Raw genomic sequence first — 56947 nt, 5'->3', positions numbered from 1 at the left:
AATCCTCCAACAGGTTGTTGAAGCTCTCGTTGCCAGTGTTGTTCTGCAGCTTGTTGATGACGGCGAAACCGCCATTGTCGAGCAGCATAACGATCAATTTCTTGCGGCTCAGAACGCTGGAATAGATGTCCGAGTTCAGCATCATGTAAGAGCCATCGCCGCAGAAGGTGATGGTATCCTGATCCGGCTCCTGTTCGGCCTGCGCGATGCGGGCGCCCCATGCGCCGGCGATCTCATAGCCCATGCAGGAAAACCCGAACTCAACATCCACCGTACCGATATCGAGCGTGCGCCAGTTGGCGGTGACCTCGGCTGGCAGGCCGCCTGCCGCAGCAACCACCCGGTCGCGGGGGTCGCAAAGATCGTTCACCACGCCGATCGCCTGCGCATAGGAATTGGGACGATTGCCGGGTTTGACGTTTTCGGCAACATACGCGTCCCACTTGGCGCGCTCTTCGCGGGCAGATGCGACCCAGCTTTGCGAGGCAGTGTAGTCGAGTGCAGCCGACAGCGCGGCAAGAGACAATTTCGCATCCCCCACAACCGGCAGGGACATGTGTTTGCCCGCGTCATGCCGCGCAGCATTGACCGCGACAATCTGGGCGTCCTTGGCGAAGGCTGTCCATGATCCGGTGGTGAAATCTTGCAACCGGGTGCCAACGGCCAGGATCACATCGGCCTTCTCCGCGATAGCGTTCGCGCTATCCGATCCGGTAACACCGATGGGGCCGATATTGAGCGGATGCGTTGCCAGCATGTTGGCACGCCCGGCGATTGTTTCGACCACGGGGATCTGATGCGCTTCGGCAAAGGCGGTGAGTTCTGCAACCGCGCGGGAATACTGCACCCCTCCCCCGGCAATGACCATTGGCCGCTCGGCTGCTTTGAGCGCCGCAACAGCGTCGGCAATCTCATCCGCGTCCGGCGATTGGCGGCGTATACGGTGCACTTTCTTGGCAAAGAACTTCTCTGGATAGTCGAAGGTCCACCCCTGCACATCCTGTGGCAAGCCGATGAAGGCCGGACCACAGTCAGCAGGATCAAGCAAGGTCGCCAGAGCTGCGGGCAGCGATTGGATCACTTGCGCCGGGTGACAGATACGATCCCAGAAACGGCTGACCGGTTTGAACGCATCGTTCACCCCGAAAGTGGGATCGTAGTAGTTCTCCATTTGCTGCAGAACTGGATCGGGCAAACGCGTGATGAAGGTATCACCGCACAGCATCAGCATCGGAAGGCGGTTGGCATGGGCCAGCCCGGCAGCCGTCAGCAGGTTGGCCGTGCCCGGTCCGGCGCTCGCCGTGCAGAACATGAAGCGTTGGCGCAGCCACTGCTTGGCATAGCCTGAGGCGGCAAACCCCATGCTCGTCTCATTCTGCCCGCGATAGAGCGGCAACTCCTCCCGCACGCGATTCAACGCCTCTCCCAGACACGTTACGTTGCCATGACCAAAGATGCCGAAGCCGCCCCCGCAAACGCGCATCTCCTGCCCGTCAATCTCGATATACTGATTGGCGAGCCAGCGAATGATCGCCTGCGCGGTGGTCAACCGGATGGTGCCCTCTGTCGTAGTCATTTGCGCGAACCCTCCCTGGGAAATTCTATCAGCCAGTCGATTCCAGCTTGCGAGATGTCTAGACTCACGTTACAGATTTTGCAACCGGTTGCAAACTGTTTTCGGAATTTGGGAGGGGGAGTTATGGCTGAGATCGGCATCGGCATTCTGGGCGGTGGCTATATGGGTAAGGCGCATGCAGTGGCCATGTCCTCCGTGGGCGCGATATTCGGCACCGCGCTCCGTCCCCGGCTTGAGATGGTCTGCGCCTCTAGCGCACAAAGCGCAGAGCGGTATCGCGAGGCCTATGGATTTGCTCGCGCAACGGCTGACTGGCGCACTCTTGTGGCAGCACCTGAGGTTGAGGCGATTGTCATCGCCACGCCGCAGGAAACCCACCGAGAGATCGCCGAGGCCGCCTTCAGCTTGGGCAAACCGGTGTTCTGCGAAAAACCGCTCGGAGCGTCCCTTGACGACAGCGCGGCCATGGTTGCCGCGGCAGAGGCCGCTGGCGTGGTCAACATGGTTGGCTTCAACTACATTCGCACCCCTGCCAGCCAGTTCGCGCGCAAGCTGATCTCGGACGGAGAAATCGGCGATATCACCTGGTTCCGCGGCGAACACACAGAGGATTTTCTTGCCGACCCGGACGCCCCAGCCACATGGCGCACCAGCGGCATGGCCAATGGCACGATGGGGGATCTCGCGCCCCACATGATCAACGGGGCGCTTGCCCTCATGGGACCGATCGCACGGACCATGGGGCTTTATGAAACCGTTCACAAGACGCGCCCCGGCGGCGACGTCAGCAATGATGATCACGCCCAGATGATGTGCCGTTTCGCAAATGGCGCAATGGGTCAGATGTATTTCAGCCGCGTGGCGACCGGGCGAAAGATGGGCTATGCCTATGAGATATCCGGAACAAAGGGCGCAATACGCTTTGACCAAGAGGATCAAAACGCGCTCTGGCTCTATCGGATGGATGGCCCCGAAGCGACACGCGGGTTTACCAAAATCCTGACTGGTCCGGCCCACCCGGACTATGAACCCTTCTGCCAAGGTCCCGGCCACGGCACGGGGTATCAGGACCAGATCATCATCGAGGCCAAGGACTTTCTGAACGCCATCGCGACCGGTACCGCCATATGGCCAACCTTTCGCGACGGGCATGAGGTCAACCGGGTGATCGCAGCCACCCTAGCCTCGGCGGACAGCGGAACTTGGCAAGACATCAACGATTTTTGATGACGGGAGACAGCAAGCAATGAGCATCAGAATTGGGAACGCACCCTGCTCTTGGGGGGTCGAATTCGCCGACGATACACGCAATCCGACGTGGCAGCACGTCCTGAAGGAATGCGCCGAGGCGGGGTACAAGGGCATCGAACTGGGCCCCGTGGGCTTCATGCCCGAAGATCCTGATATCCTGCGGGAGGGGTTGGAGGAGAATGGCCTCGAACTGATCGGCGGCGTGGTCTTTCGCCCCTATCACGACCCTGACGCATGGGACGAGGTGCTTGACGCCACCCACCGCACCGCCCGCGCACTAAAGGCCCACGGAGCGCAGCACATGGTGTTGATCGATTCCATTTCGCCCCGTCGTGCGCCCACCGCAGGTCGCGCCAGCGAGGCCGAGCAAATGGATCACGCCGAATGGACGGCCTATCGCGACCGCATCGCCACGAGCGCACGGATCGGCGCAGAAGAATACGGCCTGACCGTGGGCATTCACGCCCATGCAGCCGGGTTCATGGATTTTGAGCCGGAACTCGAACGACTGTTGGACGAGGTTGACGAGAAGATCCTGAAGATCTGCTTCGACACCGGGCATCATTCCTACGCCGGTTTTGATCCGGTCGCCTTCATGAAAAGGCACATCGATCGAATTTCCTATATGCACTTCAAGGATATCGATCCAAAGGTGAAATCCCGCGTGATCGAGAACCGCACTGGCTTCTACGATGCCTGCGGTCAGGGCATCTTCTGCAACCTCGGTGAGGGAGATGTGGATTTTCCCGCCGTCCGGCAGGTTCTTCTCGATGCCGGGTTCCAAGGCTGGTGCACGGTCGAGCAGGATTGCGACCCCACGCTGAACCCCGACACACTTGGCGATGCGCGCAAAAACCGCGAATACCTTGAATCCATCGGCTTCGTCTGAGGAGACCAGACCCATGAAAAAACTGAACTGGGGCATGATTGGTGGCGGCGAAGGCAGCCAAATCGGCCCGGCCCACCGTTTGGGTGCCCAAGCGGACGGACGTTTCACCTTTGCCGCTGGCGCGTTGGATCACCGACCAGAGGCGGGCCGCGCCTATGCTCAAAGCCTTGGGATCGCGGCGGACCGTGCCTATGGCGACTGGACAGAGATGCTGGCCGGCGAGAAGGACCGCGACGACCGGATCGATCTGGTCACCGTGGCCACGCCCAATGCGACCCATTTCGAAATCGCAAAAGCATTCCTCGAAGCAGGGTTCAACGTCCTGTGCGAAAAGCCGATGACCATGACGGTCGAAGAAGGCGAGGAAATCGTTCGTGTGGCCAAGGCGTCGGGCAAGATTTGCTCGGTGAACTACTGTTATTCCGCCTATCCCATAGTGCGGCAGGCCCGGGCCATGGTGCGAAATGGCGAAATCGGAAAAGTCCGTTTGGTGGTCACCAATTTCAGCCATGGCCACCACGGGGATGCGACAGATGCCGACAACCCTCGGGTTCGTTGGCGGTATGATCCCAAGATGGCGGGCGTTTCGGGCCAATTCGCGGATTGCGGCATCCATGCGCTGCATATGGCGAGCTTTATCTGCGACGACGAGGTGGAAACCCTCTCAGCTGATTTTGCGTCCACTATTCCGAGCCGTGAATTGGAAGACGATGCGATGGTCAATTTCCGCATGGCTGGCGGCACCGTCGGTCGACTCTGGACCTCTTCGGTGGCGATTGGCCGGCAACATGGGTTTGATATTCAAATCTTTGGCGAGACCGGTGGATTGCGGTGGGCCTCGGAGCAACCGAACCAGTTGATTTATACGCCAGTCGGCGGCCGCACCCAGATCATCGAAAAGGGCGAAGGCGGTCTGCACGAAGACGCAAAACGGCTTAGCCGCGTGTCAATTGCCCACCCCGAAGGTTTCCCGCTGGCAGTGGCAAATATCTATTGCGATCTGGCGGATGCGATTGCCGGTGAAACCCGCGATGGATTGCCGAACGCGGAAGCTGGCGTGCGCTCCATGGCGGCAGTGCACACGGCCGTAGCCTCTGCCAAAAACGACGGGGCTTGGATGGACGCCCGCCCGCCGATGTTCCGCTAACCTTTCAGAACGGGGCGCAATGTGCCCCGTTCGACCACTGTGCACGAAAATATCCGCGCTTCGGGATACCTGTCACGCTCGTCCAGGGTGGCGACCATCAACTCAATGGACGAGGTGACGATCTGGCGGATCGGCTGTCGGATCGTGGTCAGATTGATGTTGTTCCAACGCGCCATTTCCATGTCGTTCAGCCCCAAAATTCCCACGTCCTTTGGGCATTCCAACCCGCTGTCTTCGATCGCCGAAAGCGCCCCGATCGACAGGACGTCATCCCCGCAGAAGAAGGCTTCGGCCGGAGATGCCGCGAGCACGCGGAGCATTTCCTCGCGGCCGGCGTCGAAAGAATAGGCCTTGGCGAAGGAATAACTGACCCGGATCTTGGAATGGGCAGACATCTCCGTCATGAACCCCTCATACCGATCCTGAGTAGAAGAGGCCGATTCAGGGCCGCCCATGAAACCCACGTGGGAATAGCCTCGTTCCATGAGTGTCCGCGCGGCAAGGCGCCCGGCCTCCCGGTTGTCGATCCCCACAACATGAACCTCCGGCGCGGAGGAATAGCGGCCAAAGGAATGGACCACCGGAACACCGGCATCGCGGAACGCTTTGGCAAACCCCGGTGGCAAGGTTGATGAGGCCACGACGACGCCATCGACGGAGTATTGCCGGAGCATGCGCACCGAATTCTCCGGATCGACCTCGTCGGACAGGTTGACCAGCAGCGGGCGCAACCCTCGATCCTGCAATCCGCGCGTAAAGAGATCAAAGACCTCTAGAAAGATCGGGTTGTGAAAGTTGTTGGACACCAATCCAATCAGCTTGGTCCGCCCCGTCGTCAGGGATGACGCCAGCGCGTTGGGGCTATAGCCGAGCTCCCGCGCGGCTTTTTCCACCTTGCGCCGCATGACATCCGAAACAGAGGCGCCGTCGGTAAAGGTGCGCGATACCGCAGACCGCGAAACACCCGCCCTCTCCGCAACCTCTTTCAACGTCACAGCCATTCGATCTGATCCATATTGTTCTGTATTCCCGATAACTTAACCCGACTGTAAGGTTAAAAAAGGGCAAAATCAAAATCAAAAATGCAACCGGTTGCAAAAATAGGTCTTTGCTGTTAAGCTTCTCCCTGAGAGACGGGTTTGCCCGCCTCGAGAATGAGTTCAGGGAGGAACACATGAGTTCGACAATCAAGAAGCTGGCACTGGCCACCGCCGTTGCAGCGGGTCCAATGATCGCCGCGACGGCCGTATCGGCCGAGGGAGAGAAATACATTCTGGTGAGCCACGCACCAGACAGCGACAGCTGGTGGAACACCATCAAGAATGGTATCGCGCTGGCTGGCGAACAAATGGACGTCGAGGTCGAATATCGCAATCCGCCCACAGGCGACCTTGCCGATATGGCGCGGATCATCGACCAAGCTGCGGCCTCCGGACCGAACGGCATCATCACCACGCTGGCTGATCCCGACATTCTCGAAGGTCCGATCCGCAACGCTGTCGACAGCGGTATCGACGTGATCATCATGAACACCGGCAGCCCCGAGAAAGCCCGCGAGCTTGGCGCCCTGATGTATGTCGGACAGCCCGAATACGATGCAGGCCTTGCCGCTGGCCAGCGCGCCAAGAATGATGGCATCACATCCTTCCTCTGCGTGAACCACTACATCGTGCAACCCTCCTCTCAGGAACGTTGCCAAGGGTTCGCAGACGGCCTTGGTATCGAACTCGGCAATCAGATGATCGACGCGGGGCAAGACCCGGGTGAGATCAAGAACCGTGTCATGGCTTATCTGTCTTCCAACCCCGACACCGATGCGGTTCTGACGCTTGGCCCGACCTCGGCGGACCCCACCCTGCTTGCACTCGAAGAGAACGGCATGGCCGGTGATATCTACTTCGGCACCTTCGATCTGGGCGGCGAAATCGTTGAAGGCATCAAATCGGGTGTCATCCAGTGGGGCATCGACCAACAGCCCTTCCTGCAAGCCTATCTGCCTGTGGTGGTCATGACCAACTACCACCGCTACGGCGTACTTCCGGGCAACAACATCAACTCCGGCCCCGGCTTCATTACCGCCGAAGGGTTGGAAAAAATCGAAGAGTTCGCGGGCGAGTACCGCTGATTTATCCTGGGGAAGGGAGCCGTCATCGCGCGGCGCCCTTCCCTTCTTTTCCCCTGAAAACCTGAGTCATTGGAGAGTTGTCGCATGGCTAACGCGGCCCAACCTACGGCAAAATCTGACGAACGCGTCAAGGAAATCTCAGCATTTCGCAACGCATTGATCCGTCCCGAGCTGGGCGGCATCGTCGGAACCGTTGCCGTGTTCACCTTCTTCTTGCTGTTCGCTTTCGACAGCGGGATGTTCAGCAGCCAAGGCTTCATGAACTGGTCCGTCGTTTCGGCGCAATTCATGATCATTGCGGTCGGCGCGTGCCTTCTGATGATCGCCGGCGAATTTGACCTTTCCGTCGGCTCCATGATCGGTTTCGCGGGAATGATGATTGCCATCTTCTCGGTCACATATGGCTGGCCGGTCTGGATCGCGATCATGGCGACCTTTGTGCTTTGTACCGCGATCGGGGCCTTCAACGGCTGGATCGTTGTGCGCACTGGGCTGCCTAGCTTCATCGTGACGCTGGCGTTCCTCTTCATTCTCCGCGGCTTTACGATCTTTCTACCTCAGGTGATCGAGCGCAAAACCATCATTGGCGGTATCATCGACGTCTCCGAAGGCGACTGGCTGGCCCCGGTCTTTGGTGGAAAGATCCTTGGCGGTCTGTTCACATGGCTGGGCGAAGCCGGGATCATCTCCACCTTCGAGCGCGGCACCAAAGCCGGTCAGCCTGTGGTAGATGGGATCCCGATGTTGATTGTCTGGGCCATCGTGTTGATCATCTTCGGCCATGTCCTCCTGACCAAGACGAAATTCGGCAACTGGATCTTTGCCGCGGGCGGCGATGCAGAAGCGGCCAGAAACTCCGGCGTTCCCGTCAACCGGGTGAAGATCCTGATGTTCATGTTCACGGCATTCTGCGCCACCGTGTTCGCAGTCTGTCAGGTCATGGAATTCGGCTCTGCGGGTGCCGACCGTGGACTGCTCAAGGAATTCGAGGCGATCATTGCCGTGGTCATCGGGGGCGCACTTCTGACCGGTGGATATGGCTCGGTCTTGGGCGCGGCGCTTGGGGCACTCATCTTCGGGGTAGTGCAACAGGGCCTCTTCTTTGCTGGGGTGGAAAGCTCGCTGTTCCGGGTGTTCCTTGGGGTTATCCTGCTGGGGGCCGTCATCCTGAATACCTACATCCGCCGCATCATCACCGGGGAGCGTTGATATGACCACCGACAGCAAATTCCATCACGTTGATCCGAAAGCCGATGTTCAGCCAATCATAGAAATGAGGAACATCGAGAAGCACTTTGGCCGGGTGATCGCCCTCGCCGGTGTCAGCTTCGACGTGAGGCCGGGTGAATGCCACTGCTTGCTAGGGGATAACGGCGCGGGCAAGTCCACCTTCATCAAGACGATGTCCGGGGTTCATCAGCCGACATCGGGCGAGATCTTCTTCGAAGGCAAGCCGCTGCATTTCGACGACCCGCGTGATGCCATCACGGCGGGGATTGCCACGGTGCACCAACACCTCGCCATGATCCCGCTCATGAGTGTGAGCCGCAATTTCTTCATGGGCAATGAGCCGACGCACAAGGTCGCCGGGATAAGCTTTCTCGACAAGAAGAAGGCCGATGAAGTGACCATGGAAGAGATGCGCAAGATGGGTATCAACCTGCGTGGACCTGACCAAGCCGTCGGCACGCTTTCGGGCGGCGAGCGCCAGACCGTCGCGATTGCAAGGGCCGTATACTTCGGGGCGAAAATCCTGATCCTCGATGAGCCGACCTCGGCCCTCGGCGTTCGCCAGACCTCCAACGTTCTGGCGACGATTGACCGGGTCCGCAAACAGGGGATCGGGGTCGTCTTCATCAGCCACAACGTGCGCCATGCTCTCGCAGTGGGAGACAGATTCACGGTGCTCAACCGTGGCAAGACCCTCGGAACCGCCACGCGGGGTGAGATAACACCCGAAGAGCTTCAGGACCTGATGGCCGGCGGTCAGGAGTTGGCACAGTTGGAGGGGTCGCTCGGCGGCACGGTCTAACTCAACAACCTCTTGCAAGGCCCCTGCCATGTCGTCATGGCCGGGGCTTTGCTCTTTGGGGTGTTGGGGGCGGGGCTGCGGCGCGCATTCGTTGCCCCCTATTCAACTGCGTCAAACGTTCGCCGCATCAGTCTGATCTGCTCATGGTTCTGGTCAGCCCACGCTACGATTTCAGCGATCAAGGGCATGAACGACGCGCCCATATCCGTCAGTGCATATTCAACGCTCGGCGGTTTGGTAGGCTTCACTGTCCGGCTGATGAAGCCATCCCGTTCCAGCGTTCTCAGGGTCTGCGTCAGCATCCGCTGAGAGATGTCCGGCACGCTCCGCCGCAGGACACCGAAGCGTTTTGGCCCGATGTGCAACTCGAACAGCAACAGGGTCGCCCATTTGCCCGACAGTTTATCCAAAACGTCGCGCACGGGACAATCATCCAGCGTGAACCCTCGTTCTTTCGCGGCGACGAGATCCATTATCGGCTCATTCATCGGAGTGGCGGTCACAAGCTCGGCCTCAATTGTGGCAGGTTACCTCAATGTGCCTACTTTACGGATCGATCTCAATCTATATTTGAGAGCAGGTATAGAAAAGAGAGCGCTCAAGCGATCTCGCAGTATTGAGAAGGTAGTCACATGACGGAAACTCTTTTGGTAACGGGCGCCTCAGGCAAACTGGGCCGCCACACGGTCGCGCTCTTGCTGGAGAAGGGCGTTGCCCCCCAAAACATCATCGCGACCACGCGCGAACCCTCCAAGCTCGCGGACTTCGCTTCGCAGGGGGTAGTGGTGCGCCGAGCCGATTTCGATGCTCCCGATAGCCTCGTAGAGGCATTTTCCGGAGCGGACCGCCTCGCCCTGATTTCCACCGATGCGCTGGATGTTCCCGGCAAACGCCTGGCGCAGCAAACCGCCGCAGTCGCGGCCGCCAAGGCCGCAGGGGTTTCCCATATCTATTACACCTCCATGCCAAACCCGGTGCCGGACTCCCCCATCACCTTTGCCGGCGACCATGCGGGCACCGAAGAGGCGATCGTCGCATCGGGCATGACCTACACGATCCTGCGCAATAGCTGGTATCAGGAGAATTTGGCCATGAGCCTGCCGCAGGCCTTTGCCACGGGCCAGTGGTTTACCTCCGCGGGAGAGGGTCGCACCGCCCACATCTCGCATGCGGATGCCGCGAATGCCTTGGCTTCGGCCATGCTTTCGGGTGAGGTCGCGAACCAGACCTTCACCCTGACCGGTCCCGAAGCCCTCACGAATGCTGAGATTGCCGCACTGGCTTCCGAAGCGGCGGGCAAGCCAATTGAAGTGGTCAATCTTACCGACGACCAGCTTGCCGAAGGCATGAAAGCTGCCGGTGTGCCAAACTTCATGGTTCCCGTCCTGATCGGGTTCGACGCCAACACGAGGCAAGGCTTCACCGACCTCGTCACGGACGATGTAGAAAAGCTCACCGGGACAAAACCCCGCACGATAGAGGCATACCTCAATGAAAATGCCGCTGTCTTGGCTGGCTGAATACGCGAAAGGCCCTCCGATTGGGGGGCCTTTCAGCAAAAGAAACGGTGTTTCTCCGACTGCCGAATGAGCCGAATTTCCGAACGCGCCCCGCAATGCCCTCCACAACTTGGTAAGCAGATGGGATTTCAAACCCCGCACCCGTTCCACTCGCGATAACTGTCATGCTACGTTCCTCACAAAATAGGGCATCTCAGTTAAGTTGACCCTTAGCGGGACTACTCCGTTGACGGAGCACAACAGCAATTGGTGAAACGCAGGCAACCGGGGGCACTCCATGGATAATCCAAGACCGCCTGGGCGAAAGTTCGACGGGTCGTTCACACAGCAGGAAGCAATCCCTGAGGATGCGATCAACGCGGCTGTTGCCGTACTGCAAAGTGGCCGCCTGCATCGCTACAACGTGGCCGCCGGCGAATCTGGTGAGGTCGCGACCCTCGAATCCGAATACCGCGATTGGCAAGAATGCCAGTTCTGTCTTGCGCTGACTTCTGGTGGGCAGGCGCTGCAAATCGCATTGCGTGCAAGCGGAGTGCAGCGAGGCGATGTCGTCTTGACCAACGGCTTCACCCTGGCCCCTGTTCCCGGCGCCATTGAGGCGGTCGGCGGTCGCGCAGTACTTGTTGAGATCGACGAAACTCTGCGCATCGATCTTGGCGACCTTCAAAGGAAAATCGCGTCGTCCGGCGCGCGGTTCCTTATGCTGTCCCATATGCGCGGTCACCTCTGCGACATGCAAAAGCTCATGGAAATTTGCGACGGTGCCGATGTTACGGTGATCGAAGATTGCGCCCACACGATGGGGGCCAAATGGGCCGGAGTACGGTCGGGGAATTGGGGAAAGGCCGCTTGTTTTTCTACGCAGACCTACAAGCATATGAACTCCGGCGAAGGCGGGTTGTTGACCACGAATGACCCCTTGATCGCCGCACGCGCGACGATCCTCTCCGGTAGCTACATGCTTTACGAGCGACACGGCGCGGGGCCTTCCCCCGAGGCGTTTGCCGACGCGCGCTATGAAATGCCAAACTGTTCGGCGCGAATGGACAATCTCCGTGCGGCCATTCTGCGCCCTCAACTCACCCGGTTGAACGAAAACCTGCGCCGTTGGAACGAACGATATGGTATCGTTGAGGGCAGACTGAAGGCCGAGAGCAGGATCGTGACAATCCCCCTGCCCCCAGCAGAATCCCACGTCGGATCCTCAATCCAGTTCAGGGTTCCAGGCTGGAACCCTGAGACGTGTCGCGCTTTTCTGTCCGCGGCCGCGGACCGCGGCGTAGAGATCAAGTGGTTCGGGGCCAAAGAGCCGACCGGCTTCACCTCAAACCATCAAAGCTGGCGCTATTTGACGCAACAAAACCTGCCCGCGACAGACAGAATCCTAGAAACCCTATTCGACATGCGGTTGCCATTGAGCTTCTCCTCCGAAGACTGCTCCCTGATTGCAGACCTCATTTGCGAAGCCGTGGGAGAAGTCGAAAATTGAATTTTTCGCTGAAACTTGGGGCCTTCGTCCGCGGATTAAGCCTCTACGCGCGCGTCGACGGCAAGATGGCAACCGCGCTGCGGGATCGCGTGGCGCACCACTGTGCCATCATCGAGACCGGCAACTCGTCATACCGCTTCGCGCAGAGCAAAAGCCGCATAGAAAAGTAAACGCACCGCAAGCAACGCCCCCCAGACGGATTCGCTATATCAGGGCGGCCCGCCTGGGGGCTTTGCCCTCTGAACGACGGGTCGAAATCAAACGCTGAAAGCGGGTCAGTTTTGAACGGTCATTTACAGCGATGACCCCGCACCACACCAACAAGGGCACGCGGGGCTATCGCTCCTATGCGTCGATGGACGTGATCAAGAAACGGCTCAAGGCTGAGATCCGAGGCCCGCAGCGGCTGCCGGGAGGCGTGGTCGAGGATGCCGTGGTCGGTGAAATTCGTCGCCTGCTGCGCACGCCGAAGGTCAGGGCGGTGTCACTGGTTCGCAATGGGGATAATGGCGGAGGAGGTGTCCGAAGAACATGCACCCTAACATGCTGATATACTTATGTAATATCCGAACATAGTTGAGGCGAACCCACACTTCGCCCCACATTTATCTAAGTAGTTTCGCTCTTTAGTTAATGATCCGCAGCCGAGGCAATGGACTGGGAGTATTGTCAAAGGGATAGAGACGGTCGAATTCCTTCTCGTGAATACCTGAAAGCTTGACCAGATCGCTCTTGGCAAAGCCGAGGTCCTCGATTTGCGTTTTGATTATGGTAGGCAGGACCGAAGCCGGATCATGCTCGAAGTCAAGGCTCGCCGGCTCCCTTGTTTTCCACCCACGAGAACTGATCTGGGTCCAGAGATATTTGGCTTGATTTTTGGTGACGATGTTCTCGCGTTGAGCAGCATAAAGAATGCCCTGCATAGACATCTTCCATTCAGGCTTTAGCGCGGCCAACAGAGACAGCGAGAGCTTTCGCCCTCTAAAAGCCTCTTGGAGAGCCTTACGAGGAAAGAGAAACACGGACGCAAACTCGTTGGCTTCGCTTTCCATTTCAGGGGTCGGAAATCGATGCATCACCAAGTGACCAAGCTCGTGAGCCAACGTGAACCTTACCCTGTCTGCCGGATGATTTGGATTCAACAGGATCAGGGGAGGCTGACCAGGAGCTGCAAAAGTTACTCCACTTACCCCGGCTCCATGAAAGTCCGAGTAACCTACAATGATCCCCGCACGCTCCAACACGCGTGTCAGATTGCTAATCGGGCCTTCGGGCATTTGCCAATGAAGCCTGACCATATCAGCGATAGCAGATGGGGAATCGAACATTTCGACATCAAGACGCGGAAGCTCCAAGGTCCTGTTTAGCTCGACATTTTCCAAGAACCGTCGCAAATGAAATAGCCTGATGTTCAACTCAGCTGTGATCATTTCCACATCTCTCGCGGTAACCTGGGAGTTCCCTCGAAGCATGGTATGAACACTCACCGGAGGACCATAAACTGTGTCGGTAATGTCGAAAAAATCCACCGGAACTTCAAACACTGTGGCTGCCTTAGAGATCAGCTTATCGTCAAATTCGACGATATCGTTCTCCATACGAGAATAGACAGCTTGAGCGACACCCAGCTTTTCCGCCGACTTCGTCTGCGTGAATCCTCGTAGGTGCCGAGCAAGCCTCAGCAATGTTCCCTTGGTAGCCATGATGAATCATTCTCAGTCTTTTTTGCCTCGACCGGTGTCCTGGTCGGGATTGCGCGGTTTGACAAGCGGTTCATCGTCCGTAAAGCGATCAGGTGCCGAACGAAGGAGCGGAACAACCGAGCTCTCGTCGACGATATCGCTAAGCTCGTAATGCCATAGCAGTTGATCACCATCGCGCGCCACAACCAGAACGCTCTCGATTGCGTCACCAAGCTCTGAAGACGAGTACAGCACTTCAACCTTGGCGGCTTCTGGAGGCAGACCTGGCAACGTGCCTTGGGCAGAAACAAAGTCGAGGACTGCCTGCGTTTTGAGGTTTCGCCCAAGGTTCGCTTCGTCCCCCTTTTTGAAACGAAGAAGAACTTGCCCTGAAAAGCAAAACTTAACTGTTTGCGGCTCCTGCACAATGCGAACCTCAGGATCGTCTGCAAAGAGCGCCATGGCGTTACGCACAACTGCGTCGAAGATCTCGTTGGCATCAGTCCTGGGATACAGCGCGGTGCCGAAGCCATTCTCAATCTTGAACCGCCGAATCTCCCGCCACTCTTGGTAACCACGTAAAACGGCGTCCAGAAGCTGCAAATGATAGGGCTCAAGCGTCTGACGGACGCGCTTCTCTTCGGGTTGTGTCATGCTTCCTGCCTGATGCTCGTCTGCCTGTCCAAAAGCATGTCACAAGCGTTTTCCTTTTTCAAGAAAATTATTCAGTATCTATTCACACCGCCTTCACGCCAACCATCTTCATGTTGCTAATCTGCTACTCGGCTGGACCCGCCCCGCCGGTTGGGCGGGGCAAATCTCTGGTGCCGCGCAGCCTACAAAACGCGATCTATGTTTGGATGCACTTGAAATGCTTCGGCCCGCTTCGTTCCGTCAACGACCGCCCCTGGCGGCAACATCCTGATCCAGTGCTGTGACACCAAACGCTGTAACGCGACCTGCCGATCTGCCTTCTTTCTGAAAGCTGGGGGGCCGAACTGTGATATATCTTTATCGTGACCGTAGCCGCCCGCTCCATATCGACCTGCCAGCCAAGCACCAAGTTGTCCGGCCTCGCTATCATCTCTTTCCGACCGTCCCAGCCGCAGTAGCGCCGAAAACTCGGCAAGATAGAAGCGCATGAGATCGCAAGATGAGCGCGCAGCGGCTTCTGTAACTTCAGCTGCTCCGGTATCATCAAAAAGCGTCACTACTGCCGCGATCCGCGTGGCGTTCTCAATCGAACGACTGGCAAAGCCTCTCGTTTTTTCGAACTTACCGCCATCACCGAGTTCGGCTTCGATTTCATTGTAAAAATCAACTAACACCCTTCGCGCGCTCTGTGAAAGGGGCAGGACCGCGCACGGTGGGGCAAAAGGGTCCTCTACAGGCACTCGCAGCGCCTTCAGAGCCCGAACCTCGTGAAGCGTCGCAAGAACGCTCTCGGCGAAGCTTCGCACCACCTCCTGAGCTTCGCGGGCAGACGCCTTAAAAAAGCGGGTCCCCATTGTCGATTTCGGGAAGCAAGGTAGCACGCGAGGCAAGATCCCCTGCTCTACCATTTCTCTGTCTCCATAGACCTGGCCGATAAGGTAGGGTTGAAACATCAACGACATGGTCAGTGGCACACCGGAAACCGAGGTATCACGCCCATGCGCTCGCGGTCGCTTGATGTCGCTTCCGCTCCAAATCTGCGAGAGACCGGCGATAGTTTTCTGACGTTGATCCCGCCCCATCGAATGTCCGCCGAAGAACCCGGCTGCGTCGTCGTTTGACAGGCATGCGACGCCTGGCCCACGCGCCATGTTTCCGAGTAAGCCTTCGTATGTGGGGTCCCCTACGACGATCTCTGAAACTGCCTCATCCCCGCATTGGGTTTCCTTACTATCTCGATCAAGAGATCGCCGCTCCTGAAGGGTTTTCTCTAACTGCTTCTCGAAAGCCTTTATGCCAAGTTGCGCGGCTCCATCCACGGCCGTTTTTCGCTCTCCACTTTGAGCTACAGTGATCAAGAAGAGCGCCATTGGTGTCGCGTTTCCATGGATCGCTTCGACCTGCCCCCATGAACTAACCGACGTGCTCATCGCACAAAGAACCGCCTGACCGCATAGCCCCCTTGGCGCCTGCGAACTTTCACGGATAGCAGCAGCAGCCTTGCTACCTTTGCAGCCAAGAGCGTGTAGCGGAAAATCGTCAGTGCAACCGGACGCTCCCCCCAGCGCGATTGGCTCCGCCTGCCAATCTCGCACTGTCGCCAAAGACTGAACAGCGCAATCACCGCCCTCTAATAATCCCTTGATTGGTAATAAATCGTTCTGTGTCAGTATCTTGTTCATACCTTGTCCTTTCATATTGTAGGTATGAACTGGATATTGGTTCACGATGGGTTCTTACCAAAATCAACAGACTGTTTCCGTGTTCGCGCTTTTCCCCCGGAACACTCGAACCCAGCGATAGCGTCATCTCCGCCGTCGGAACCCAGTCGCTCCAACTCACTTTCGAAGAGATCCAACAGTCCGCTTACCACTGTCAGTTTATGCGCAGTCCGAACGTCCGCAGCTTTCTTGTCGAGAAGGCGATACCGGCAGCAATGCTGTAGGATCAGACACAAGATTCTCAACTTGGATTTGTCGATTTCGGAAAGATCAGTCATGTTCCTATATCCCGTTTTGAAGGCGCACATCGGATAAAATAGGCATTTTATCCCCCACTCAAAAACGGCACAGCAATGGCACTTTTCTCATTCCGACATTCGGTCAAAACCTTTTCGCCTAAATGTGAAAGCGCAGGCCGTGCAGCAAAAGCGGGACAGACTGAAGCCCATCTGCGCTATATAACGCGAGCATCAGCGGCCCGCATCGTCCTTCGGGGACGGATTGAATACAGCAGCGATGCCGAACAATCCGCAGCGGTAGAGCGCGCAGCTATAAAGCGGCGTGGACGAGTCTGTGAGCGATTCATTATCGCCCTCCCTGTTGAAGCTTCTCCAGCTCAACGGGAAGCACTGGCGCTCATTTTCGCCGAGAAACTCACACAGGGCAAAGCAGGTTTCATTCTGGCTATCCACGACAAAGCCGGTAACGACACCCGGAACCCGCACTTTCACCTTGTAGCATTCGACCATCATGAAAGATCCGGCGGGCGGGGACGACCTCGTAGCCTCTTGGGAATGTCTCGAAAAAACGCACTTGAGGAAAAAGCGAAGCTTTGGGCGGGTATCCACAACGAAATGATGCGCCAGTGGGGCTTCGGAGCAGAAAGCGTCGTCTCACCTCTTTCATTCGCGGATCGCGGCGTGGACCAGATTCCGCAAATCCACGAGGGACCAGCGTCGCGCGCGATCGCCGCGCGCGGAGGCTTGGTTCAATCAAAAGACGAATGGCGGCATGTCGACGCTGGACGCACCAGAGCAGACGCCAATCACATAATTACTGAAATCAACCAACTGAAAAGGAGAGCTAAAAATGACATTCAACTGGGAAGCGGAAATGAAGGCGGTTCGCTCCAAAGCAACGGCAGCTGCCCGCCATGGGGAGAGGACGGTGGGAGGCGTCGCGGAAACCTTGCAGATACTGAAAGCACGGGAGAAGCAGTTGGCCAGCGTAGAGAAGGCGATAAATGCGATAGAAGTCCGCCTTGGGTCGCTGGAGGCCATCCTCCAGTCCCTTCAGGCGTTTCGGGCGGCCAATACCCCCAGACAGCAGAGACACCCCCTACCTTCGACCTGGAGCGCCGCAATCGGCCTCGCCACAGGCATCGCCCTATCAAGCGCGTTTTTCTGGAACTGATTTTTCTACGCGACACCCTTCGGTCGCGGCTTTCAACCCTTAGCATGCGATCCCGAAACCTCACGAATAGCAGGGTAGCAGAGGCAAACAGAACTAAGATCTCGTGCAGCCGTAAGCGTGAGAGCAAATGTGACGCACAGGTGCGGACGTGACCATAGGTTCTCGAACCTTGATACTGCGATGGGTGCCGAATATCGCGTAGATCTGCCATGCAACAGAGTAGATAGCTGATACCGGAATCTGCTTGACTTGAGCCTACTTATGGGTGCCGTTCATGCAAAATTTTGGAACATCGAACTTTAGGAGACAGGCATGTCACTTGTTACTCAATTTCTTTTCCCAATGGCCGGGATCACTGAATTGACCGCTGAAATAATTCGGCAAAACAAAAGTGAGTGGGACGAAGCAAGAGCTGAGAAAAGAAACTACTTAGAAAAGCTTGAACAAGCGTCTGGAGAAGAGATCTTCAAGCTCATGAACCTCATTTCGTTTGCCAGCATGGATGAATTCATTGCGGAGGCCAGACTGCACGCGCAGCAGTCTTTCAAGATATGTATGTTCTCTGCTGGGGTGGGCTTCTTCATAATCTGCGTCTCCGTAGGTTTCGCAATATACTTTCAGATCGCAGGCATTGAAGGTCTTTCGGCTTCATACCTTGGAGCAGTGGTTGGGCTGATGACTGAAGGAATATCGGCGTTATTCTTTTCACTTTACTCAAAGACAACAAACCAAGTGAACCGACTATATGACCGCCTACTTGCGAGCCAGTCGGCTTACGCCGCAGTGTTGAGCACTTCAATGCTTGACGATGGGCCTGAGAAATCGACGCAAATTGCAGCGCTTTCTGACAAGCTCATGTCCCGACAGAACAGCTTAGACATGTCCACCTAAGGATCGGTGCGCCCTTCGGTCCGGGGCGTAAAGTATTCATACCGAAGCTCATCAACATGGAATGCGAACACCCCTTGCGACTCCACTTCAAGGAGGTTCGATCCATCGACCTCGGATGATTGCATCAACATCATTACCATTCGAAAACGGTTCAAGATCTGCGTATACCCAAAAGCCCCATTTCTCCATGAGCATGAGCCTATGATCGAGAAGTTCGGCCTGGTTATAAATTTGCGCCACGCGCGACCCTACCCTGTGCGCAAGACAAAGCTCTGCGACATCATGATCTGCGCGGACGACTTCTGCCGCCCATGTCCGAAAAGTTGTGCGCATCCCGTGAACTGTCGCGCCTGGATACTTCGATTGCAGCAGCTTTCGCATAGTCGCATCACTGAGCATACGCGACGGATTCGAGGGTGAAGGGAAAACCAGATCACTGGCTTTCGCGCGATGCTCCTTAGCGCGTTGAAGTATGGTTCGGGCAGCCATTGAAATAGGAACGACAAACTCCTTTCTCGTCTTCATTTTGTCGGCTGGGATGGTCCATTTCTCCAGAGCTGGGTCAAACTCAGACCAACGCGCCGCGCGGATTGGTCCAGACCGCATTGCTGTAAGGATGGTGAACAATAAGGCTAATGCGCCAACATCGTTCGATTTGTCGAGGCTTGGGACCAAATCGTTGATGTCCATAAATGATACAGCGGCGAAATGTTTCGGTTCAACTCTCTGCTCTCGCATCAATGCTCTCATCCCAGTAGCTGGGTTGCCCTTTGATCTAAGGCCCCTACCACATGCATGGTCGAAAATAGTCTTGATACGTTGAAGCACGCGCCGCGCCGTTTCCGGTTTTGTCGTCCATATTGGATCAAGGACCTCTTCCAGGTCATCTTGTTGAATGTCCTCCACGGACAAACTGCCCAAGATCGGAAACGCGTATGTTTCGAGTGTATTGATCCACTGAGCAACATGCTTACCGTTGCTGGTATTGTCCTTAAACTTGCGTTTGTGAACCGTGTGAGCAAGTTCAGCGAAAGTCATCGCCTTACCCTCGGCTGCTCGCTCCCGAATGGCAGGGTTGCCGCCAGAACGAGCAAACTTCCGAAGCTCAACAGCCTTTTCTCTCGCTTCGGCCAGTGACACCAAGTTTGCTGAGCCCAACCCAAAATCTTTGCGTTTACCTCGAACCACGATCCGAAGCAGCCAACGACGCGCACCGGAGGGGTCAACCTGAAGATAGAGACCGCCGCCGTCGGTATGTCGCCCCGGCGGGGCTTTCCGAACGAATGCAGCGTTGAGCCGTTTTTCTACATGAGGACCCGACCTCTTTCCGCGTGTCTCGTGACCAGAGAAGGAACCGTCCATATCGCACCCCACATTTTACCCCACATACTCTGCGGGTGGTTTCGAACCAGATGTTGGGGTTTCGATGGTCAAATTGCGGAAAACCTGGGGCATTCCACCTCAGTGGCTGCCGGAATGCAGCTTCATGGCGGAGGAGGTGGGATTCGAACCCACGGTACGCTTTCACGCACGCCGGTTTTCAAGACCGGTGCATTCGACCACTCTGCCACTCCTCCAGCGGGGGCTACGCATAAACGGCTGTCAGCGATTCTGAAAGCAGGCCGAGAGCAAAACTTTCGTAGCGCCAGAAGCCAGTAGTTTGCAATCTATGATTGTGTGCCTAGACTGCAGGCCAAGATCGGTCCCATCAAGGACGGCACATCAGGCATTGCGAGGATTTGCATGAAAACTGGGACAATGCCTGTAGTGGGCGTCGCGACCTTTCTGAGCTTGGCGGCCTGCATTCCCCTCCCTGACCGAGCGGAGGTGCCAGCGGATCGCGCCCCTGCCCCGACCATGGCCGCGCCCGAGGACGACCTCGCGCCTGACGTCTTCTTCGTGGAAGGCGCGGGCCTTTGGGATGGGCGCCCGTCGGTCGGCGGGATCTGGGTCGCTCATGCCAGCGCGAGTGAACCCGAACGCGTCCAGATTCTGAATCCCGTGACCGGCGCCACAACGATTGGCGCGGTTTTTCAACGTTCAACAGATCTGCCCGGCCCGCCCTTGCAACTTTCCTCCGATGCGGCGCGCGCGCTTGGGATCGCGGCCGGCACCACGGCGCAACTTCGGGTAACAGCCCTTCGCCCAAGCGACACCCGGCCCGAGACCATGAGCTTGCCGCAGAAGACGGAGACCGCGCGACCCGAAAAACCGTTCATCCAAGTGGGTATCTTTGGGGTTGAGGAAAACGCCCGCCGGGCGGGTGGCGTCTTGCGCCGCGAAGGAATTCTGCCCATCTTACGCGAACAGGGTGCCGAGGGCGCGACATACTGGCGAGTGGTGGTCGGGCCTGCGCAGACTATTGCCGAGCGTGACACCCTGCTTGACAAAGTGCACGTGGCAGGGTTCCTCGACGCCTATGTCGCCACCGACTGACCGGAGAGCCGAATGACCCGCGTGCTGACCGCAGCCCTTACTGCCGCCCTGCTTTTTGCCTCCCCGCTGAGAGCCTTCGAGACCAACGCAAGCGCCGCCTATGTTGTCGATCTGACAACTGACACGGTGCTTTTATCCAAGCAGTCCGAAGTGCCCCTGCCCCCGGCATCCATGTCAAAGCTCATGACCCTCTACATGGCTTTCGAGGCGATCCGTGATGGCCGCCTCACCCTCGACGAGGTACTCCCCGTGAGCCAGCATGCCATGAGCTATGGCGGCTCGACCATGTTTCTCGACACGACCGACCGGGTCAAGGTTGAGGACCTCCTAAGGGGTATCATCGTTTTGTCGGGCAATGACGCTTGCGTGGTTATCGCAGAGGCGCTGTCGCCTGATGGCACCGAAGGGGGCTTCGCCCGTTTGATGACACAGCGCGCCCATGAGATGGGCATGGATCAATCCAACTTCGCCAACTCGAACGGATGGCCGCAGGTCGGGCACCTTATGAGCATGAAGGATTTGGGCATCCTGTCAGAAAAGATCATCGAGGATTTCCCCGAGTTCTACCCCCTCTTTGCGGAGCGTGAATTCGCCTTTGACGGAAGGGCACCGCGCAATGTCCGCAATCGCAACCCGCTTCTCGGCCTCGGAATTGGCGTGGATGGTCTCAAAACCGGCCATACTGAGGAAGCAGGCTATGGGCTTGTCGCCTCCGCCGTACAGGGTGATCGCCGCGTGGTCTTTGTCGTGGCGGGAATGGAATCCGAAGCGCAACGTGCCGAAGAAGCAGAGCGGATCGTCAACTGGGCCTTTCGCCAATTTACCCGCCGGACCGTGACCAGCGGCGATGACGTCCTCGCCGAAGCAGAAGTCTGGATGGGCCAGTCGCGTTCTGTGGGCCTCGTCACCGGCGAAGATCTCAATTTGCTGCTGCCTGTGGTCGGCGACACGGACCTGAGCGCCGAAATTGTCTATCAAAGCCCTATTCCCGCCCCGATCGAAGCAGGACAACAGATCGCCGAGTTGGTCATCGCCCGAGACGGCCTTCCGGAGAAGCGGGTTCCCTTGGTCGCCGATGCCGAGGTGCCGCAGGCTGGGTTCGCGGGGCGCGTGAGAACAGCCGCGCGTGTCGTCATGCGACAGATCACCGACCGCGCCAGCGAACAAACCGGTCTCGCTCAGTGAGTGCGACGGCGCGCTTCATCACGTTCGAGGGCATAGATGGATCGGGCAAGTCGACGCAAGCGCGCCGACTTCATAACTATCTCCGTCAGGGTGGATCAGATGCAATCTTGACCCGCGAACCCGGCGGCAGCGCCGGGGCGGAGGAAATTCGTGCGCTCGTCTTGCAAGGCGATCCGGCACGCTGGTCCGCGGAGACAGAGCTCCTGCTGTTTACGGCGGCGCGCCGCGATCATCTCGAACGGCTCATCCTGCCCGCTCTCGATGCGGGCCAAACTGTTATCTGTGACCGTTTCGCTGATAGCACCCGGCTTTATCAGGGGCTCTCCCGCGGAGATTTGCGCGGCAAGGTCGATGCGCTGCACGATTTGATGATCGGGGTAGAGCCTGATCTCACCCTCTTGATCGACATGGACCCCGAGGCGGCGCTTTCACGCGCGAAGGCTCGGCAGACAGCCGAAGAACGCTTCGAGGATTTTGGCTTGGATCTTCAGCGAAAGATGCGCGCAGGCTTTCTCGCCCTCGCCGAGGAATTTCCCAAGCGCATACGGCTTATCGACGGCAACCAGAGCGAAGATGCTGTGGCAAGAGACGTCATTGCCGCTGTGGCGCAATCAGCATGAAGGAGGGGGAAGACCTTCCCCGCCCCGATCAGATCGAAGGGGCCGCTCATCCGGCAGAGACATTGCGCCTTTTTGGACATCAGCAGGCCGAAGCGCAATTCCTCGAGTCCGTCGCCGCGGGCCGGCTGCATCATGCCTGGCGTCTGACCGGCCCTCGCGGCATCGGCAAGGCCACGTTGGCGTGGAGGATCGCGCGCTTTCTGCTACGTGAGAACGCCGGTGATGAGCTGTTCGGACCACCAACCAGCCTTGATGTTCCCCAAGATGACCCGGTCGCGCGCCGGATGAGGGCGGGCGCCGAGAGTAGACTTTTCGTGCTACGGCGCGCCTATGACGAAAAAGCAAAACGCCTCAAGACCGTGATCACCGTGGATGAAGTGCGGCGCCTGAAATCCTTCTTCTCCCTGTCGGCCGCGGACGGAGGACACCGGGTCGTCATCGTGGATGCCGCGGACGAGATGAACACCGCCGCCGCAAACGCACTTCTCAAGCAACTTGAGGAGCCGCCCGCCGCAACCACCCTTCTACTCGTGAACCATCAACCGAGCGCCCTGCTCCCCACACTCCGGTCCCGATGCCGCGAATTGCGCCTCTCGCCCCTCGACAGCGGGGCCATGTCCGCAGCGCTGACAGAGGCCGGCCTTGATCCCGGAGAAGAGACACCGGCGCTCACTGCGCTGTCCGCAGGATCGGTCGGCGCGGCGATCAGGCTCGTCAATCTCGGGGGGATCGCGCGCTACGCAGATCTCGTCCGCCTGCTGGAAAGTCTTCCTGGGCTTGATCGTCCGCGCGCGATGAAACTTGCCGACAGCGTGGCCGGCGCACAAAATGTGGAACGTCTGGACCTGCTGATCGAACTTCTCGACCTTCTGCTGTCCCGCCTTTCCCGAACGGGAGCCACGGGTGCGCCTCCCTCCCCCGAAGCGGCCCCGGGCGAAGGCGCGGTTTTCACGCGGCTGTGCCCCAATCCGCATTCCGCGCGCGTCTGGGCCACGCTGGCGCAGGATGTCGGGGGTAGACTGCGCCATGGGCGGGCGGTCAACCTTGACCCTGCTGCTCTCATGCTAGATACGATTTTCAAACTCCAACGCACCGCAAGTGAAGACGCGACAGGAGCCGCATGACCGCCCGAATCACTGACAGCCATTGCCACCTCGATTTCCCTGATTTCGACGACGAAAGGGCCGAGGTCATTGCCCGCGCACAAGCGGCCGGCATCACGCGCATGGTGACGATCTGCACACGGCTGCGGAACGAACCGGCGGTACGAGCGATCGCAGAGGCGCATGATCCGGTTTTCTACGCCGCCGGAACGCATCCCATGAGCGTCGCGGACGAACCCATGGCAACGGTCGATGAACTTGTCGCCCTCGCCCAGCACCCCAAATTCGTCGGGATCGGGGAAACCGGGCTTGATTATCATTACACCATCGAAAGTGCCGATGCGCAGAAGGAAAGTTTGCGCCTGCATATCGCCGCGGCGCGAGAGACGGGCCTTCCCCTCATCATCCACGCGCGCGCGGCGGACAAGGATATGGCACAAATCCTGAGCGAAGAGCATCGGAACGGTGCGTATTCCTGCGTCATGCACTGTTTTTCCTCCAGCGCGGAGCTTGGGCAAACAGCCCTCGATCTGGGCTTCTACCTCTCCATGTCCGGCATCGCAGCCTTCCCGAAATCCAAGGAGTTGCGGGACATTTTCGCCGCAGCCCCTCTTGATCGGGTACTGGTCGAAACCGATAGCCCCTATCTTGCGCCGCCGCCCCATCGCGGCAAACGCAACGAACCCGCCTATACTGCCCATACTGCAAAGGTCGGGGCAGAAGTCTTTGACCTGTCCTATGAGGCCTTCGCCGCGGCGACGCAGGAGAATTTCGACCGGCTCTTCTGGAAGGCGGCCGCTTGGAGGGCCCCCGCCTGATGTCAGAGCTTCGCTTCACCATCCTGGGATGCGGATCCTCCGGGGGCGTGCCCCGCCTTGGCGGGAATTGGGGCGCGTGCGATCCGAGCAACCCCAAGAACGCCCGCCGCCGGTGCAGCCTCCTGGTTGAACGTGAGAGCGTTGAGGGCACCACGCGCGTTCTGATCGATACTTCACCTGATCTGCGCTCCCAACTGCTGGACGCCGGGATCGGCACACTGGATGGCGTGGTCTATACCCATGCCCATGCCGACCACGTTCACGGGATCGATGACCTGCGCGTTATCGTCTATAATCGTCAGGAAAAGCTCTCGGTCTGGGCAGACACCCCCACGCAAGAGCGGCTCTATGCCAGCTTCGGATATGCGTTTGTTCAGCCGGAGAATAGCAACTACCCGCCTATCCTCGATATGCATATGATCGACGGTGATGTGCGCGTCCAAGGCGCGGGCGGTGCCATCACCCTCTCGCCCTTTCACGTGACCCACGGCAACATTGACGCCCTCGGGTTTCGCATGAACAATACCGCGTATCTACCTGATGTTTCTGACATTCCTGATGATGCTTGGGGGCGTTTGCACGGGCTCGACTGCTGGATCGTCGATGCGCTTCGCCGAACCCCTCACCCAACCCATGCACATCTGGACAAAACCCTTGAATGGATCGCGCGGGCCAAACCGGCCAAGGCTGTGCTGACCAATATGCACATCGATCTGGACTATGACACGGTGGAGGCAGAGACCCCGCCCCATGTGACGCCCGCCTATGACGGAATGGTCATACGAGAACCTTTGAAGTGATTGGCCGAGGAGGCATGCCGTGCAGGCTCTAATCGAAGTCATCCTGCCGGTCTTCCTGCTCATCGGCTTTGGATATGTGACAGCATGGAAGGGGCTATTCACTGACAATTCGGTGCAGGGTCTCATGTCCTTCACCCAACAGTTCGCCATTCCCTGCCTGCTCTTTCGGGCAATCTCCCGGCTTGATCTGACCCAGCATTTTGACCTGCGCCTGCTCGGGGCCTTCTATCTGGCCGCCCTCATATGTTTCTTCGCCGGCTTGTTCGGCGCGCGCATCTTTTTCAAACGGGATTGGGAAGATTGCGTGGCGATCGGATTCTGTGCCCTGTTTTCCAACAGCCTGCTTCTCGGCGTGCCGATCACAGAGCGGGCCTTTGGTACGGACGCGCTTGCCGGGAACTATGCGATCATCGCGATCCACTCGCCCTTTGGCTACGCGCTCGGCATCACCGCGATGGAAATCGCGCGGGCAAAGCGCAGCGGCACAACGGGTGCCCTTCTGCCAAAAGTTCTCTCCGCGATGTTTCGCAACGCGCTGATCATCGGTGTGATGGCTGGGCTTATCGTCAACCTCGCAGGCATTCCCATCCACGTCACGATCAACGATGCCGTCGACCTGATGGCACGGTCTGCCTTGCCTGCTGCGCTGTTCGGGCTGGGTGGGGTGCTGGTGCGATACAAACCCGAAGGCGATTTTCGGACCATCGCCATGGTTTGCGCGATTTCGCTGCTGGTGCACCCCGGGCTTGTCTGGGTGTTCAGCAAGGCGGCCTCGCTCCCAACTGAGGCGTTCCGCTCCGCGATCATCACCTCGGCCATGGCGCCCGGCATCAACGCGTTCGTCTTCGCAAATATGTACGGTCGTGCCAAGCGCGTCGCTGCATCGTCGGTGCTTATCGCAACGGCCGTATCACTTCTTTCAGTGACATTCTGGCTGACAATGCTGGGGCGGTGAATGGTGGGTGATGAGAGGCTCGAACTCCCGACATCTTCGGTGTAAACGAAGCGCTCTACCAACTGAGCTAATCACCCGACAGGCGCCGAAATAGCGCAAGGTGGCGGGTGACTGCAAGGGCTTTTTGCAGCGTGTCGTTCAGACTGTTGCCACCGGCCTTGTGCGTCCCAAAAGAGGCGGGAATCCGATCATCCGGCGGCTCTCCTCATCCCACAGCTTCCATCTGAAACAGCGAAGAGCATCCCGGGGTGATACCTTGACCGGATCAAGCCGCTCCTCAAGCGCGCGGTGGCATTCCTTGAGCCGATAGCTCGGGATTGAGGCGTTGAGGTGGTGCATGTCGTGATAGGCGATATTCGCGGTCGCCAGATCAAACAGAGGGCCAAAATCGATCACGGCAGAGCCTTCGAGCGCCGCAGTCTCAAAATCGCGGACGTCGGGTTCGGCCCAGTAGACCTCTTCGAAATTGTGCTGCACGTATGGGATCAGCGCACCGAAGGACGCGGCCAGGATCAGGCTCGCCCCCCAGACGAGCACGGCCTGCCATCCGAACAGCATGACAAGCCCGCCGAGAAAGACAGCAAGCAGAGCGTTGTGCGCGACGATGTCCATCACGCCCGCCTGCCGCGCGTTGCGGGGCCAGCGATAGCGGAAAAGATAAAGCAGCGTCGGCCCGAAGAGAAAGAGTGTGAACGGAGAGCGGTAGAGCCGGTACGTCAGCTTGCGCCAAAGGGGCGCCGCCTCATACTCCGCCAAAGTCATGGTGAAGATCTCAGACGCCCCACGCTCATCAAGATTGCCGATATGGGCATGGTGCAGATTGTGGTTCATCCGCCCTGCACGATAAGGGGTCAGCGTCAGCGGCGAAAGCAACAGCCCGACCCGGTCGTTCAGCTTGCGCGTCGTGAAGAAGGAGCCATGCCCGCAGTCATGCTGGAGCATATAGAGGCGTACGCCGCTGATGGCTGTCAGGATCACTCCGGGGATCAAGATCCACGGCACATCGCGGAACCCGGCGGCGAGCCCAAGGGCGAGGAAAAACAGGATCAGGGTCGGAACGAGGCTGAAAATAGCCCTGCGGTTGTCGCGCACCGCATAGGTACGCGAGAGCTCTCGGATCGTCATGGCAATGCCCCCGTTCCATAAAAAATGGACTTATGCAGGTTTCCCCTGCGGAAATAAGAACAAGGGATAGCCCCGGGGGGAGGCTCGTGTCAACCGCGACCGCGCGGTTTTCCCTTCGGCTCCAGATGCTTGCGCAGTTTCGACGGCCCAGCCTTGCGCTTGTTCTTATAAGGGTTGCGGTTGCCCTGCCCCCGCATCGTCAGCCGGATCGGAGTGCCGGGCATATCGAAATGCTCGCGCAGACCGTTCACGAGATACCGCGAATAGGCCTCCGGAATCCGATCCGGATGGCTGCACATGACAACAAACCCAGGGGGCCGGGTCTTGGCTTGGGTCATATAGCGCAACTTGATGCGGCGCCCTTGCGGAGCCGGGGGCGGGTGCGCTTCGATCATTTCGCCTAACCAGCGATTAAGTTGCGCGGTGGGCACTCGGGCGTTCCAGACGCGATAGGCCCGCAGGATCGCCCCATGCAGCCTGTCGATGCCCTTGCCGGTCTTGGCCGAAACCGTGACCAGAGGGGCGCCGCGGAGTTGTGGCAACAGGCGCTCAAAATCCTCCCGCAGTTCCTTGAGGCGATGCTGTTTGTCGGTCTCCAAGTCCCATTTGTTGACGGCCACCACAACCGCGCGGCCTTCACGCTCAGCCAGATCGGCGATCCGGAGATCCTGCTGTTCAAAGGGGATTTCCGCATCAAGCAGGATCACAACGACCTCGGCAAACTTGACGGCTCTTATGCCGTCGGAAACCGAGAGTTTCTCCAGCTTGTCCTGTACCTTGGCCTTGCGGCGCATCCCGGCCGTGTCAAAGATACGGCACGGAGTCCCTTCCCAGTCGATGCGCAGAGAAATTGCATCGCGGGTGATGCCTGCTTCGGGCCCGGTCAAAAGCCGGTCCTCGCCCAGAATGCGGTTGATCAGGGTGGATTTACCCGCGTTGGGGCGACCGATGACAGCCACTTGCAGCGGTTTTTCGTCTGTCGGTTCACGGAGGGGCGCTTCGGCATCCTCGTCGACGGTCACGTCGATCTCTGGCTCTTCGCTCGGGGCCTGTTCGGCGAACGCATCGGCAAGCGGCATCAGCATGGCATAGAGGTCCGTCATCCCCTCGCCATGTTCAGCAGAAAGGCGGATTGGTTCTCCGAGGCCCAAGCCATAGGCCTCCATTACGCCATCATCCGCGCGGCTCCCCTCCCCCTTGTTCGCGGCGAGGATAACGTGTTTGGCCCGCTTGCGGAGTATCTCGGCAAAGAGTTGATCCGTCGCCGTGATGCCCGCGCGCGCATCGACCATGAACAGGCAGATGTCGGCCATGTCGACGGCGCGCTCGGTCAGGCGGCGCATCCGGCCCTCAAGGCTTTCGTCCGTGGCGTCTTCGAGACCGGCGGTATCAATCACCGTGAAATCGAGGTCACCCAGATGCGCGGCCCCTTCTCGCAGGTCGCGCGTCACGCCCGGCTGGTCGTCGACCAACGCAAGACGTTTGCCGACAAGCCGGTTGAAAAGCGTCGATTTACCGACGTTGGGGCGGCCTACAATGGCCAAGGTGAAGGACATACGCCTTGCTCCGATTGGATTCGAAGGCCCCGCCTACACGGTTTCGCGCTCAACGAAAAGCGTGGAGATCACCGCCAGTGCCTACGACATAGAGGGTATTGCCCGCGACAATGGGTGCAGTGCTCGCCCCGCCGGGGATCTCGGTACTTCCCACAAGCGCCCCTGAGCGGGGGTCGAAGGCACGCAGAAACCCGTCCGAAGACGCGGTCCAGATCCGCCCTCCGGCAAGAACCGGACCGTAGTGGGCATAGATCTCGACCTGCCGCCGCTCTCGCTCAGTGGTGAAGAACGGAAGGTCGACCGCCCAGATGCGCGCGCCAGTGGCCGCATCGAACCGCGCAAGCTTGTTCTGATCGGTCACGACGAACAGCGATCCGCCGGCGGCAACGACTGGTCCCGCAGCGCCATCGCGCGCAGTCCACAGACGCTCACCATCAGAGAGGGCGAAGGCACCGATCCGGCCCGAATAGTTTGCGGCAAAGACGCGGCCGTCGGCTATCACCGGATCACCGGCCATGTCGGAGATCGAAGATGAGGCGAAACCGGGGCGCGAACCTGCAACGCTTCCTTGCCACCGCGGGAGCCCGCCCTGCCGGAAGGCGGCCACAAGCTCACCCCCGGAGAAGGGAAGGACGACCAGATCACCAGAGACCGCAGGCGCAGGCCCGCCGGTTAAAGCGGGATCGCTGGGCGATCCACCGAATGTCCATTCCACGCGGCCCGTCCGGGTTCCAACCGCCCAAGCCCGGTTATCCCTGCCCACGACATAGACGAGATCCCCCGAAACGGTGGGCGCGCCGGACGCGCTCGCGTCCAGCTGCTGGTGCCACCGAACGGCGCCGGTGGTCACGTCAAGCGCAGAGAGGCGCCCGAACCCGGTGGTCACATAGAGAGTGTCCCCCGCCACGGCGAGTCCCCCACCAGAGGCGTGTTCCCCCTCGCCCGCGGGCGTGAGGTTGGCCGTCCAGAGCGGCGCACCGCCCGTAGACGTCGCCGCGACTTGCGCGCCAGCATCGAGGGTAAAGACCCGCCCGCCAGATACGACAGGCTCAGCAGTGATCCGCCGCCGGCGGCTGTCACCCGCGCCGATCTTGGTGCTCCAGAGCCGCGAGGGCTGTGCCGCGAGTGCAGGATGGTCAATGACATGGGCAGCAGAGCCGCCAAGCTGCGGCCAATTTGCATTTACCCTTGGCGCAGCAAAGGAAATGGCCGCGCTGCGGTTGACCGCGTCCGGCGCGCTCTGGCGCTCCCCTTCGGCGCGCAGCGGCTCACGCGGGCCGCTGAGTATGATATCGCGTGCGCCCCCACATGCGGCCAACGTCGCGACCAACAGAAGTGCGCCGCTCAGACGTGCCTGACCCTTGATTGTCATCATGCCCCGTTCCGTCATTCACTGTCGCTTCCGGCACTGTCCTCTTCCGGCAGCCCCCCAAGCGCCACAATTGCCTGCGTGGCGCGGTTGCGCAAGCCATCAGACGCCTCCGCATCGTCGATGAGGGCGGCGAACCGATCACGCGCGGCATCGGTGTCGCCCTGCGCGAGGTCCATCAGGGCAATCTGCTCCTCAGCCAGAACACGAAGAGGATTTCCCGCAACGGCGAGCGCCTCCAGCCCCATCCGGCGGTCGGCGTCGTCTACGGCCCCCTCAAGCGTGAGCGCGCGGAAACGTGCGATATCGCGGTAGATAGCCGGAAGGTCGTCATCATTGGCGACGTCGTTGAGCGCCGCGGCCGCAGCTTCGGCATCGCCCGCAGCATTCGCCTCGGTCGCCTCCAGCAAGCGGATGACGGCACGGGCCTCACTGTCTTCGGGAATCGCGATCTCTTGCAGCGCAGCGGCCCGCGCGGCGGGTGTCGTTTCCTGCATTGCCGTCAAGGTCGCATCACCAAGCTCGCGCGCCTGCGCCTCAGCCTGCGATTTGCGGTATTCATTATACGCCGCGCCCCCAACGATCACGAGGATCGCCACAACGGCGACCCATCCGTAACGCCGGAGATACCCATAGAGCCGATCGCGCCGGACCTCTTCGCTCACTTCGTCGATGAAACTATCGGTGTTGCTCACGCGGCTCTCCTGTATTTGCGGGCCGCGCCCGTCTTAACGCGGTGGGCCCACGGTGCCAATAGCCTGCGCGGAGCGCCCGCTCCGCTTGCAGGTTGTGGCAGAAATGTCTAATCGTGAAGCAATTCGTCCCCATGTTCCGGTGCAGGGTCCGCAGGTCTCTTGCAACCACCCGAGGGGCCCTTATGTAAAGCCGCATAACATTAGTTCGCCGGTGCGGCAATTTTCGCCGCCGCTCCAAGGAGAGCCGCATGAGACCGTTTTCGATCCTGATCGCCCTTTTGGTCTCTGGATTACTGTACCTTTTCATCATGGAACGTGACTGGCTCTACGCGCTTTTCGAAGCGGGAGCGGATGAGGAAACGCCCTCAAGCGCTTCCGAGGAAGAAACCCCCGAACGCGTAAAGGTCGTGGCGATCGCATCAAGCGTGCAGGAGATCGACAGCGCCGTGCAATTGCGCGGCGAAACCGAAGCCGCGCGTGAGGTAGATGTTAAGGCCGAAACATCGGGGCCGATCATCTCCACGCCGCTGCGCAAGGGCGCATTCGTCGAGGCCGGGGACCTGCTTTGCGAAATCGACGCGGGCACCCGTGAAGTTTCCCTGCTGGAAGCCGAAGCACGCCTTGCAGAAGCCCGCGCACAGGTCCCCACGGCAGAAGCCCGCATTCCCGAAGCAGAAGCCCGAGTAGAAGAGGCCAGCGCCCTGCTGGAAGAAGCGGAAATCAACGCCAATGCCGCAAATCGGCTCGTGACCGAAGGGTTTGCCTCGGAAACGCGCGTCGCCGCGACAAAGGCCGCCGTGCGTAGCGCGCAAGCCACCGTTACCACCGCGCAATCGGGGTTGGAATCCGCGCGGGCAGGAGTGGAGAGCGCCAAGGCCAACATCCAAGGCGCCCAAGCCGCCGTCGCTGCCGCGAAGAAGGAACTTGATCGCCTTCGCATCACTGCCCCCTTCAGGGGCCTGCTTGAATCCGACACCGCGGAGCTTGGCGCGCTCATGCAGCCGGGCAGCCTTTGCGCAACAGTCATTCAACTGGACCCGATCAAACTCGTGGGGTTCGTTCCCGAGACAGAGGTCAACCGGATAGAGACCGGCGCGAAGGCCGGCGCACGTCTTGCGGGCGGGCGGGATCTGCAAGGCACCGTCACTTTCATTTCGCGCAGCGCTGACCCCGCGACCCGAACCTTCCGCGTGGAAATCGCTGTTCCCAACGAAGATCTCTCGGTGCGCGATGGGCAAACCGCAGAGATCTTGATCGCCGCGGAGGGCGCCAGCGCACACCTCCTGCCCCAGAGTTCGCTCACCTTGAATGACGCTGGGACGCTGGGTGTGCGGATTGTCGACGCTGATCAGGCGGCGCGCTTCGTTCCTGTTGAAGTACAGCGCGACACCGCAGAGGGCATCTGGGTGACTGGCCTGCCCGATGAGGCCAATGTGATCGTGCTGGGGCAGGAATATGTGATCGACGGTGTCGCGGTCGCGCCGACCTATCGCGGAGCGGAGGGATGACCGGTATCGTCGATTGGGCCGCTTCACGCGCCCGGATGATCATCGCGTTTATCGCCCTGTCGCTTGCAATCGGGGCCTATGCCTACCTCACCCTTCCCAAGGAAGGTGAGCCCGACATCGAGATTCCCGCCCTTTTCGTCTCCGTTCCCTTCCCCGGGATCTCCGCCGAGGATTCCGAGCTGCTGCTCGTGAAGCCGATGGAAACCGAGCTCTCCGATCTCGACGGTCTCAAGACCATGAGTGCCACGGCCGCCGAGAATTACGCCGGCATCGCGCTGGAGTTCGAGTTCGGCTGGGACAAGACCAAGGTGATGGCCGATCTGCGCGATGCGATGAACACCGCAGAGGCCAATTTCCCCAGCGGGGCGGAAAAGTACACAATCAACGAGATCAACTTCTCCGAGTTTCCAATCGTCATCGTCAGTCTGACAGGGGATCTGCCTGAACGCACAATGGTGCGTATCGCGCGCGACCTGCAAGATCGTCTCGAAGGATTGGATGCCGTTCTTGAGGCGGGGATCTCCGGCAACCGGGACGAGATGCTCGAAGTCATCATCGATCCGGTCCGGTTGGAAAGCTACAACGTCACTGCCGGGGAATTGATTTCGGTCGTCCAGAACAACAACCAGCTCATTGCGGCGGGTGAGGTCGACACGGCGCAGGGGACATTCTCCGTCAAGATCCCCTCCAGCTTCGACGAGCCGCGCGACGTCTACAATCTACCCGTCAAGATCAATGGCGATCGTGTGGTTACCCTTGGCGATCTGGCGACAATCAACCTGACGTTCGAGGATCGTACCGGGACCGCTCGGTTCAACGGGGAGCCGACGGTGGCGCTCCAAGTTGTCAAACGCAAGGGTTTCAACCTCATAGATACCGCCGCGAGAGTTCGGCAGGAAGTCGAAGAAGCGGAGGCCGACTGGCCCGAAGAGCTTCGCGCCGCGGTCGAAATCGGCACGTCGAATGACCAAAGCCGGGTGGTTGAATCCATGGTCAACCAACTCGAAGGGTCGGTCCTCACAGCGATCATTCTGGTGATGCTCGTTGTCCTCGCCGCGCTTGGTATCCGGCCCTCGCTGCTTGTCGGCTTCTCTATTCCGACGTCCTTCCTGCTGTGCTTCGTCCTCTTGGGCATCATGGGCATTTCGATTTCCAACATCGTGATGTTTGGCCTGATCCTCGCTGTGGGGATGCTGGTTGATGGCGCAATTGTCGTCGTCGAATACGCCGACAAGCGCATCGCCGAGGGGACCGGGCCGATGCATGCCTATGTCGAGGCGGCAAAGCGCATGTTCTGGCCCATTGTCTCCTCCACCGCCACGACGCTGTGCGCCTTCCTGCCCATGCTCTTCTGGCCCGGTGTGCCGGGGCAATTCATGGGAATGCTGCCCGTCACGCTCATTTTCGTGCTTTCGGCCTCGCTGGTTGTGGCGCTGGTCTATCTGCCGGTAATGGGCGGCGTGCTCGGCCGTGCGGAACGCTGGCTCGATCAGGGTACCATGCAGATCGCGGCAGGCCGCAAGCGGTGGCATCTGACCCTGTTGATCGGGGCCGCCTTGGGAATGGCCGCCGGTGTACTCGGAGCGCTCGCCCTCGGTGCGGCCCTCGTTGCGCTGATGGGCAGGCTGGACGGCACGGATATTCTCTACTCGGTCATCCCCACGCTCTTGCTCGCTTTCGTTCTCATCACCGGGATCGTAGCGCTGGCCGCGTTGGCGATAGGGTCATTGGTCGGGTTCCTGATCGGGCTGGTCGCCGTGTTCCGCAGGACCGGAGCCCTCGTCCGCAAAGCCTGGCACGCGATCATACCCGAGCGGCCAGCGAGCCTCGAGGCAGGCCGCAGGAGAACGCCCTTCGGCCGGTTGATTCTCGGGATCGCGGGCAACCCGGTCATGCCGCTTGTCACCATCGGCGCCACCTTCGTTTTCGTGGGAACCGTGCTTTTCACCTATATGAACAACAGCAAGGGCGTGGAATTCTTTGTCGAGAGCGAACCCGAACAAGCCATTGTTTATGTCCGGGCGCGCGGCAACCTTTCCCTCATCGAGAAGGACGCCATAGTTCAACAGGCCGAGAAAATCGTCCTAGCCCACCCCGGCGTTCTCAACGCATTCTCTTTCTCGGGCGAAGGCGGGCTGAACTCCAACACAGGTGGAGCCGAAGCCCCAAAGGATACGATCGGACAGATCCAGCTGGAGACGATCCCTTGGGAGGAACGCGCCGACCGCCCGGACCTCGACGGAGATGTTGTGCTGGATGAGTTGACCGAGGCGCTCGAAGAAATCCCCGGGGTCGAGATTGAGATGCTCGTGCAATCCCGCGGACCGGCCAGCGGCAAGCCCGTACACCTGCGCCTGCTCGGGGACGATTGGGATCAGTTGCTCGCCGCGACGCTCGCCACCCGTGATAGGTTCGCCGCGACCGAGGGGTTGGTCCAGATAGAGGATACGCTCCCCCTGCCCGGCATCGATTGGCAGATCGATGTCGATGTCGAAAAAGCTGGGCGCTATGGGGCGGATGTCGCGACCGTGGGCGCCATGGTCCAACTGGTCACGCGCGGCATCCTGCTTGATACGATGCGGGTCGACAGCTCTGACGAAGAAATCGAGATCCGCGTTCGCCTGCCCGAAGAAGACCGCTTGCTCAGCACCCTCGACACTCTCAAGGTCCGTACCGCGGACGGGCTTGTCCCGCTTGCAAATTTCGTGACCCGCCAACCGGTCGCCAAGCTGGCCGAGATCGCGCGGGAGGATCAGAAGCGGTATTTCGACGTGAAGGCCGCTGTTGCCCCCAACCTGACGAATCCCGACGGTAGCATCATCAACCCCAACGAACGGATCGCGGTCCTGACCGAGTGGCTGGAGGACGGCGGCCTTCCGAATGGCGTCACCTACAAGTGGACCGGAGATCAGGAAGAACAGGCCGAGAGCGGCGCCTTTCTCATGCGCGCCTTCGCCGGGGCGCTTGGCCTCATGTTCATCATCCTGCTCGCGCAGTTCAACAGTTTCTACAACGCGGTTCTTGTACTGCTCGCCGTGGTGCTTTCGACGGCGGGGTGCCTCGTTGGCATGCTGGTGATGGGGCAGGCGTTTTCCATCATCATGACGGGTACGGGGATCGTCGCTCTGGCGGGGATCGTGGTGAACAACAACATCGTGCTCATCGACACCTATCAGGAATATGCCCGCATCATGCCCCGCATTGAGGCCATCGTGCGCACGGCAGAGGATCGCATTCGCCCGGTCCTTCTGACAACGATCACGACCATGGCGGGCCTGACCCCGATGATGCTCGGCCTGTCCCTCAACTTCGGAGATGGCGGCTATTCAATCGACAGCCCGACGTCGCTCTGGTGGAAACAACTGGCTACCGCGGTGGTCTTCGGGCTTGGCATCGCGACATTGCTGACGCTGGTCTTCACCCCCTCCATGCTGGCGCTGCGGATCTGGTTCGTGCGCTACGTGTTTTGGGGTGCGGCCTTCCTCGCCCGTGCGGGCCTTGGCCGGCAAAGCCGCGTGGCGCGGGATTGGGCGCTGGACCGCCAAGCGCGCAGAACACCTGCTCCGGAAATCCTCTGGGAAGAGAATGCAGGACCACCGAGCGGAAAGTTGCGAGCGGCGGAGTAACCGCCCCCGAGACGGATCAGGCGCGGCCCAGCATCCGCTCTCGGGCATCCCTCAGCCGGGCGAAATCGTCGCCTGCATGGTATGAGGATCGGGTAAGCGGCGTGGCCGAAACCATCAAGAAGCCCTTGCCGTAGGCAGACTTCTCATAAGCTGCGAACTCATCGGGATGCACGAAGCGATCAACCGCATGGTGTTTCGGTGTCGGCTGGAGATATTGGCCGATGGTGAGAAAATCGATATCCGCAGCACGCATATCGTCCATCACCTGAACGACGGATTGCCGATCCTCGCCAAGGCCCACCATGATGCCCGATTTCGTGAAAATGCCGGGGTCGATTTCCTTTACCCGTTGCAGCAGGCGCAGAGAGTGGAAATAGCGCGCGCCGGGCCGGACTTCGGGGTAGAGGCCGGGTACGGTTTCGAGGTTGTGGTTGAACACATCCGGCTTCGCCGCCACGACGGTTTCGAGCGCACCTGCATCCGCCTTGAGAAAATCAGGCGTGAGGATCTCAATCGTCGTGTCGGGGTTGCGATGGCGTACGGCGCGAATGGTCTGGGCGAAATGCTCCGCGCCCCCATCGCCGAGATCGTCGCGGTCGACAGACGTAATGACAACGTGATTCAGCCCAAGTTTTTGAACCGCATCGGCAACGCGGCCCGGCTCAAACGCATCCAGCGTATCGGGACGACCCGTGGCAATGTTGCAAAAGGTACATCCACGCGTGCAGATGTCGCCCATGATCATCATCGTCGCGTGCCCTTGGCTCCAGCATTCGCCGGCATTGGGACAGCCTGCTTCCTCACAGACCGTGACGAGCTTGTGCTCGCGCATGATCGCACGGGTTTCCGAATAGCCTTTGCCCGAGGGGGCTTTCACCCGAATCCAGTCCGGCTTTTTCGGCTGGGCATTGTCCGGGCGGTGCGCCTTCTCAGGGTGACGCTCTTGCGGAATCTTCAGGTCACGCATCTGCTGGTCCTCACGAATCCTGTTCCCCTCCTAGCCGTTTCGCGCCCGGATTTCCACCCAAGCCAAACGCAAAGCTGCCATGCTCAATTTCATGCGCGGGTTTGCGCGACAAGGGCTTCACCGACACTGCGGAGCACGTCGGCCAGATCGGTGAACCACCCATCATCCACGCTGCCCGCGCGGCGGACGAGGCCAATCTCCCGCGCAGGTTCATCCCCGACAAACCGCCGGGTTTCCATTCGGGGGGCCGCGGTACTCTCTGCGGCAAGCGCAAGTTCAGGGAGCAGGGTCAACCCGAACCCAGCCTCGACCATCCGACAGAGCGTCCCAAGAGACGAGGCGCCGAGATTGATCTGCCCAGCCCCGCGATCGACGCTGCACACCTCCAGCGCCTGATCGGTGAGGCAATGACCATCTTCGAGCAACAAAAGCTGGCTCTGCCCGATTGATGCAGGGCGCAGCGCCTCTGCCCCGCCGCCAACGGCATCCAGTCGCCCGGCACTTCCCGCAAGGAGGAACCGATCTTCGAAGAGCGTCTCCTCTACCAGCCCGGCATGGCCGAACGGCACCGCGATCACAATGGCATCCAGCGCCCCGGAGTGCAGGTCGCGGATCAACCGTTCGGTTTTGGCCTCCGTGACTTGCACATCAAGAGAAATGTCGCGCGTGCGCAGAGCCTCGAGCGCGCCCGGCAGGATATACGGCGCGACCGTTGGAATTATTCCCAACCGCAAATGCCCGGCCAGTCCGCCACGCCACCTCGCCGCCTCCTCCAGTTGAGCCACCTCTGAAATGATCCGTTCCGCATAGGCCAGCGCCTGTCGTCCGAATGATGTCAGAACGGCACTGCGGGCCTTTCGCTCCACCAATGGCCCACCAAGGTGCCGCTCAAGATCGCGGATCTGTACCGACAGGGCGGGCTGGCTTACGTGCACCTCAGCCGCAGCGCGTCCGAAATTTCCGTGACGCGCCAAGGCGATGAAATACTCCAACTGCCTGAGCGTGACAGCCATAATATTTTCCTATCGTTTTTCCAAGAAACTACAATTTGCAATTATTCGTTCTGGACGTCAATGTCCGTCTGGAATGATTCCAATCCAAGAGGAAGGTAGCCACATGTCGAAGCGACTGACGACCACAGCCGGCGCACCGATGCCCACGAATGATACAAGCAAGACCGCCGGCGAACGCGGCCCGGTGATGCTTGACGATTATCAGTTGATCGAAAAACTGGCGCACCAGAACCGCGAGCGCATCCCCGAGCGCGTGGTCCACGCCAAGGGTTGGGGCGCACAGGGCACCTTTACCGTGACCCACGACATCACCCAATACACCACGGCAAAGATCTTCTCCAAGGTCGGCAACACCTGCGACATCCTCTCCCGTTGGTCCACCGTCGCCGGTGAGATGGGCGCGGCGGATGCCGAACGTGACGTGCGGGGCTTCTCCATCAAGTTCTACACCGAAGAAGGCAACTGGGACGTCGTTGGAAACAACACCCCGATCTTCTTCATCCGCGACCCCTATAAATTCCCCGACTTCATCCGGACGCAGAAACGCCACCCGATGACGAACCTGCGCTCGCCAGAGGCGATGTTCGATTTCTGGGCGGCACAGCCGGAATCGGTGCATCAGGTCACGATCCTGATGTCGGATCGCGGTATCCCGGTGAACCCGATGCACATGCACGGCTATGGCTCCCACACCTATTCGGTGTGGAACGACAAGGGCGAGCGTCACTGGGTCAAGTTCCACTTCCGCTGCCAGCAGGAAATCAAGAACTACACCAACGATGAGGCGGAACGCCTGATCGGCAAAACCCGCGAAAGCTATCAGGAAGACCTCTTCAACGCGATCGATGAGGGCAACTTCCCGAAGTGGGAGCTGAACATTCAGGTCATGCCCGAAGAGCAAGCCACCACGCTTGACTTCAACCCATTCGACCTGACGAAAGTCTGGCCACATGATCAGTTCCCGCTGATCCCGGTCGGTATGCTCGAGTTCAACAAGAACCCCGACAACTACTGGCAGTTCGTGGAAAACGCGGCCTATTCACCGTCCAACAAGATCCCTGGCATCGGGTTCAGCCCCGACAAGATGTTGCAGGGCCGTGTCTTCGCCTATGCCGATGCGCATCGCTATCGCCTTGGCACGCATTACGAGGCGCTCCCTGCGAATGCGCCAAAGACAGCCGTGCATCACTATCACAAGGACGGCACGATGCGGTTCTTCCCGCAGATGACGGGCCACCCCGATGCCTATTATGAGCCGAACCAGTACGAGGAAAGCGCGCGCCCCGATCCGTCGGTCGCCGAGCCACCGCTGCGGATTCACGGCGACGCCGACCGGTATACGCAAGAGGACAAGGATGCCGATTACGTCCAGCCGCGCAAGCTGTATGCCGAAGTGTTGGACGATGATGAACGTCGCCGTCTGCATCAGAACATGGCAGCAGCGATGGGCCCATGCTCCGACCCTGTGAAGGAGCGTTGGTTCGCCGTTCTCGGCCGGGTGCATCCCGATTATGAGGCGGGTGTGCGCGAGGCGGTGAAAACTGCGGGTGACGACAACGCCATCCCGGTCACGGATGACACTCCGACGCAAGCGGCCGAATAAACACGGCCTGCTTGAACAGATTTGGCCGCCCCGGATCATCGGGGCGGCCTTCGCTTTTCAGCGGGGCGCAAAATGCCCCGCCAGGGTCCGCCGCGTCTCTGGGAGAGAGCCAAACGCGGCAAGAGAGCGCCGGCACCCCGGCGTTACGTTATTGAGCGGCCAGTGCCTCGGCTTGACCTGTGGCGGCATAGTATTCGACTGCAGCGCCAACCCCGACCCCCGGCGTGAATGGCAGGCCGACATCGCGCATGGCAAGTTCCGCCCCGCCAAGCGCTTGCAGCACCATAATCTCGTTGAGATAGCCAAGGTGCCCGATCCGAAAGACCTTGCCCGCGACCTTCGAAAGCCCCGCGCCAAGCGACAGATCATATTTGTGATAGGCCGTCTGGATCACGTCGTTTGCATTGTATCCCTCTGGCACGACGATGGCGCTCACCGTGTCCGAGTTCCACTTTGCCTCCTTCGCACACAGCGACATCCCCCACGCATCGACCGCGCGGCGCACCCCTTCGGCAAGACGATGATGCCGGGCAAAGATGTTCTCCAGCCCTTCGTCAAAGATCATGTCGAGCGATGCCCGCAGCCCGCGAAGTAGCGTCGTTGCCGGGGTATAGGGAAAGAAGCCGTCGGCGTTGGTCTTGGCCATGTCCTGATAGTCAAAGAAACAGCGCGGCAGCCCTCCCTCAGGCCGATGAGCCAGCGCCTTGCGACTTACGCCAACGATGGCAAGCCCGGTCGGGAGCATGAAGCCCTTTTGCGACCCGGACACCGCGACATCGACACCCCACTCATCCTGACGGAAATCAATGGAGCCAATCGAGCTGACCCCATCGACGAAGAGGAGCGCGGGGTGACCTGTCCGGTCCAGCGCTTCGCGCACGGCTTTCACATCGGAGGTCACCCCCGTCGCCGTTTCGTTTTGCGTCACGAGCACGGCCTTGATCTTGTGTTCCTTGTCCGCGGCAAGCTTCTGCTCATAGAGGTCGGCGGGAACGCCCGTGCCCCATTCGCACTCTATCGCATCGACGTTCAGGCCGAATTTGCGGCACATATCCACCCAAAGATAGGAGAACTGACCAAAGATCGACGCAAGCACCGTGTCTCCGGGCGCGAGGGTGTTGGCGATGGCGGATTCCCAACCGCCCGTCCCCGACCCCGGAAAGACGAAAACCTGTCCGGTCTCGGTCTGAAACACCTTCTTGAGATCCGCCAGCAGCGGTTTGATGAAATCAGGGAAATCCGGCGCACGGTGATCTTCCAACGCGACATCCATCGCGCGGCGGATTTCGAACGGCATGTTAGTTGGGCCGGGTACGGCCAATCCTTTGAAACCTGACATAATTTCCTCCGCTTTCTATCAATGGCTGTCTTGGTAAATCGGGAAGGCACGGCAAAGCGCGATGGCTTCCATCTTCACGGCCTCTTCGACCGCGCCGTTTCCTTCGGGGCCATTTTCGGCAAGCCCGTTAAGGACGGTCGTGATCATCTCGGCGATCCTGGTGAACTCTTCGGTGCCGAAACCCCGTGTCGTGCCCGCAGGCGTGCCGAGACGGATGCCGCTGGTCACGGTCGGCTTTTCAGGATCGTTTGGAACGCCGTTCTTGTTGCAGGTGATGTGGGCGCGACCCAAGGCTTTCTCCGCAAGGTTGCCCGTGATCCCTTTGGGGCGCAAATCGACCAGCATCAGATGAGTGTCGGTGCCGCCGGAGACTATGGCAAATCCGGCCTCCTCCAGCTTGGCCGCGAGCACCGCGGCATTGTCGATCACCTGTTTGGCATAGTCCTTGAAGCTTGGGTGCAGTGCCTCACCAAAGGCAACCGCCTTCCCGGCTATGGCGTGCATTAGCGGCCCGCCCTGAAGGCCGGGGAAAATCGCCGAATTGATCTTCTTGGCGATCACTTCGTCATCCGTGAGGATCATGCCACCACGAGGACCCCGCAAGGTCTTGTGCGTCGTCGTCGTCGCGACATGCGCATGGGGGAATGGCGATGGGTGCAGTCCCGCCGCGACAAGACCTGCGAAATGAGCCATGTCCACCATGAGATATGCGCCGACGCTGTCGGCAATCTCGCGCATCCGGGCAAAGTCGATGTGACGCGGATAGGCGGACCCACCCGCGATCAAGATCTTGGGGCGATGGTCAATGGCCAAGGTGGCGACGCGCTCATAGTCGATCTGGTGGGTGTCGGGATCAACGCCGTAGGACACCGCATTGAACCACTTCCCCGAAAGGTTCGGCTTTGCCCCGTGGGTCAGATGCCCGCCCGCATCGAGGCTCAGGCCAAGGATCGTGTCACCGGGTTGGATCAAGGCGAGGAAGACGCCTTGATTGGCTTGGCTTCCCGAATTGGGCTGCACATTGGCGAAGCCGCAGCCGAAGAGTTCACAAGCCCGGTCGATGGCGAGGGTTTCGACCTCATCAACGAATTCGCAGCCGCCATAGTAGCGGCGCCCGGGATACCCTTCGGCGTATTTGTTGGTCAGTACGCTACCCGCGACATCAAGCACCGCACGAGAGACGATGTTCTCGCTCGCGATGAGTTCAATCTCATCCTGCTGGCGAACAAACTCCCGGCGGACCGAGGCCGCGATGTGTGGGTCACTGGTTTCCACGTGGTCGGAGAAAAAGCTTCCCCGTGCGCCCACAGGCGTTGCAAAGTCTTCCATCTGTTGGATCTCTCCCCTCAGGGTTGGGTCGGGCGCGCCCAGTGCGCGCCCGTTGCGCTGGCTCTTAGGCGGCCGCGCGCTTGTTCTGGGCCAGACGCTGGCTGACGGTTTCGGCGGTACGCTCGACCGCCGGGATGGCCACACCGAGTTGGTCCGCGATCAGCTTGACGAGCAGGTCGACGCGCTCAATCTCAGCGGATCCGCCTTCGATTGCACGTGCGGCCGATGACGGCTTCAACAGGCCCTGCGCCGCCTTGGCGTACTTCAGGAACGGCACCTGATCTTCTTCGTCCGCGCCCAAAGAGACAACGATCTGGCCGATCTGCTTGTAGATTTGCTCGGAGGTTTTCACATCTCCATGCACCGCATCGCGGATCGACTGTGCGCCATCGGGCAGGATACAGCGGTAGTTGCCAGTGAGGAGCATGGCCCACTTCGCAAAGGGAACGAAGAGCGAGTCATAGACCCGCAACTTGACCGGGATGTCCTTGCCGTCGATCTCGAGCGCGGCGATATCGGCCTCAAGCTCACGCAGCATCGCCGTATGTTCGGGGTTCTCGAAGGGCGCGGCCTTGAAGTTGGTCGGCAACCCGACGTGAAGCGTGTTCTGCCCCGTCTCTGGCAGGCGAAAGGCCTGCGGATCGGGGCTGCATAGGGTCACGAGACCGGGCTCAAACGCACTCCAGACTTCGGGGCAATTGAATGCGCGCTCCAGCTTGCTCGCATCGAGGCCCGGAATACGCGCCAGATAGGGCAGCGGCGGCATGTTCATGATCGAGAGGCAAGGCACTCGCGCGTCGGCAATCCGCTTCATGAGGCGCATGATCTCATCCGTCCCGTATTGCGGCTCGGACATGGCCAGAGCCACGAGATCATAGGCTGCTGGATCGGCATCCGCCGGCGTCACGGCATCAAGGGTTCCGGGCTGTTCTGCCGAACGGAACGCCCGTGGCTCGTCTTCGTCACGCAGTTTGATGCGTACCTCGGTCCCCTCGGAATTGATGAGATCTGCGGTCGCCTTGCGGCATACCAAGGTCACATCATGACCCGCCATGAGCAACTTGGTGCCGAGTAGCGAGCCGTATGAGGCGCCGAGAACAAGAATTTTACGTGCCATGGTGTTCTCCTCCGTCGAGTAATTTTATTGCTTAACCCTACATAGAACGGTTTCGGAAAAAACCCTACGAATTTCGTGTTAATGTGTATAGAGTGAAGACTACATTCGTATTATATGTAATGATGTAAACATGAGTAAAACCCTGATTGGTCCGCGCTTGCGGGAGTTGCGCCGGAGCCGCAAACAAACCCAAGCCGAAATGGCTCGTGCGCTGGGTGTAAGCCCGGCCTATATCAATCTGCTGGAGAACAACCAGAGGTCTCTGTCAGTCCAAATGTTGATGGCGATTTCAGAGACTTACAGTGTAGACTGGAGAGATCTAGCCAAGGACGATACCGCGCGTCTCCTGGCCGAGTTACGTCAAGCGCTTGAGGACCCGACCTTCCCCGGAGAGCGCCCGGCCCTGCCGGAGCTGCGCGGCGCGATTGATCATGCGCCTCGGTTCGTCGACCAATTTCTGCAACTTTACAAATCTCACCGAACCGCGCTCGATATCATCATGCGCTATCGCGGCGACGCACAAGCGGATGAGCTTCTGAAATCTTCGCCGGAGACTGTGATTCACGATTTCTTTCGAGATCATCACAACCATTTCCCCGACCTTGAGGAGGCCGCCGAATCGGTTCCGGCCGAACATCCGGTGGCTCGGGAAAACCTCTTCGGAACGCTTCGTGATATTCTCCGGGATAACCACGGTATCGACGTCGTGGTGCGGCGGATCGATGAGATGAATGACGTGCTGCGGTTCTATGACGAAGCGAAGCGAACCGTCTATCTGAGTCAGGCGCTCAACTCGGAGAACCGGACGTTCCAGCTTGCCCATGTGTTGGCGCTGGTTCAGTTCAATCCCCTGATCGCCCGGATTGTCGATGAAAGTGGCATCCGCTCGACACAGGCCCTCCCCCGTCTAAGGGTGGAACTCGCCAACTATTTCGCCGCCGCCTTCCTCATGCCCTATGCGGCATTCCTGGAAGAGGCACAGGCCGCCGCCTATGACATTGATCGCATTGCCGCGGCTTTTGGCGTCTCGTTCGAGCAGGTGTGCCAGCGCCTGACGACCCTTCAACGGGAGGGCGCGCGCGGCGTTCCCTTCTTTTTCATCAGGCTGGATCGCGCGGGGAATGTCACCAAGCGGTTCAATGCGACATCCTTCAACCTTGCGGAATACGGCGGGTCCTGCCCTGTCTGGAACATCCACACGGCGTTCTACACGCCCGGGGTCATCATGCCGCAATTTGTGGAGATGCCGGATTCACAACGCTTCTTCACCATCAGCCGAACGGTGCATCGTCCGGTGTTCAGCGAGGAAACTCAGGACAGGCGTTTGACCCTGGCCTTGGGATGCGCCGCGGAACACGCTCAAAAGATCCGCTATGCATCGAGCTACAAAATGGATGATCCCCGGCTATATGCGCCCATCGGGATCAACTGTCATCTCTGTCCCCGGCAGGCCTGCTCTCAGCGGGCCCACCAGCCTCTTTTCATTGACCTTCCCATCGACGCCAACCGTCGCGGCAGCACGCGCCACGAAAGTTGACGCCGAGGCAGGTCATTGCGCCGGTTGCTGCGCGTTACGCTTCTTCAGCATCTTGGCGATGAGCGGGTAGCTCACCAGAAGAAGCGCGATCAGGATACAGACCAGCGAGATCGGCCGCTCGAAGAAAGTCATGGCGTCGCCTTGGCTGGAAATCAGCGACTGACGCAGCGACCGCTCAGCCAGCGGGCCAAGTACGATGGCGAGAACCGCAGGCGCAACCGGGTAGTTCAGCTTGCGCAGGAAGTAAGCCATCACACCGATGATCAGCATCAACCAGTTGTCGAACATCCGGTCAGTCGTGGCAAAGACGCCAAGCACGCAGAGCGTGAAGATGACCGGGGTCAACATCGTGAAGGGCATCGCCAGAACTCGGATGAAGACCGGAATGAGCGCGATGTTGAGGATCACGGTGACAAAGTTGGCCACATACATCGACCCGATCAGACCCCAGACGAAATCAGGGCTTTCGGTGAAGAGGAGCGGACCAGGGCGCAGACCCCAGATGATCATCCCACCAAGAAGGATCGCCGTGGTTGGCGAACCGGGGATACCGAGCGTGATCATTGGCAACATGGACCCGGTAGAGGCCGCGTTGTTGGCCGCTTCCGGCGCCGCGACGCCCGAGATGTTCCCTTTGCCGTAGCTGTCGGGATCCTTGGAGAACGTCTTGGACAGGCCATAGGACATCAGCGCGGCAGGAGTCGCCCCGGCTGCGGGCAGTGTACCCACGAAGAACCCAAGGAAAGAGCCGAGCCACGTCGAGTTGATGTAGATCTTAACGTCCTTGAAGTTCTCCTTCATCCGCTGCCAGCCAATGTTGACCTTGTGCATCTGAACCGTGCCCTTGGTCGTCTCAAGCGTCCAGAGCATCTCACCCACGCCGTAGACACCGATGGCAAGCACGAGGAAGCCAATCCCGCGCTGGAATTCGACCATATCGAAGAAGATGAGGCGCGGACGGCCGGAGATGATGTCGAAGCCGACAGCCGCAAGAACAAGGCCGAGTAGGATCGAGAAGATCGTCTTGGGTATATCGTCTCCGCCGAGCCCGATGAAGGTGGCGAAGGCGAGTAGCATCAGCGCGAACTCCTCCTGCGGCCCGAACTTGAGCGCGAACGCAGCAAGCGGAGGCGCGAAGAGGGTGAAGAGGACGATCGACACCGAACCGCCGATGAAGCTGGCGATTGCGGCGGCCATTAGCGCCTTGTCGGCCTTGCCCTGTTGGGCCATGGGTCGCCCGTCAAAGACAGTAGCAACCGCAGTAGAAGCCCCGGGGATACCGAGCGTGATCGAACTGATCGCCCCCCCGTACATTGCGCCATAATAGAGCGCGGCGAGGAAAATGATCGCTGTGGTAGGCGGCACGAGGAACGTCACGGGAAGCAGGATCGCAACCCCGTTGACGGATCCCAGGCCCGGCATGCAGCCGACGAAAAGACCCGCGAGACATCCCGCAAAGATCATGAAGAGATTGAGCGGCTGGAAGGCCTCGAGAAGGCCCGACCCCAGTGCTGTGATTACGGTTTCCATATCCGGGTCCTTAGTAGAACAGCGCGTAGCGCAGGTTGTCGACGGCGAGGAACATCTCCTCGAAGACCGGAAGCCCCTTGGGCAGGTACTTCGTCAGCGCCACTTCAAACAGAAGGTAGACGAAGACTGGCGTTCCAATGACCATTCCCATGGTCGCCACCCAGCCATGCTTGCCCAGCACTCGCACGAAGAAGAACATGAAGATCATCAGCGCGAAGTAAGTGCCGATGAATGTCATCATCAGCAGCAACACCAGGATTGAGATGGCCGAGACGCTGACGAGGAAGATCGTTTCGGGCGCGACGAAAGGCTCGGTATTGCGCGATTCCGGGGTGGCCCCGGTAACCCAGCGAAACAGGGTCGCAACGGAGGACAGAGCCATCCCGAGCGAAAGCCAGAACGGCCACATACCCGCACCCGGGCCTCGGCCCGGCACCCAGCCGATGTTGAGATCGCCGAAGTAGATGTTGGCCATCAGTCCGAGCGAGGCCAGCAACAGGGCGATTGCCATTATGAGTTCTGCCGTACGGACAGTCATTTTTCTTCTCCATGTCGGGACCTGCCCGCCCGATGGCGATAGGCAAAGATCCTCTGTCACGCTGCGGGATGCAGCGAGCCAAACGCGTGTGAATTGCGAGACAAGTACGGAGCCCGCCCAGCGGGCTCCGTGGGGGAACTTATTCCCCGGTGATTGCTGCAGCGCCGACCTTGGCGATGAGCTCTTTGTGTGCAGCGAACTGCTTCGTATGGAACCCTGCCAGCTCTTCGCCGGTCATCATGTTGTCACATGTCAAACCGTCCGACTTGCAGTAGCTCTGCCATTCTTCGCTGTCGAAGAGCGTCTGGAAAAGATCCGTGTACCAAGCAACTGCTTCGGGATCCATGTTTGGCGGACCATTCACCGAACGCTGCATGTAGTATTCAATGTCGATTCCAAGTTCCTTCGTTGTCGGAACATCGGGGAAAGCCGCCTGGCGCTCACCGGTGAACTGAACGAGGGGCTTGCTGTTGCCAGCGCGGTAGAACTCCATCTGCTCGGCGGGGTTGTTGACCGTCGAGTCGATCTGGTTGCCGACGAGGTTCTTGGCCACGGTGCCGCCGCCCGAGAACGGGATGTAGGTGACGTCATAACCGAACTCGGCTTCCATCATCGCAGTGAGAACCGAGTCTTCCTGGCCCGACCCAGTACCACCAACTTTCCAGTTGAGGCCTGCTTCTTTTACCGCAGCGACATAGCTGTCCAGATCGTTGATATCGTCGCGATCCGTGTTGACCCAGAGCAGGAACGTGTCCATCGCCATCAGCGCGATGGGCGTGAATTCCGTCGGGTCTACCCCAAGCTCGTCCTGGATGATCGGCGTGGTGTAGAAACTGTTGAGCGTCATCATGACCACATGATCGTCGCCGGCCTTGTCCTGCAAGTACCGCAGAGCTTCGGCGCCTGAGCCGCCGGGCTTGTTGATCGGAATGAACGGACGCGGGCTCAGATCCTTCTTCTGGATCAGGCCTTGCAACAGACGCGCGATCTGGTCCGCACCACCGCCTGTACCGGCCATGATGATGAACTCGACCGGCTTGCGCGGTTGCCATTCCGCCATGGCGGCCGGAGCCGTCAAGGCGAGTGCGGCCGCACCCGTCAGCATGGATTTCAGGATTGTCATATGGTCTTCCTCCCTATGGTGACCTTGGTGAAATCAAAACCAGCGGTCTGGCTGGTCTCTCCGTCGCGCCTCTCACGGGCGCTTGCGCGGAAAAGTCTGATTCGTTTTGTCTAGCTTAATCGGTCTTTCTTCTACTTCGACTGGAACGTCCCTCCTTCCCTAATCAATGCGCCATGACGACGGGGATTTTTGTTTCATCCACGACGACTTGTGAGTTTCCGCCAAACACCGTTTCGCGGCCATAACTCTCATGATAGGCGCCCATCACCAACAGATCCGCCCCGATCTGCTCGCAATTGCTCAATAGTGCATGCCCCGCGATGCCCCGCGTTTCAAAGCGCCTGATCTGCGACGCTACGCCGCGGTGCGCCAGATAATCCTGAAGCTCTTCGCCGGTTGCCGCATGCGGGTTATTACCGCTGACGAGGATCGTCACTTCTTCGGCTGAGTCAAAGAACGGCGCGGAAAACCGGACCGCCCGTGAAGCCTCCAACGATCCATTCCATCCCACGGCCACATGCCGCCCGATCGTTGCCGGCGGGGTGTCCCGATCTGGGCAGACCAGAACGGGCCGTCCCGACGAGAAGAGCGCGGATTTCAGCGTGTTGATCCCCAGATTCTGTTCGTGATCAGGCTGGGCAACACAGATCAGGTCCGCAAGACGTCCATGATGACTAACCGCATCGACCTGCTTGCCGACGTATTCACAGAAATTCGCTGTCGCGACCCCTGGTTCGGGACGCTCCTGTTCCTTTAACCCCATACCGGCGATAAGGCCTCGAAATTCCTCCCGAAGCTGATCTTCCGTAGAGGATGCGCTCGACTTGACCGCGCTCTCGATCTGCTGACGCAGAAAGGAGGGGACGACCACGCCAAAGGGCATCATGTCCTGCGCAGCCGGATGGCAATGGACCACCCGGACATGCGCGCCGAACTTGCGGGCAAGGACGGCGGCGTGGGCAAGGACGTTGTCGCCCTTGCCGTCGCCCCGGACCGGTAGCATGATGCTATGCAGCTTGCTCCCGGCCATGGCTCAGAACAACCCGTCGATCTGGCCAGCCTCGTTGATGCGGATGTTCTCCGCCGAGGGGACCTTGGGCAAGCCCGGCATTGTCATGATCTCGCCGCAGATCGCGACGATGAACCCGGCACCGGCGGAAAGGCGAACTTCGCGAACCGGAAGATCGTGCCCGGTCGGGGCCCCCCGGCGGGTCGGATCGGTGGTGAAGGAATACTGCGTCTTGGCCATACAGACCGGCAGGTTACCGTACCCCTGTTCTTCCCATTCCTTGAGCTGATTGCGAATTTTACTGTCCGCGATCACCTCATCGGCGCGATAGATTTCCTTGGCGATCTTCTCGATCTTCCCAAAGAGCGACAGGTCATCCTCATAGAGGGGTTTGAAGTCGGACTTGCCGGCCTCGACGATCTCCACAACCTTTTCGGCGAGTTCCTTGATCCCTTCGGAACCCTTCGCCCAATGTTTGCAGAGAACCGCTTCGGACCCTTCGCCGGAGACGAATTCCTGGATCGCGGCAACCTCTGCGTCTGTATCGGAAACGAAGTGGTTGATCGCGACGATCGGATGCATGCCGAACTTCTTGATGTTCTCGATGTGGCGCCCGAGGTTCGCACAGCCTTTCTTGACTGCATCGACATTCTCGTTGTTCAGATCACCCTTGGCGACACCGCCGTTCATCTTCATCGCCCGAACCGTGGCCACGAGCACGACCGCTTCGGGCTTGAGCCCTGCCTTGCGGCACTTGATGTCGAAGAACTTCTCAGCCCCGAGATCCGCGCCAAAGCCCGCTTCGGTAACGACGTAGTCTGCGACCTTGAGCGCCGTTGTCGTAGCGACGACGGAGTTACAGCCATGCGCGATATTGGCGAAGGGTCCGCCATGTACGAAGGCCGGGTTGTTTTCGAGCGTTTGTACAAGGTTCGGCTGCATCGCCTGTTGCAGAAGGACGGTCATTGCGCCGTCTGCCTTGATGTCACGGCAGTAGACGGGTGTCTTGTCGCGGCGATAGCCGACGATGATGTCGCCCAGACGCTTTTCGAGGTCGGCAAGATCATTGGCAAGGCACAGGATCGCCATCACTTCGGATGCAACGGTGATATCGAAGCCCGCTTCGCGTGGGAAGCCGTTCGCCACGCCGCCGAGGTTGCAGACGATCTCACGCAGGGCGCGATCGTTCATGTCCATCACGCGGCGATAGGCGATGCGGCGGATGTCTACTTCCTGCTCGTTCCCCCAGTAGATGTGGTTGTCGAGCATGGCGGCGAGCAGGTTGTGCGCCGATGTGATCGCGTGGAAGTCGCCCGTAAAGTGGAGGTTCATATCCTCCATGGGAACGACCTGGGCATAACCGCCGCCGGCGGCGCCACCCTTCATGCCAAAGCATGGGCCAAGGGAGGCTTCGCGGATACACACCGCGGCCTTCTTGCCAATTGCGTTGAGACCGTCGCCGAGCCCAACCGTCGTGGTGGTCTTGCCTTCACCCGCGGGTGTCGGGTTGATCGCCGTCACGAGGATCAGGTGGCCGTTTTTGTTGCCCTGTACGGACTTGATGTAGTCTTCGGAGACCTTCGCCTTGTCGTGCCCGAAGGGCAGAAGGTGCTCATTGGGAATGCCAAGCTTCTGGCCAATCTCCTGGATCGGCTTCTTGTTGGCGGCGCGGGCGATTTCAATGTCGGACATAGTGTTCTTCCAAATCCCTGATGTTTGCTTAGTTTCCGAGCTCGTCGCCGACCTTGAGGTCGGCACTTGCCGCCCACTCAGCGGCGCTCAACTTGCCTTCGCCCTCGGGGCGAACGCGCTGCACGAGGATGCGCCCACCGACGCACTGAACCTCAATGCCGTCTTCGGATATCGCGCGGATGCGCCCGGAAATCCCGTCTCCCGGCACTCGTTTGCTGTCGAAAATCCCGAGCGTCTTGCCCTGAAACGAGGTGAAGGCCCCCGGTGCCGGGTTCGTCCCGCGGATCAGGTCATAGACCTGCTTGACCGGACGGCCCCAGTCGATCCGAGAGTGACGCGTGGTGCAGCGCCGCTCATAGGTGGCCTCATCTTCGTTTGCCACGATGCGCGGCGGGTTTCCGTCCCGATAGTGGTTCACCACCGTCAGCACGCTGTCCACCGCATGCGGATAGATCTTCTTGAAGTAGAGATCGATCACCGTATCGTTCGGCTCAATAGGACATTCCCATTGCAACAGGCTATCCCCCTCATCGAGGCCATCGCTCGGGTAGAACCACGAATAGCCCGATTTGGTGCTGCCCATGATGATCGGCCAGTTCACAGCCGACGGACCACGGTGCAGCGGCAGAAGCGACGGATGGAAACAGATCGACCCGTGGGTCGGTGTATCCCGCGCCGCTTCCGGCACGAAGACGTTGACGAAGGCCATGACCATCAGGTCGGAATTGTAGCCTTTCAGCGTCTCCAGCGTTTCCGCATCGTCGAAGTTGGCCGGTTGCTCGACCGGCAACCCCTTCTCCAAGGCGAACTCCTTGATTGGATCGACGGGCTTGCCCTCCTTGTCGGGCTCGCAATAGACGGCCACGACCTCATCGGTCCCGTCGTCCAGCAATTTGGCGAGCACGTCCTTCCCGAACGCTTGCTGCCCCATCACGATCAATCGCATGTCTTCCCTCCCGATTGGTGCTACCGGTCTTTTGCCGGATGCACCGTTATGTCATTCACTCTGCGGCGACGCGTTTTGGTTCGCCCACGGCCCCCGAGCCGATCACGCGCTCCAGATCCTCTCCGGCATAGCCAAGAACCTGCTGCAGGATCTCCACCGTATGTTCGCCGAGAAGCGGAGACCGCTCCACGTCGACCGGGCTGTCACTCAACTTGATCGGGCAACCGACGGTCGTGTAGCGGCCACGCTCCGGGTGATCGACGTCGACGATCGTCCCCGTGGCGCGCAGCCCCTCGTCCTCGATGATCTCTTTGGTAGAGAGGATCGGCCCGACGGGGATGTTAAGCGGGTTGCAGATGTCCATGACCTCAAACTTGGTTTTCGTCATGGTCCACTCTTCGATGCGGCCGAAGATCTCATTGAGCTTGTCGAGGCGATCTCCCGGAGTGGCATATCCGTCCTTGGTCTTCCACTCAGGCTCATCGATCACGTCGCAGATCTTCTCCCAGACAGCGGCCTGAGTGATGAAATAGGTGTAAGCGTTCGGATCGGTCTCCCAGCCCTTGCACTTGAGAATGCGGCCCGGTTGACCGCCGCCGGAGTCATTGCCGGCGCGCGGCGTCGCGTCGCCGAACTCTACCCCTTCGCCGAACTGGCTGTATTCCTTGAGCGGACCGACTTCGAGCCGCTGCTGATCGCGCAGCTTGACCCGGCAGAGGTTGATAACCCCGTCCTGCATCGGTGCGAGAACTTTCTGGCCGCGACCGCTTTTTTCCCGCTGGTAAAGCGCTGTGACGATCCCGAGGCACAGGTGCAAGCCGGTGCCGGAATCCCCGATCTGCGCGCCGGTCACGAGAGGGGGACCATCCCGGAAACCCGTAGTCGATGCCGCGCCGCCCGCACATTGCGCAACGTTTTCATAGACCTTGCAGTCCTCGTATTTGCCGGGCCCGAAGCCCTTGACCGAGGCCATGATGATCCGCGGGTTGATCTCCTGAATCCGCTCCCACGAGAACCCCATCCGGTCCAACGCACCGGGCGCGAAGTTCTCCACCAGGATATCGCAAGTCTCGATGAGCTTTGTGAGGATCTCTTTGCCCGTCTCGTTCTTGGAGTTGAGCTCGATCGACCGTTTGTTGTGGTTGAGCATCGTGAAATAGAGGCTATCCGCGCCGGGAACATCCACAAGCTGCTTGCGGGTCGCGTCGCCGACGCCGGGCCGTTCGACCTTGATGACGTCCGCGCCGAACCAAGCCAGAAGCTGGGTGCAGGTCGGGCCGGACTGTACATGCGTGAAGTCCAGAACCTTCACACCTTCGAGAGCTTTCATTCTCTTCTCTCCTGTCTTTACTTGATCTTCTGCGCCTGCGGATAGCGCTGTTGCGCCACCACGGAGGACGGGTTGAGATTTCCGATGTTGCCGCTTTCCTTGCCGGCGCCTTCTGCGATCACGGCGTTGATCAGCGTGGGCTTGCGGCTGGCGAAAGCCTCCTTGACGGCTTGGCGCAGCGCGTCGGGATTATCGACCGTGAGGCCGACGCCGCCAAAGGCCTGCATCATCATGTCGTACCGCGAGTCCTTGACGAAGACTGTGGTCGAAGGATCGTCCCCACCGCCCCAGTTTTCGCCGTCTCCGCGATAGATGCCGTTGTTGTTCATGATCACGATGCAAACCGGCAGGTTGTAGCGACAGATGGTCTCCACTTCCATGCCGCAGAACCCGAAGGCGCTGTCGCCTTCGACGGCCAAAACCTGATTTCCGGTTTCGACCGCAGCCGCGACCGCGGACCCCATGCCGATCCCCATGATACCCCAGGTGCCGACGTCGAGACGCTTGCGGGGCTTGTGGATATCAACGATCGAGCGACACTGATCGAGCGCGTTGGCGCCCTCATTCACCAGCACCACATCCGGGTTTTCCGAGATCAGATCCTTGATCACGCCGAGCGAGCCTTGGTAGTCCATCGGCGAGTTGTTGTTCTTGAGCCGCGGCGCCATCTTGGCGACGTTGCCCTCGACCTTCTCGCGCACAGCACCCGTCCAGCTTTCGTCAGGCTTTTGCCAGTTGCTGCCGATCTTCTCCAGAAGGGCCGTGGCCACGCTTCCAACATCTCCGATAAGAGGTGCGGAGATCTTTTGGTTGGAGTCCATCTCGGTGGGTTCGATGTCGATCTGGACGAAGGTCTTTGATCCCTTCTCGCCCCAAGCCTTGCCCTCTCCGTGGCTCAGCAGCCAGTTGAGGCGCGCGCCGATCAGGAAGACACAGTCGGACTCCTTGAGCACCAAGGAACGCGCAGCGGAAGCGCACTGTGGATGGGTATCTGGAAGCAAGCCCTTGGCCATCGACATTGGCAGATACGGGAAGCCGAGCGTCTCGACGAGCTCCCGGACCTTATCGTCCGCCTGCGCATAAGCCGCGCCCTTGCCGATGATGATAAGCGGCTTTTTGGCCTTTGACAGCAGCTCGACTGCGCGGTCGATCGCCTCTGGCGCAGGCACACTGGCCGGATTGGGATCGACGACCTTGATGAGGGATTTTTCGCCCTCGACCGCATCCATAACCTGCCCCAGAAGCGCGCCGGGCACATCCAGATACACACCGCCGGGGCGGCCGGTCAGAGCAGCGCGGATTGCGCGGGCAACGCCCAGTCCGATATCCTGAGCGTGCAGAATACGATACGCTGCCTTGGCATGGGGCCGTGCGATGGCGAGTTGATCCATCTCTTCATAGTCGCCGCGCTGCAAATCGACGATCTCCCGCTCGGAAGATCCAGAGATGAGGATCATCGGCCAGCAGTTCGTGGTCGCATGCGCCAGCGCAGTCAGGCCGTTCAGGAACCCGGGCGCGGAAACCGTCATGCAGATGCCGGGTTTCTTCGTGAGGAACCCCGCTGCGGCAGCGGCATAACCAGCATGCTGTTCATGCCGGAACGACAGGACCCTCAGGCCCTGAGCCTGCGCATAGCGCCCCAAGTCCGTGATAGGGATGCCCGGGACGTTGTAGATCGTCTCGACCCCGTTCAACTTCAATGCGTCGATCAGGAGATGAAACCCGTCTGTCAGGGTCTCGGGCGCAATCTCGGCGCTCCCCGTCATCTCGTTCGCAGCTGCTACCGCCATCTATTCCTCCCTTCAGAACCGGCTCCACCCGGTTTTTCCGTCGATATCAGCGACCGGGCGCCTTGGCCTTCTCGCTATTCCGCCTGTCGAGCTCCAGTTTTGTCCAGGAGCGTCGAACATGTTCGTGTAGCCGCATGGTGTGCTCTCGCACCCTGTCCGCGGCCTGGTCTGCGTCGCGCATTTCCAGCGCGTCGATGATCTCTTCATGGTCGACAACAGACCGGTTGATCCGATCCCCCTCGCCCATCGCCCGGAGGCGCACTGCATGCATGTGAAGGAAGAGGCCGTCAGCCAGATCCTTCAGCAATGCACACTTCGAAATTTCCAAAATGCGCTGGTGAAACCGGATGTTGTCCTCCGAGTACTCAGATATCCGAGTGCCCACCCCATCGTTACCAGCGTACTTTCCAGCAATCCTGCGCAGGCTGCTGATCTCCGCATCGCTTGCCCGTTCCGTCGCGAGCCGCGCCGCCATGCTTTCGAGCGCGGCCCAAGCCACGATCATCTCGAGCACTTCGGTGAGCGACTTGCGCTGCACATAGACGCCCTTGCGGGGCACCACCGTCACCAACCCGTCCCGTTCAAGCCGTGCAATCGCTTCGCGCAATGGCGTGCGGGATATCCCGAGTTGCTGCGCCATCGATCGTTCATCTACCCGCAGGTCCGCATCTTCCGCATAGATGTCCATCTCTGTGATGGCGTCCCGGAGCATGTCATAAACATGATCCTTCAGCGTAAAATTGGCCGGGATAGGACGAAGCTTCATCTTGACTCCGCCTCCCCGCAGATCATGTCAGACGTTACGCTCTTCATGTGGTATACCATAGACCAAGAAATTTGACCTAGCAATTCCCTTTTGATCTCGATTTTACGCCGCAGTTGCAGCATCAACTAAGACCAAAGTTTCGGATATCCCTGTGATCTCGAGAGTTTTTCCGTCTCGCATTTGCAGCATAGGGCCCCAAGCAAGACGTCATTTTATCGCGGAGATACAAACGGTTACAGAATCACCCAGCGACAAAACCAAATTTGAAAGATGGATGCCCGGGGACTTCGCGCACCCCAATCTCTTTTAATGTACTATAGACTCTATAGGGCCCCGCCCCGGGATACCCGCAAAGTCGCAACCAAGACCACTTGCCGCAATATTTCCATCGTGGTATCTGGTATGCCAAAGGCCTTCTTTTAGGTCATTCGAGAGAAAACAGGGTGGGTATATGCTGATTAGATCGACGGATTCCGTGCTGGTCGTGATCGACATGCAGGAACGACTCGTTCCCGCGATGCAAGCCCCCGCCCGGACGATTCGCAACACCCGCAAACTGCTCTCGGGAGCGCAGGAGATCGGCGTGCCCGTCATCATGACAGAGCAATACCCCGCCGGCCTTGGCGCGACCGTCCCGGAACTCAGGGGGCTGGCCGAAGCAACCGTGCTGCCAAAGATGCATTTCTCCTGCATGGAAGATGCCGCCTTCGCGAGCGCATTTAGAGGCCTCAACCGGCGACAAGCCATCCTTGCGGGAATGGAGGCACACATCTGTGTGGTGCAGACCGCCGCGAGCCTCATCGAAGAGGGCTACGAGGTTTTTGTCGTCTCCGACGCGACCGCATCGCGCACCACCGAAAGCGAAGCGGCATGTCTGGCACGGCTCAACGCGGCGGGCATAGGGATCGTGACGACTGAAATGGTCATCTTTGAATGGCTCGGCCAGGCGGGAACACCCGCCTTCAAGAAGATGCTACCGCTCATCAAATAAATTACGGCCCCCAACGTGGGGCCACACCAGGGGAGGAGATCTAGAGTGAACATCCACGAATACCAGGCGAAGGGATTGTTGCGGGCATACGGTGCGCCCGTTGCCGATGGACGGGCCGTGTTGCGGGCCGAGGAGGCCAAG

50 protein-coding genes, 2 tRNA genes and 1 pseudogene (1 of these 53 cut by a window edge) are annotated in these 56947 nt (G+C 59.5%); 25 read left to right on the top strand and 28 right to left on the bottom strand.

Features of this window, described 5'->3' with window-relative positions; translation table 11 throughout:
- Window positions 1–1576 carry the 5' portion of a 3D-(3,5/4)-trihydroxycyclohexane-1,2-dione acylhydrolase (decyclizing) gene (gene iolD / locus BM234_RS16275; protein WP_092066848.1) on the bottom strand. Its footprint begins 293 nt before the window's first position, so only the first 1576 of its 1869 coding nucleotides appear in the window; it begins with the start codon at window positions 1574–1576; its stop codon lies off the left edge, out of view.
- 123 nt (window positions 1577–1699) lie between these two features.
- Between iolD and BM234_RS16270 the strand changes: the two genes are divergently transcribed.
- The 3 genes from BM234_RS16270 to BM234_RS16260 are packed head-to-tail and all read left to right on the top strand — an operon-like array spanning window position 1700 to window position 4863.
- Window positions 1700–2803, top strand: a complete 1104-nt coding sequence (locus BM234_RS16270; protein WP_092066847.1) for a Gfo/Idh/MocA family protein — start codon at window positions 1700–1702, stop codon at window positions 2801–2803.
- A 19-nt stretch (window positions 2804–2822) separates the two neighbouring features.
- Entirely contained in the window at window positions 2823–3716 is an 894-nt protein-coding gene (locus tag BM234_RS16265) for a TIM barrel protein (protein WP_092066846.1), read from the top strand.
- 13 nt (window positions 3717–3729) lie between these two features.
- Entirely contained in the window at window positions 3730–4863 is a 1134-nt protein-coding gene (locus BM234_RS16260) for a Gfo/Idh/MocA family protein (protein WP_092066845.1), read from the top strand.
- Here the strand turns inward: BM234_RS16260 and BM234_RS16255 are convergent.
- Window positions 4860–5864 (bottom strand): LacI family DNA-binding transcriptional regulator, encoded by a 1005-nt coding sequence (locus tag BM234_RS16255; RefSeq protein WP_092066844.1) that lies wholly within the window; start codon window positions 5862–5864, stop codon window positions 4860–4862. The two genes, BM234_RS16260 and BM234_RS16255, sit on opposite strands and share 4 nt — an antisense overlap.
- Window positions 5865–6037: 173 nt before the next feature.
- On the opposite strand from BM234_RS16255, the gene BM234_RS16250 reads away from it, so the two are divergent.
- The 3 genes from BM234_RS16250 to BM234_RS16240 all read left to right on the top strand — a co-directional run bounded on the left by BM234_RS16250 (window position 6038) and on the right by BM234_RS16240 (window position 9020).
- Entirely contained in the window at window positions 6038–6988 is a 951-nt protein-coding gene (locus BM234_RS16250; RefSeq protein ID WP_092066843.1) for a sugar ABC transporter substrate-binding protein, read from the top strand.
- Window positions 6989–7072: 84 nt separating this feature from the next.
- On the top strand, window positions 7073–8197 hold the full coding sequence (locus BM234_RS16245; RefSeq protein ID WP_092066842.1) for an ABC transporter permease: 1125 nt from the start codon (window positions 7073–7075) through the stop codon (window positions 8195–8197).
- Between the two features lies 1 nt (window position 8198).
- Complete coding sequence (locus BM234_RS16240; protein ID WP_092066841.1) at window positions 8199–9020, top strand: ATP-binding cassette domain-containing protein; 822 nt, start codon at window positions 8199–8201, stop codon at window positions 9018–9020.
- Between the two features lie 98 nt (window positions 9021–9118).
- On the opposite strand, the gene BM234_RS16235 is transcribed toward BM234_RS16240, so the two are convergent.
- Window positions 9119–9493, bottom strand: a complete 375-nt coding sequence (locus tag BM234_RS16235) for a winged helix-turn-helix transcriptional regulator (protein WP_245752710.1) — start codon at window positions 9491–9493, stop codon at window positions 9119–9121.
- 159 nt (window positions 9494–9652) lie between these two features.
- Between BM234_RS16235 and BM234_RS16230 the strand changes: the two genes are divergently transcribed.
- The 4 genes from BM234_RS16230 to BM234_RS17345 all read left to right on the top strand — a co-directional run bounded on the left by BM234_RS16230 (window position 9653) and on the right by BM234_RS17345 (window position 12579).
- Entirely contained in the window at window positions 9653–10540 is an 888-nt protein-coding gene (locus BM234_RS16230) for an SDR family oxidoreductase (RefSeq protein ID WP_092066839.1), read from the top strand.
- Window positions 10541–10817: 277 nt separating this feature from the next.
- A complete protein-coding gene (locus tag BM234_RS16225; RefSeq protein WP_092066838.1) occupies window positions 10818–12029 on the top strand; it encodes a DegT/DnrJ/EryC1/StrS family aminotransferase in 1212 nt (403 codons plus the stop codon).
- Window positions 12026–12199: an ATP-binding protein gene (locus tag BM234_RS17350; RefSeq protein WP_175501300.1), complete on the top strand. Its 174-nt coding sequence runs from the start codon at window positions 12026–12028 to the stop codon at window positions 12197–12199. Before BM234_RS16225 ends, BM234_RS17350 begins: the two co-directional genes overlap by 4 nt.
- A 131-nt stretch (window positions 12200–12330) precedes the next feature.
- Window positions 12331–12579 carry a hypothetical protein gene (locus BM234_RS17345; protein WP_139226821.1) on the top strand — a complete coding sequence of 83 codons (249 nt, stop codon included), beginning with the start codon at window positions 12331–12333 and terminating at the stop codon, window positions 12577–12579.
- A 76-nt stretch (window positions 12580–12655) separates the two neighbouring features.
- Here BM234_RS17345 and BM234_RS16220 read toward each other — a convergent pair whose 3' ends face one another.
- From BM234_RS16220 to BM234_RS16205, 4 genes are all read right to left on the bottom strand, one after another.
- A complete protein-coding gene (locus BM234_RS16220; RefSeq protein WP_092066837.1) occupies window positions 12656–13732 on the bottom strand; it encodes a helix-turn-helix domain-containing protein in 1077 nt (358 codons plus the stop codon).
- A 12-nt stretch (window positions 13733–13744) separates the two neighbouring features.
- A complete protein-coding gene (locus BM234_RS16215; RefSeq protein ID WP_092066836.1) occupies window positions 13745–14365 on the bottom strand; it encodes a hypothetical protein in 621 nt (206 codons plus the stop codon).
- Window positions 14366–14547: 182 nt separating this feature from the next.
- Complete coding sequence (locus BM234_RS16210) at window positions 14548–16047, bottom strand: DUF3987 domain-containing protein (protein ID WP_175501299.1); 1500 nt, start codon at window positions 16045–16047, stop codon at window positions 14548–14550.
- A 41-nt stretch (window positions 16048–16088) separates the two neighbouring features.
- Complete coding sequence (locus tag BM234_RS16205; protein WP_092066834.1) at window positions 16089–16364, bottom strand: hypothetical protein; 276 nt, start codon at window positions 16362–16364, stop codon at window positions 16089–16091.
- Window positions 16365–16439: 75 nt separating this feature from the next.
- Between BM234_RS16205 and BM234_RS17875 the strand changes: the two are divergent.
- The 3 genes and pseudogenes from BM234_RS17875 to BM234_RS16190 all read left to right on the top strand — a co-directional run.
- A pseudogene (locus tag BM234_RS17875) lies at window positions 16440–17000 on the top strand (MobA/MobL family protein); the annotation flags it as partial.
- A gap of 175 nt (window positions 17001–17175) precedes the next feature.
- Entirely contained in the window at window positions 17176–17499 is a 324-nt protein-coding gene (locus BM234_RS17690) for a hypothetical protein (protein WP_092066832.1), read from the top strand.
- Window positions 17500–17811: 312 nt separating this feature from the next.
- Window positions 17812–18390, top strand: coding sequence for a TRADD-N-associated membrane domain-containing protein (locus tag BM234_RS16190; RefSeq protein WP_092066831.1), 579 nt, complete (start codon window positions 17812–17814; stop codon window positions 18388–18390).
- An 87-nt stretch (window positions 18391–18477) separates the two neighbouring features.
- On the opposite strand, the gene BM234_RS16185 is transcribed toward BM234_RS16190, so the two are convergent.
- Entirely contained in the window at window positions 18478–19752 is a 1275-nt protein-coding gene (locus tag BM234_RS16185; protein WP_092066830.1) for a tyrosine-type recombinase/integrase, read from the bottom strand.
- Window positions 19753–19877: 125 nt separating this feature from the next.
- Window positions 19878–19967, bottom strand: a tRNA-Ser gene (locus tag BM234_RS16180).
- Between the two features lie 166 nt (window positions 19968–20133).
- Here BM234_RS16180 and BM234_RS16175 point away from each other — a divergent pair.
- From BM234_RS16175 to BM234_RS16145, 7 genes are read left to right on the top strand one after another with little or no spacing between them, the layout of a single operon-like run.
- Window positions 20134–20826 carry an SPOR domain-containing protein gene (locus BM234_RS16175; RefSeq protein WP_092066829.1) on the top strand — a complete coding sequence of 231 codons (693 nt, stop codon included), beginning with the start codon at window positions 20134–20136 and terminating at the stop codon, window positions 20824–20826.
- Between the two features lie 12 nt (window positions 20827–20838).
- Window positions 20839–22011 carry a D-alanyl-D-alanine carboxypeptidase family protein gene (locus BM234_RS16170; protein WP_092066828.1) on the top strand — a complete coding sequence of 391 codons (1173 nt, stop codon included), beginning with the start codon at window positions 20839–20841 and terminating at the stop codon, window positions 22009–22011.
- Complete coding sequence (gene tmk, locus BM234_RS16165) at window positions 22008–22631, top strand: dTMP kinase (protein ID WP_092066827.1); 624 nt, start codon at window positions 22008–22010, stop codon at window positions 22629–22631. Before BM234_RS16170 ends, tmk begins: the two co-directional genes overlap by 4 nt.
- Window positions 22628–23755, top strand: coding sequence for a DNA polymerase III subunit delta' (locus BM234_RS16160; RefSeq protein ID WP_092066826.1), 1128 nt, complete (start codon window positions 22628–22630; stop codon window positions 23753–23755). The genes tmk and BM234_RS16160 overlap by 4 nt, the downstream gene beginning before the upstream one ends.
- Window positions 23752–24552, top strand: coding sequence for a TatD family hydrolase (locus tag BM234_RS16155; RefSeq protein WP_092066825.1), 801 nt, complete (start codon window positions 23752–23754; stop codon window positions 24550–24552). The genes BM234_RS16160 and BM234_RS16155 overlap by 4 nt, the downstream gene beginning before the upstream one ends.
- Window positions 24552–25352, top strand: coding sequence for an MBL fold metallo-hydrolase (locus BM234_RS16150; RefSeq protein WP_092066868.1), 801 nt, complete (start codon window positions 24552–24554; stop codon window positions 25350–25352). Before BM234_RS16155 ends, BM234_RS16150 begins: the two co-directional genes overlap by 1 nt.
- Window positions 25353–25371: 19 nt before the next feature.
- Window positions 25372–26307 carry an AEC family transporter gene (locus BM234_RS16145; protein ID WP_092066824.1) on the top strand — a complete coding sequence of 312 codons (936 nt, stop codon included), beginning with the start codon at window positions 25372–25374 and terminating at the stop codon, window positions 26305–26307.
- Between the two features lies 1 nt (window position 26308).
- On the opposite strand, the gene BM234_RS16140 is transcribed toward BM234_RS16145, so the two are convergent.
- From BM234_RS16140 to BM234_RS16120, 5 genes are all read right to left on the bottom strand, one after another.
- Window positions 26309–26384: transfer RNA gene (locus BM234_RS16140), tRNA-Val, on the bottom strand.
- 61 nt (window positions 26385–26445) lie between these two features.
- Entirely contained in the window at window positions 26446–27432 is a 987-nt protein-coding gene (locus BM234_RS16135; RefSeq protein WP_092066823.1) for a fatty acid desaturase, read from the bottom strand.
- An 89-nt stretch (window positions 27433–27521) separates the two neighbouring features.
- Window positions 27522–28988 carry a ribosome biogenesis GTPase Der gene (gene der / locus BM234_RS16130; RefSeq protein WP_092066822.1) on the bottom strand — a complete coding sequence of 489 codons (1467 nt, stop codon included), beginning with the start codon at window positions 28986–28988 and terminating at the stop codon, window positions 27522–27524.
- A gap of 49 nt (window positions 28989–29037) precedes the next feature.
- Window positions 29038–30363: an outer membrane protein assembly factor BamB family protein gene (locus BM234_RS16125; protein ID WP_092066867.1), complete on the bottom strand. Its 1326-nt coding sequence runs from the start codon at window positions 30361–30363 to the stop codon at window positions 29038–29040.
- Between the two features lie 11 nt (window positions 30364–30374).
- A complete protein-coding gene (locus tag BM234_RS16120) occupies window positions 30375–31052 on the bottom strand; it encodes a tetratricopeptide repeat protein (protein ID WP_092066821.1) in 678 nt (225 codons plus the stop codon).
- Between the two features lie 248 nt (window positions 31053–31300).
- Between BM234_RS16120 and BM234_RS16115 the strand changes: the two genes are divergently transcribed.
- A complete protein-coding gene (locus BM234_RS16115) occupies window positions 31301–32560 on the top strand; it encodes an efflux RND transporter periplasmic adaptor subunit (RefSeq protein WP_092066820.1) in 1260 nt (419 codons plus the stop codon).
- Window positions 32557–36186 (top strand): efflux RND transporter permease subunit, encoded by a 3630-nt coding sequence (locus BM234_RS16110; protein WP_092066819.1) that lies wholly within the window; start codon window positions 32557–32559, stop codon window positions 36184–36186. The genes BM234_RS16115 and BM234_RS16110 overlap by 4 nt, the downstream gene beginning before the upstream one ends.
- A gap of 16 nt (window positions 36187–36202) precedes the next feature.
- Here BM234_RS16110 and lipA read toward each other — a convergent pair whose 3' ends face one another.
- Entirely contained in the window at window positions 36203–37153 is a 951-nt protein-coding gene (lipA, locus tag BM234_RS16105; RefSeq protein ID WP_092066818.1) for a lipoyl synthase, read from the bottom strand.
- Between the two features lie 89 nt (window positions 37154–37242).
- Window positions 37243–38166, bottom strand: a complete 924-nt coding sequence (locus BM234_RS16100; protein WP_092066817.1) for a hydrogen peroxide-inducible genes activator — start codon at window positions 38164–38166, stop codon at window positions 37243–37245.
- A 103-nt stretch (window positions 38167–38269) separates the two neighbouring features.
- On the opposite strand from BM234_RS16100, the gene BM234_RS16095 reads away from it, so the two are divergent.
- Window positions 38270–39769, top strand: coding sequence for a catalase (locus BM234_RS16095; protein WP_092066816.1), 1500 nt, complete (start codon window positions 38270–38272; stop codon window positions 39767–39769).
- Between the two features lie 148 nt (window positions 39770–39917).
- Here BM234_RS16095 and BM234_RS16090 read toward each other — a convergent pair whose 3' ends face one another.
- The 3 genes from BM234_RS16090 to BM234_RS16080 all read right to left on the bottom strand — a co-directional run bounded on the left by BM234_RS16090 (window position 39918) and on the right by BM234_RS16080 (window position 43554).
- The gene (locus tag BM234_RS16090) at window positions 39918–41108 is read right to left on the bottom strand and encodes an aminotransferase class V-fold PLP-dependent enzyme (protein ID WP_092066815.1); all 1191 of its coding nucleotides are present in this window, start codon (window positions 41106–41108) and stop codon (window positions 39918–39920) included.
- 18 nt (window positions 41109–41126) lie between these two features.
- Window positions 41127–42437: a serine hydroxymethyltransferase gene (gene glyA, locus BM234_RS16085; RefSeq protein ID WP_092066814.1), complete on the bottom strand. Its 1311-nt coding sequence runs from the start codon at window positions 42435–42437 to the stop codon at window positions 41127–41129.
- 64 nt (window positions 42438–42501) lie between these two features.
- Window positions 42502–43554 (bottom strand): ketopantoate reductase family protein, encoded by a 1053-nt coding sequence (locus BM234_RS16080; protein ID WP_092066813.1) that lies wholly within the window; start codon window positions 43552–43554, stop codon window positions 42502–42504.
- A 130-nt stretch (window positions 43555–43684) separates the two neighbouring features.
- On the opposite strand from BM234_RS16080, the gene BM234_RS16075 reads away from it, so the two are divergent.
- Complete coding sequence (locus BM234_RS16075) at window positions 43685–45091, top strand: helix-turn-helix domain-containing protein (RefSeq protein WP_092066812.1); 1407 nt, start codon at window positions 43685–43687, stop codon at window positions 45089–45091.
- 12 nt (window positions 45092–45103) lie between these two features.
- Here BM234_RS16075 and BM234_RS16070 read toward each other — a convergent pair whose 3' ends face one another.
- The 9 genes from BM234_RS16070 to BM234_RS16030 all read right to left on the bottom strand — a co-directional run bounded on the left by BM234_RS16070 (window position 45104) and on the right by BM234_RS16030 (window position 55815).
- The gene (locus tag BM234_RS16070; RefSeq protein ID WP_092066811.1) at window positions 45104–46621 is read right to left on the bottom strand and encodes a tripartite tricarboxylate transporter permease; all 1518 of its coding nucleotides are present in this window, start codon (window positions 46619–46621) and stop codon (window positions 45104–45106) included.
- A 10-nt stretch (window positions 46622–46631) separates the two neighbouring features.
- Complete coding sequence (locus BM234_RS16065; protein WP_092066810.1) at window positions 46632–47159, bottom strand: tripartite tricarboxylate transporter TctB family protein; 528 nt, start codon at window positions 47157–47159, stop codon at window positions 46632–46634.
- Window positions 47160–47298: 139 nt separating this feature from the next.
- Window positions 47299–48282 carry a Bug family tripartite tricarboxylate transporter substrate binding protein gene (locus BM234_RS16060; protein ID WP_092066809.1) on the bottom strand — a complete coding sequence of 328 codons (984 nt, stop codon included), beginning with the start codon at window positions 48280–48282 and terminating at the stop codon, window positions 47299–47301.
- 163 nt (window positions 48283–48445) lie between these two features.
- Entirely contained in the window at window positions 48446–49312 is an 867-nt protein-coding gene (locus tag BM234_RS16055) for a universal stress protein (protein WP_092066808.1), read from the bottom strand.
- Between the two features lie 3 nt (window positions 49313–49315).
- Window positions 49316–50983 (bottom strand): formate--tetrahydrofolate ligase, encoded by a 1668-nt coding sequence (locus tag BM234_RS16050; RefSeq protein WP_092066807.1) that lies wholly within the window; start codon window positions 50981–50983, stop codon window positions 49316–49318.
- A 28-nt stretch (window positions 50984–51011) separates the two neighbouring features.
- On the bottom strand, window positions 51012–51929 hold the full coding sequence (locus BM234_RS16045) for a methionyl-tRNA formyltransferase (protein WP_245752708.1): 918 nt from the start codon (window positions 51927–51929) through the stop codon (window positions 51012–51014).
- 55 nt (window positions 51930–51984) lie between these two features.
- Window positions 51985–53259 carry a formyl-CoA transferase gene (gene frc / locus BM234_RS16040; RefSeq protein ID WP_092066806.1) on the bottom strand — a complete coding sequence of 425 codons (1275 nt, stop codon included), beginning with the start codon at window positions 53257–53259 and terminating at the stop codon, window positions 51985–51987.
- Between the two features lie 17 nt (window positions 53260–53276).
- The gene (gene oxc, locus BM234_RS16035; RefSeq protein ID WP_175501298.1) at window positions 53277–55049 is read right to left on the bottom strand and encodes an oxalyl-CoA decarboxylase; all 1773 of its coding nucleotides are present in this window, start codon (window positions 55047–55049) and stop codon (window positions 53277–53279) included.
- Between the two features lie 46 nt (window positions 55050–55095).
- On the bottom strand, window positions 55096–55815 hold the full coding sequence (locus BM234_RS16030) for a GntR family transcriptional regulator (protein WP_092066805.1): 720 nt from the start codon (window positions 55813–55815) through the stop codon (window positions 55096–55098).
- Window positions 55816–56266: 451 nt separating this feature from the next.
- Here BM234_RS16030 and BM234_RS16025 point away from each other — a divergent pair, with 451 nt between their 5' ends.
- A complete protein-coding gene (locus tag BM234_RS16025) occupies window positions 56267–56806 on the top strand; it encodes a hydrolase (RefSeq protein WP_092066804.1) in 540 nt (179 codons plus the stop codon).
- Window positions 56807–56947: the final 141 nt, after the last annotated feature.

The sequence above is a fragment of the Poseidonocella pacifica genome (assembly GCF_900111875.1).
In the GTDB taxonomy this organism is placed as follows: Bacteria; Pseudomonadota; Alphaproteobacteria; order Rhodobacterales; family Rhodobacteraceae; genus Poseidonocella; species Poseidonocella pacifica.
This window is presented reverse-complemented; position numbering and strand designations above follow the sequence as displayed.

Bases quoted from the DNA above. Each gene is read 5' to 3' on its own strand.
- BM234_RS16205 (WP_092066834.1), bottom strand. From the start codon at position 16,364: ATGACTGATCTTTCCGAAATCGACAAATCCAAGTTGAGAATCTTGTGT.
- BM234_RS17690 (WP_092066832.1), top strand. From the start codon at position 17,176: ATGACATTCAACTGGGAAGCGGAAATGAAGGCGGTTCGCTCCAAAGCA.
- BM234_RS16030 (WP_092066805.1), bottom strand. From the start codon at position 55,815: ATGAAGCTTCGTCCTATCCCGGCCAATTTTACGCTGAAGGATCATGTT.
- BM234_RS16230 (WP_092066839.1), top strand. From the start codon at position 9,653: ATGACGGAAACTCTTTTGGTAACGGGCGCCTCAGGCAAACTGGGCCGC.
- oxc (WP_175501298.1), bottom strand. From the start codon at position 55,049: ATGGCGGTAGCAGCTGCGAACGAGATGACGGGGAGCGCCGAGATTGCG.
- BM234_RS16240 (WP_092066841.1), top strand. From the start codon at position 8,199: ATGACCACCGACAGCAAATTCCATCACGTTGATCCGAAAGCCGATGTT.
- BM234_RS16150 (WP_092066868.1), top strand. From the start codon at position 24,552: ATGTCAGAGCTTCGCTTCACCATCCTGGGATGCGGATCCTCCGGGGGC.
- BM234_RS16220 (WP_092066837.1), bottom strand. From the start codon at position 13,732: ATGGCTACCAAGGGAACATTGCTGAGGCTTGCTCGGCACCTACGAGGA.
- BM234_RS16210 (WP_175501299.1), bottom strand. From the start codon at position 16,047: ATGAACAAGATACTGACACAGAACGATTTATTACCAATCAAGGGATTA.
- glyA (WP_092066814.1), bottom strand. From the start codon at position 42,437: ATGGAAGACTTTGCAACGCCTGTGGGCGCACGGGGAAGCTTTTTCTCC.
- BM234_RS16070 (WP_092066811.1), bottom strand. From the start codon at position 46,621: ATGGAAACCGTAATCACAGCACTGGGGTCGGGCCTTCTCGAGGCCTTC.
- frc (WP_092066806.1), bottom strand. From the start codon at position 53,259: ATGAAAGCTCTCGAAGGTGTGAAGGTTCTGGACTTCACGCATGTACAG.
- BM234_RS16125 (WP_092066867.1), bottom strand. From the start codon at position 30,363: ATGATGACAATCAAGGGTCAGGCACGTCTGAGCGGCGCACTTCTGTTG.
- der (WP_092066822.1), bottom strand. From the start codon at position 28,988: ATGTCCTTCACCTTGGCCATTGTAGGCCGCCCCAACGTCGGTAAATCG.
- BM234_RS16095 (WP_092066816.1), top strand. From the start codon at position 38,270: ATGTCGAAGCGACTGACGACCACAGCCGGCGCACCGATGCCCACGAAT.
- BM234_RS16260 (WP_092066845.1), top strand. From the start codon at position 3,730: ATGAAAAAACTGAACTGGGGCATGATTGGTGGCGGCGAAGGCAGCCAA.
- BM234_RS16160 (WP_092066826.1), top strand. From the start codon at position 22,628: ATGAAGGAGGGGGAAGACCTTCCCCGCCCCGATCAGATCGAAGGGGCC.
- BM234_RS16215 (WP_092066836.1), bottom strand. From the start codon at position 14,365: ATGACACAACCCGAAGAGAAGCGCGTCCGTCAGACGCTTGAGCCCTAT.
- BM234_RS16045 (WP_245752708.1), bottom strand. From the start codon at position 51,929: ATGCGATTGATCGTGATGGGGCAGCAAGCGTTCGGGAAGGACGTGCTC.
- BM234_RS16090 (WP_092066815.1), bottom strand. From the start codon at position 41,108: ATGTCAGGTTTCAAAGGATTGGCCGTACCCGGCCCAACTAACATGCCG.
- BM234_RS16235 (WP_245752710.1), bottom strand. From the start codon at position 9,493: ATGGATCTCGTCGCCGCGAAAGAACGAGGGTTCACGCTGGATGATTGT.
- BM234_RS16060 (WP_092066809.1), bottom strand. From the start codon at position 48,282: ATGACAATCCTGAAATCCATGCTGACGGGTGCGGCCGCACTCGCCTTG.
- BM234_RS16100 (WP_092066817.1), bottom strand. From the start codon at position 38,166: ATGGCTGTCACGCTCAGGCAGTTGGAGTATTTCATCGCCTTGGCGCGT.
- BM234_RS16080 (WP_092066813.1), bottom strand. From the start codon at position 43,554: ATGGCACGTAAAATTCTTGTTCTCGGCGCCTCATACGGCTCGCTACTC.
- BM234_RS16065 (WP_092066810.1), bottom strand. From the start codon at position 47,159: ATGACTGTCCGTACGGCAGAACTCATAATGGCAATCGCCCTGTTGCTG.
- BM234_RS16265 (WP_092066846.1), top strand. From the start codon at position 2,823: ATGAGCATCAGAATTGGGAACGCACCCTGCTCTTGGGGGGTCGAATTC.
- lipA (WP_092066818.1), bottom strand. From the start codon at position 37,153: ATGCGTGACCTGAAGATTCCGCAAGAGCGTCACCCTGAGAAGGCGCAC.
- BM234_RS16225 (WP_092066838.1), top strand. From the start codon at position 10,818: ATGGATAATCCAAGACCGCCTGGGCGAAAGTTCGACGGGTCGTTCACA.
- BM234_RS16135 (WP_092066823.1), bottom strand. From the start codon at position 27,432: ATGACGATCCGAGAGCTCTCGCGTACCTATGCGGTGCGCGACAACCGC.
- BM234_RS16115 (WP_092066820.1), top strand. From the start codon at position 31,301: ATGAGACCGTTTTCGATCCTGATCGCCCTTTTGGTCTCTGGATTACTG.
- BM234_RS16155 (WP_092066825.1), top strand. From the start codon at position 23,752: ATGACCGCCCGAATCACTGACAGCCATTGCCACCTCGATTTCCCTGAT.
- BM234_RS16025 (WP_092066804.1), top strand. From the start codon at position 56,267: ATGCTGATTAGATCGACGGATTCCGTGCTGGTCGTGATCGACATGCAG.
- BM234_RS16250 (WP_092066843.1), top strand. From the start codon at position 6,038: ATGAGTTCGACAATCAAGAAGCTGGCACTGGCCACCGCCGTTGCAGCG.
- BM234_RS16170 (WP_092066828.1), top strand. From the start codon at position 20,839: ATGACCCGCGTGCTGACCGCAGCCCTTACTGCCGCCCTGCTTTTTGCC.
- BM234_RS16110 (WP_092066819.1), top strand. From the start codon at position 32,557: ATGACCGGTATCGTCGATTGGGCCGCTTCACGCGCCCGGATGATCATC.
- BM234_RS16075 (WP_092066812.1), top strand. From the start codon at position 43,685: ATGAGTAAAACCCTGATTGGTCCGCGCTTGCGGGAGTTGCGCCGGAGC.
- BM234_RS16190 (WP_092066831.1), top strand. From the start codon at position 17,812: ATGTCACTTGTTACTCAATTTCTTTTCCCAATGGCCGGGATCACTGAA.
- BM234_RS16175 (WP_092066829.1), top strand. From the start codon at position 20,134: ATGAAAACTGGGACAATGCCTGTAGTGGGCGTCGCGACCTTTCTGAGC.
- BM234_RS16255 (WP_092066844.1), bottom strand. From the start codon at position 5,864: ATGGCTGTGACGTTGAAAGAGGTTGCGGAGAGGGCGGGTGTTTCGCGG.
- BM234_RS17345 (WP_139226821.1), top strand. From the start codon at position 12,331: ATGACCCCGCACCACACCAACAAGGGCACGCGGGGCTATCGCTCCTAT.
- BM234_RS16055 (WP_092066808.1), bottom strand. From the start codon at position 49,312: ATGGCCGGGAGCAAGCTGCATAGCATCATGCTACCGGTCCGGGGCGAC.
- BM234_RS16185 (WP_092066830.1), bottom strand. From the start codon at position 19,752: ATGGACGGTTCCTTCTCTGGTCACGAGACACGCGGAAAGAGGTCGGGT.
- BM234_RS16270 (WP_092066847.1), top strand. From the start codon at position 1,700: ATGGCTGAGATCGGCATCGGCATTCTGGGCGGTGGCTATATGGGTAAG.
- BM234_RS16050 (WP_092066807.1), bottom strand. From the start codon at position 50,983: ATGTCCGACATTGAAATCGCCCGCGCCGCCAACAAGAAGCCGATCCAG.
- BM234_RS16245 (WP_092066842.1), top strand. From the start codon at position 7,073: ATGGCTAACGCGGCCCAACCTACGGCAAAATCTGACGAACGCGTCAAG.